This window comes from Sphingomonas sp. TF3 (genome assembly GCF_003985085.1).
Lineage (GTDB): Bacteria > Pseudomonadota > Alphaproteobacteria > Sphingomonadales > Sphingomonadaceae > Sphingomonas.
This window is the reverse complement of the sequence record NZ_RWKS01000022.1, coordinates 1-57,671: the sequence shown is the minus strand read 5'-3', so window position 1 is coordinate 57,671 and position 57,671 is coordinate 1. Positions and strand designations below refer to the sequence as shown.

The 57,671-nt window shown below is 63.1% G+C and carries 52 protein-coding genes and 2 pseudogenes (1 of these 54 running past the window's edge); 21 read left to right on the top strand and 33 right to left on the bottom strand.

From position 1 onward, the window contains the following. The 4 genes in view from zwf to EJC47_RS17035 are tightly spaced (each overlapping or abutting the next) and all read left to right on the top strand, a layout consistent with a single transcriptional unit that may run on beyond the window. Positions 1-842: the 3' portion of a glucose-6-phosphate dehydrogenase gene (zwf, locus tag EJC47_RS17050; protein WP_029622668.1), read on the top strand. The gene continues 589 nt to the left of window position 1, outside the view; 842 of the gene's 1,431 nt are visible here — the last part of the coding sequence; its start codon lies off the left edge, out of view; its stop codon occupies positions 840-842. After that, positions 839-1,654 (top strand): Cof-type HAD-IIB family hydrolase, encoded by an 816-nt coding sequence (locus EJC47_RS17045; RefSeq protein ID WP_033963066.1) that lies wholly within the window; start codon positions 839-841, stop codon positions 1,652-1,654. The genes zwf and EJC47_RS17045 overlap by 4 nt, the downstream gene beginning before the upstream one ends. Beyond that, entirely contained in the window at positions 1,651-1,857 is a 207-nt protein-coding gene (locus EJC47_RS17040) for a hypothetical protein (RefSeq protein WP_010405619.1), read from the top strand. Before EJC47_RS17045 ends, EJC47_RS17040 begins: the two co-directional genes overlap by 4 nt. Beyond that, a complete protein-coding gene (locus tag EJC47_RS17035) occupies positions 1,854-2,600 on the top strand; it encodes an HAD-IIB family hydrolase (protein WP_010405618.1) in 747 nt (248 codons plus the stop codon). The genes EJC47_RS17040 and EJC47_RS17035 overlap by 4 nt, the downstream gene beginning before the upstream one ends. A gap of 139 nt (positions 2,601-2,739) precedes the next feature. On the opposite strand, the gene EJC47_RS17030 is transcribed toward EJC47_RS17035, so the two are convergent. The 5 genes from EJC47_RS17030 to EJC47_RS17010 all read right to left on the bottom strand — a co-directional run bounded on the left by EJC47_RS17030 (position 2,740) and on the right by EJC47_RS17010 (position 9,918). Further along, positions 2,740-4,029 (bottom strand): glycoside hydrolase family 130 protein, encoded by a 1,290-nt coding sequence (locus EJC47_RS17030; protein WP_010405616.1) that lies wholly within the window; start codon positions 4,027-4,029, stop codon positions 2,740-2,742. Between the two features lie 234 nt (positions 4,030-4,263). Further along, a complete protein-coding gene (locus EJC47_RS17025) occupies positions 4,264-5,835 on the bottom strand; it encodes an oleate hydratase (RefSeq protein WP_126849030.1) in 1,572 nt (523 codons plus the stop codon). A 189-nt stretch (positions 5,836-6,024) separates the two neighbouring features. Then, complete coding sequence (adhP, locus tag EJC47_RS17020; RefSeq protein WP_126849029.1) at positions 6,025-7,062, bottom strand: alcohol dehydrogenase AdhP; 1,038 nt, start codon at positions 7,060-7,062, stop codon at positions 6,025-6,027. 57 nt (positions 7,063-7,119) lie between these two features. Then, positions 7,120-8,640, bottom strand: a complete 1,521-nt coding sequence (locus EJC47_RS17015) for an aldehyde dehydrogenase family protein (protein WP_126849028.1) — start codon at positions 8,638-8,640, stop codon at positions 7,120-7,122. A 225-nt stretch (positions 8,641-8,865) separates the two neighbouring features. Further along, positions 8,866-9,918: a pepsin/retropepsin-like aspartic protease family protein gene (locus EJC47_RS17010; RefSeq protein WP_126849027.1), complete on the bottom strand. Its 1,053-nt coding sequence runs from the start codon at positions 9,916-9,918 to the stop codon at positions 8,866-8,868. Positions 9,919-10,304: 386 nt separating this feature from the next. On the opposite strand from EJC47_RS17010, the gene EJC47_RS17005 reads away from it, so the two are divergent. The 7 genes and pseudogenes from EJC47_RS17005 to EJC47_RS16975 all read left to right on the top strand — a co-directional run bounded on the left by EJC47_RS17005 (position 10,305) and on the right by EJC47_RS16975 (position 15,742). Continuing rightward, positions 10,305-10,667: a hypothetical protein gene (locus EJC47_RS17005; RefSeq protein WP_126849026.1), complete on the top strand. Its 363-nt coding sequence runs from the start codon at positions 10,305-10,307 to the stop codon at positions 10,665-10,667. A 222-nt stretch (positions 10,668-10,889) separates the two neighbouring features. Continuing rightward, positions 10,890-12,617 (top strand): copper resistance system multicopper oxidase, encoded by a 1,728-nt coding sequence (locus EJC47_RS17000; RefSeq protein WP_126849025.1) that lies wholly within the window; start codon positions 10,890-10,892, stop codon positions 12,615-12,617. Then, entirely contained in the window at positions 12,614-13,552 is a 939-nt protein-coding gene (locus tag EJC47_RS16995; protein ID WP_126849024.1) for a copper resistance protein B, read from the top strand. The genes EJC47_RS17000 and EJC47_RS16995 overlap by 4 nt, the downstream gene beginning before the upstream one ends. Positions 13,553-13,600: 48 nt before the next feature. Further along, on the top strand, positions 13,601-14,041 hold the full coding sequence (locus tag EJC47_RS16990) for a four-helix bundle copper-binding protein (RefSeq protein WP_010405599.1): 441 nt from the start codon (positions 13,601-13,603) through the stop codon (positions 14,039-14,041). 312 nt (positions 14,042-14,353) lie between these two features. Beyond that, the gene (locus tag EJC47_RS16985) at positions 14,354-14,848 is read left to right on the top strand and encodes a hypothetical protein (protein WP_126849023.1); all 495 of its coding nucleotides are present in this window, start codon (positions 14,354-14,356) and stop codon (positions 14,846-14,848) included. A gap of 35 nt (positions 14,849-14,883) precedes the next feature. Continuing rightward, a complete protein-coding gene (locus EJC47_RS16980) occupies positions 14,884-15,321 on the top strand; it encodes a YeeE/YedE family protein (RefSeq protein WP_126849022.1) in 438 nt (145 codons plus the stop codon). Further along, positions 15,315-15,742: pseudogene (locus tag EJC47_RS16975) on the top strand (DUF6691 family protein). The gene EJC47_RS16980 and the pseudogene EJC47_RS16975 overlap by 7 nt, the downstream one beginning before the upstream one ends. A gap of 52 nt (positions 15,743-15,794) precedes the next feature. Here EJC47_RS16975 and EJC47_RS16970 read toward each other — a convergent pair. The 22 genes and pseudogenes from EJC47_RS16970 to EJC47_RS16860 all read right to left on the bottom strand — a co-directional run bounded on the left by EJC47_RS16970 (position 15,795) and on the right by EJC47_RS16860 (position 38,740). Continuing rightward, entirely contained in the window at positions 15,795-16,970 is a 1,176-nt protein-coding gene (locus tag EJC47_RS16970; RefSeq protein WP_126849021.1) for an MFS transporter, read from the bottom strand. Positions 16,971-17,171: 201 nt separating this feature from the next. Further along, positions 17,172-17,591 (bottom strand): response regulator transcription factor, encoded by a 420-nt coding sequence (locus tag EJC47_RS16965; protein WP_010405593.1) that lies wholly within the window; start codon positions 17,589-17,591, stop codon positions 17,172-17,174. Between the two features lie 94 nt (positions 17,592-17,685). Beyond that, entirely contained in the window at positions 17,686-18,312 is a 627-nt protein-coding gene (locus EJC47_RS16960) for a response regulator transcription factor (protein WP_066112638.1), read from the bottom strand. Further along, on the bottom strand, positions 18,302-19,834 hold the full coding sequence (locus EJC47_RS16955; protein ID WP_126849035.1) for a PAS domain-containing sensor histidine kinase: 1,533 nt from the start codon (positions 19,832-19,834) through the stop codon (positions 18,302-18,304). Before EJC47_RS16955 ends, EJC47_RS16960 begins: the two co-directional genes overlap by 11 nt. 444 nt (positions 19,835-20,278) lie before the next feature. Next, a complete protein-coding gene (locus EJC47_RS16950) occupies positions 20,279-21,763 on the bottom strand; it encodes a multicopper oxidase family protein (RefSeq protein ID WP_010405588.1) in 1,485 nt (494 codons plus the stop codon). Positions 21,764-22,489: 726 nt separating this feature from the next. After that, a pseudogene (locus EJC47_RS16940) lies at positions 22,490-22,777 on the bottom strand (HAD family hydrolase); the annotation flags it as partial. Further along, positions 22,774-25,299, bottom strand: coding sequence for a heavy metal translocating P-type ATPase (locus tag EJC47_RS16935; protein WP_010405585.1), 2,526 nt, complete (start codon positions 25,297-25,299; stop codon positions 22,774-22,776). The pseudogene EJC47_RS16940 and the gene EJC47_RS16935, both read right to left, overlap by 4 nt. Beyond that, positions 25,299-25,904: a cation diffusion facilitator family transporter gene (locus EJC47_RS16930; protein ID WP_010405584.1), complete on the bottom strand. Its 606-nt coding sequence runs from the start codon at positions 25,902-25,904 to the stop codon at positions 25,299-25,301. The genes EJC47_RS16935 and EJC47_RS16930 overlap by 1 nt, the downstream gene beginning before the upstream one ends. Beyond that, positions 25,901-26,584, bottom strand: coding sequence for a ZIP family metal transporter (locus EJC47_RS16925; protein ID WP_010405583.1), 684 nt, complete (start codon positions 26,582-26,584; stop codon positions 25,901-25,903). Before EJC47_RS16925 ends, EJC47_RS16930 begins: the two co-directional genes overlap by 4 nt. 31 nt (positions 26,585-26,615) lie before the next feature. Beyond that, positions 26,616-26,789 carry a hypothetical protein gene (locus EJC47_RS21440; protein ID WP_245535560.1) on the bottom strand — a complete coding sequence of 58 codons (174 nt, stop codon included), beginning with the start codon at positions 26,787-26,789 and terminating at the stop codon, positions 26,616-26,618. A 227-nt stretch (positions 26,790-27,016) separates the two neighbouring features. Beyond that, complete coding sequence (locus tag EJC47_RS16915; RefSeq protein ID WP_010405581.1) at positions 27,017-27,472, bottom strand: hypothetical protein; 456 nt, start codon at positions 27,470-27,472, stop codon at positions 27,017-27,019. Between the two features lie 26 nt (positions 27,473-27,498). Beyond that, positions 27,499-27,954 carry an MgtC/SapB family protein gene (locus EJC47_RS16910; RefSeq protein ID WP_010405579.1) on the bottom strand — a complete coding sequence of 152 codons (456 nt, stop codon included), beginning with the start codon at positions 27,952-27,954 and terminating at the stop codon, positions 27,499-27,501. Next, entirely contained in the window at positions 27,954-28,394 is a 441-nt protein-coding gene (locus tag EJC47_RS16905; protein ID WP_010405576.1) for a hypothetical protein, read from the bottom strand. The genes EJC47_RS16910 and EJC47_RS16905 overlap by 1 nt, the downstream gene beginning before the upstream one ends. Positions 28,395-28,511: 117 nt before the next feature. After that, positions 28,512-28,754: a zf-TFIIB domain-containing protein gene (locus EJC47_RS16900; protein WP_010405574.1), complete on the bottom strand. Its 243-nt coding sequence runs from the start codon at positions 28,752-28,754 to the stop codon at positions 28,512-28,514. Between the two features lie 131 nt (positions 28,755-28,885). Then, positions 28,886-29,386 carry an SRPBCC family protein gene (locus tag EJC47_RS16895; protein WP_010405572.1) on the bottom strand — a complete coding sequence of 167 codons (501 nt, stop codon included), beginning with the start codon at positions 29,384-29,386 and terminating at the stop codon, positions 28,886-28,888. Between the two features lie 146 nt (positions 29,387-29,532). Next, the gene (locus EJC47_RS16890; RefSeq protein ID WP_033963078.1) at positions 29,533-29,880 is read right to left on the bottom strand and encodes a DUF190 domain-containing protein; all 348 of its coding nucleotides are present in this window, start codon (positions 29,878-29,880) and stop codon (positions 29,533-29,535) included. Further along, on the bottom strand, positions 29,880-33,134 hold the full coding sequence (locus EJC47_RS16885) for an efflux RND transporter permease subunit (RefSeq protein ID WP_126849020.1): 3,255 nt from the start codon (positions 33,132-33,134) through the stop codon (positions 29,880-29,882). Before EJC47_RS16885 ends, EJC47_RS16890 begins: the two co-directional genes overlap by 1 nt. Positions 33,135-33,137: 3 nt before the next feature. Beyond that, the gene (locus EJC47_RS16880; RefSeq protein ID WP_010405569.1) at positions 33,138-34,304 is read right to left on the bottom strand and encodes an efflux RND transporter periplasmic adaptor subunit; all 1,167 of its coding nucleotides are present in this window, start codon (positions 34,302-34,304) and stop codon (positions 33,138-33,140) included. After that, positions 34,304-35,656 carry a TolC family protein gene (locus tag EJC47_RS16875; protein WP_010405568.1) on the bottom strand — a complete coding sequence of 451 codons (1,353 nt, stop codon included), beginning with the start codon at positions 35,654-35,656 and terminating at the stop codon, positions 34,304-34,306. Before EJC47_RS16875 ends, EJC47_RS16880 begins: the two co-directional genes overlap by 1 nt. A 65-nt stretch (positions 35,657-35,721) precedes the next feature. Then, complete coding sequence (locus EJC47_RS16870) at positions 35,722-36,072, bottom strand: hypothetical protein (RefSeq protein WP_081988561.1); 351 nt, start codon at positions 36,070-36,072, stop codon at positions 35,722-35,724. Between the two features lie 170 nt (positions 36,073-36,242). Then, positions 36,243-38,180, bottom strand: a complete 1,938-nt coding sequence (locus EJC47_RS16865; protein WP_029622657.1) for a cytochrome c/FTR1 family iron permease — start codon at positions 38,178-38,180, stop codon at positions 36,243-36,245. A 140-nt stretch (positions 38,181-38,320) separates the two neighbouring features. Next, a complete protein-coding gene (locus EJC47_RS16860) occupies positions 38,321-38,740 on the bottom strand; it encodes a MerR family transcriptional regulator (protein WP_010405566.1) in 420 nt (139 codons plus the stop codon). A 67-nt stretch (positions 38,741-38,807) separates the two neighbouring features. Here EJC47_RS16860 and EJC47_RS16855 point away from each other — a divergent pair, with 67 nt between their 5' ends. After that, positions 38,808-41,330, top strand: a complete 2,523-nt coding sequence (locus EJC47_RS16855) for a heavy metal translocating P-type ATPase (protein WP_249340854.1) — start codon at positions 38,808-38,810, stop codon at positions 41,328-41,330. 140 nt (positions 41,331-41,470) lie between these two features. Then, on the top strand, positions 41,471-42,268 hold the full coding sequence (locus EJC47_RS16850; RefSeq protein ID WP_260591637.1) for an undecaprenyl-diphosphate phosphatase: 798 nt from the start codon (positions 41,471-41,473) through the stop codon (positions 42,266-42,268). A gap of 229 nt (positions 42,269-42,497) precedes the next feature. Here EJC47_RS16850 and EJC47_RS16845 read toward each other — a convergent pair whose 3' ends face one another. The 4 genes from EJC47_RS16845 to EJC47_RS16830 all read right to left on the bottom strand — a co-directional run bounded on the left by EJC47_RS16845 (position 42,498) and on the right by EJC47_RS16830 (position 45,651). Next, positions 42,498-42,734 carry a copper-binding protein gene (locus EJC47_RS16845; protein ID WP_010405563.1) on the bottom strand — a complete coding sequence of 79 codons (237 nt, stop codon included), beginning with the start codon at positions 42,732-42,734 and terminating at the stop codon, positions 42,498-42,500. Positions 42,735-43,047: 313 nt separating this feature from the next. Beyond that, the gene (locus tag EJC47_RS16840) at positions 43,048-44,280 is read right to left on the bottom strand and encodes an aspartyl protease family protein (RefSeq protein ID WP_231564856.1); all 1,233 of its coding nucleotides are present in this window, start codon (positions 44,278-44,280) and stop codon (positions 43,048-43,050) included. Positions 44,281-44,399: 119 nt separating this feature from the next. After that, positions 44,400-45,140 (bottom strand): transporter, encoded by a 741-nt coding sequence (locus EJC47_RS16835; protein ID WP_126849019.1) that lies wholly within the window; start codon positions 45,138-45,140, stop codon positions 44,400-44,402. A 112-nt stretch (positions 45,141-45,252) separates the two neighbouring features. Beyond that, positions 45,253-45,651 carry a MerR family transcriptional regulator gene (locus tag EJC47_RS16830; RefSeq protein ID WP_033963081.1) on the bottom strand — a complete coding sequence of 133 codons (399 nt, stop codon included), beginning with the start codon at positions 45,649-45,651 and terminating at the stop codon, positions 45,253-45,255. Between the two features lie 279 nt (positions 45,652-45,930). On the opposite strand from EJC47_RS16830, the gene EJC47_RS16820 reads away from it, so the two are divergent. The 8 genes from EJC47_RS16820 to EJC47_RS16785 all read left to right on the top strand — a co-directional run bounded on the left by EJC47_RS16820 (position 45,931) and on the right by EJC47_RS16785 (position 56,893). After that, positions 45,931-47,211: a TolC family protein gene (locus EJC47_RS16820; protein WP_126849033.1), complete on the top strand. Its 1,281-nt coding sequence runs from the start codon at positions 45,931-45,933 to the stop codon at positions 47,209-47,211. A gap of 88 nt (positions 47,212-47,299) precedes the next feature. Beyond that, positions 47,300-48,469, top strand: coding sequence for an efflux RND transporter periplasmic adaptor subunit (locus EJC47_RS16815; RefSeq protein ID WP_010405553.1), 1,170 nt, complete (start codon positions 47,300-47,302; stop codon positions 48,467-48,469). A gap of 3 nt (positions 48,470-48,472) precedes the next feature. Then, complete coding sequence (locus EJC47_RS16810) at positions 48,473-51,739, top strand: efflux RND transporter permease subunit (RefSeq protein ID WP_010405552.1); 3,267 nt, start codon at positions 48,473-48,475, stop codon at positions 51,737-51,739. Positions 51,740-51,753: 14 nt separating this feature from the next. Further along, positions 51,754-52,095 carry a DUF190 domain-containing protein gene (locus EJC47_RS16805; RefSeq protein ID WP_010405551.1) on the top strand — a complete coding sequence of 114 codons (342 nt, stop codon included), beginning with the start codon at positions 51,754-51,756 and terminating at the stop codon, positions 52,093-52,095. Positions 52,096-52,122: 27 nt separating this feature from the next. Next, on the top strand, positions 52,123-53,388 hold the full coding sequence (locus tag EJC47_RS16800; RefSeq protein ID WP_245535557.1) for a sodium:proton exchanger: 1,266 nt from the start codon (positions 52,123-52,125) through the stop codon (positions 53,386-53,388). Between the two features lie 64 nt (positions 53,389-53,452). Then, a complete protein-coding gene (gene lspA, locus EJC47_RS16795) occupies positions 53,453-54,019 on the top strand; it encodes a signal peptidase II (RefSeq protein WP_126849018.1) in 567 nt (188 codons plus the stop codon). Positions 54,020-54,054: 35 nt separating this feature from the next. Then, complete coding sequence (locus EJC47_RS16790) at positions 54,055-56,175, top strand: NAD(+) synthase (RefSeq protein ID WP_081988567.1); 2,121 nt, start codon at positions 54,055-54,057, stop codon at positions 56,173-56,175. A 274-nt stretch (positions 56,176-56,449) separates the two neighbouring features. After that, on the top strand, positions 56,450-56,893 hold the full coding sequence (locus EJC47_RS16785; RefSeq protein WP_010405543.1) for an MAPEG family protein: 444 nt from the start codon (positions 56,450-56,452) through the stop codon (positions 56,891-56,893). Here EJC47_RS16785 and EJC47_RS16780 read toward each other — a convergent pair. Both EJC47_RS16780 and EJC47_RS16775 read right to left on the bottom strand, forming a co-directional pair. After that, positions 56,825-57,409 carry a YgjV family protein gene (locus EJC47_RS16780; RefSeq protein ID WP_260591634.1) on the bottom strand — a complete coding sequence of 195 codons (585 nt, stop codon included), beginning with the start codon at positions 57,407-57,409 and terminating at the stop codon, positions 56,825-56,827. The genes EJC47_RS16785 and EJC47_RS16780 overlap by 69 nt on opposite strands. 125 nt (positions 57,410-57,534) lie before the next feature. Continuing rightward, positions 57,535-57,660, bottom strand: coding sequence for a copper-binding protein (locus EJC47_RS16775; protein WP_260591636.1), 126 nt, complete (start codon positions 57,658-57,660; stop codon positions 57,535-57,537). Positions 57,661-57,671: the final 11 nt, after the last annotated feature.

The window sequence follows — 57,671 nt, the reverse complement described above, 5'->3', positions numbered from 1 at the left end:
GCTACGTCGATCATGTCCAAATAACGGCGGCCGAGGCGGTGACCGTCGGCACCCGCGGCAGCTTCTACGATGCCACCGGCGCATTGCGCGACATGGTTCCCAATCATCTCTTCCAGCTGCTGGCGCTGATAGCGATGGAGCCGCCGATCAGCTTCGATGCCGATGCGATCCGGACGGAGAAAGAGAAGGTCATTGCCGCCATCCGCCCGATCGACCCGACCGAGGCAATTCGCGGGCGCTATTGCTCCGGCGCCATCGCTGGCAAGGCCGTTTCCGCCTATCTCGATGAGCCCGACGTTGACCCTGCCAGCCGCACGGAGACCTTCGCCGCGCTCAAGTTGCACGTGGAGACGTGGCGGTGGTCGGGCGTGCCCTTCTATCTGCGCACCGGGAAGGCGCTGGCGACCCGTGATACCGAGATCGTCGTCCAATTCCGCGACGTGCCGCTGGCGCTTTTCCAGGAGACGGTGGTGGACCGGCTGCCCCCCAACCGTCTTGTGGTGCAAATTCAGCCCGACGAGGGCATCAGCCTTGAGTTTGTGGTCAAGCGGCCTGGGCTCGTCGTGAACACTGCGCCGGTCGCCATGGATTTCCGCTACCGGGACCATTTCGACGTGGGCCACCAGACCGGCTACGAAACTTTGCTCTATGACGTGCAATCGGGCGACCAGACGCTGTTTCAGCGTGCCGCGCAGATCGAAGGTGGCTGGCGCGCCGTGCAGCCGCTCCTCGATCTGTGGGCGCAAGGCACCCCCGAGGGATACGCCGCAGGCAGCGCCGGCCCCGAAAGTGCAGATGCGCTGATGCACCGCGCGCATCGACGCTGGCATCACCTTGGATGAGCGGCCCTATTCGCCTGATCGTCTCCGATATAGATGGCACGCTCCTCCGCCAGGACAAAAGCCTCTCCGACGGCGTGATCTCTGCGGTTGGAAGGGCCAGGACGGCTGGTATTGCGGTGAGCCTGATCAGTGCCCGCCCGCCCAGCGGCATGCTCTGGATCGCGAAACGGCTGGAGCTCACAGGCGTCATCGGTGCCTTCAACGGCGGCACGATCGTCCGGCCCGACGGGACTGTCGTTTCGGCAGATCAACTTGAGCCCGAATGCGCCGCGCGAGCACTCGCCCTGCTTGAGCACCCGGCCGTCACGCCGTGGCTGTTCTCGGGTGGCCTCTGGTATGCCCAAGCAACCGACGATGTGTATGTTCCACGCGAGCGGCGCGCGGCAAGCATCGAGCCGATAATCAAGGACGACTTCGCGGCATTGCTCGCTCATCCCGACAAGATCGTCGGCGTCAGCGGTGACCATGCATTGCTCGCGCGACTTGACGGCGAGATCGCGGCAGCGCTCGGACAGTTTGCGACTGTCGGCCGTTCGCAGCCTTACTATCTCGACATTACCGCTCCCCAGGCCAACAAGGGCGATGGCGTCGCCGCGCTGGCAGCCGCGATCGGCGTACCGCTCGCCAACGTTGCCGTGCTCGGCGACGAGCGTAATGACCTGCCGATGTTCGCGCGCGCCGGCCTCTCGATTGCGATGGGGCAGGGTCCCGATGCGGTCCGCTCCGCCGCTGACCAGGTGACCCTGTCGAACGAGGAGGACGGCGCTGCCCAAGCGATAGACAATATCATCCTGATGGAGGCTTCGAGATGATCGAGCCTGGCCAAGAGCGGATCCGCCGCGACATCTTGGAAAAGTTCATCGCGTTCGGAGGGCCGTCAAAGCCGGCTATCGTGCAGGCGATCCTCGATACAACCGTCGCACCGGTTACCGTCCGCCTGAAGAATATCGAACCCGATCGCTCGAGCGCCGCCTATCCGCCGAGCGACAGCACCCTGATTGGAGTCCACCGATGAAGCGCCTTATCGCCTTCGACCTTGACGGCACCCTGGCCGAGAGCAAACAGCCTATAGGCCAAGAAACGGCCGAGTTGCTTGCCAAGCTGCTTGATCTCGTCGGCGTCGCGGTGATCTCCGGTGGCGACTGGCCTCAGTTCGAAGCACAAGTCGTGTCGCGATTGCCCATCAGAGCTGACGTCCGTCAGTTATTCATCATGCCAACCACGGGCACCAAGCTCTACCGCTTCACGGATGCCTGGAAGCCGGTCTATGCTGATGTATTCGACCCCGACGAGCGCAGGCGCATTCTTCAGGCGTTTGAACTGGCCCCATGGGAAGTGGGCCTTCCGGACGAGAGGACATGGGGTGAGCGGATCGAGGACCGCGGGAGCCAGATTACTTTCTCTGGACTTGGACAGGAGGCGCCGCTCGACGCAAAGAAAGCGTGGGATCCCGACTTCGCCAAGCGCAAGGCACTGCAGGCAGCGCTTCGATCACGACTGCCCGAGCTGTCCGTCAACGTGGGGGGATCAACCTCCATCGACATTACTCGCCAAGGCATCGACAAGGCTTATGGAATGCGCCGTCTTTCCGAGGAATCCGGCATTCCGCAGTCGGCTATGCTGTTCATGGGAGACGCGATCTATCCCGGTGGCAACGATGATCCCGTTCGCACAGCCGGAATCGACGTAATCCCCGTGCGAGACGTGGCGGAGACCCGGACCGCGATGATGGCAATTCTCGCTTGCCTCAAACCCTGATCCGATTGCTATGGCATGGTATCCCCTGTGCACAGCCAACATCGCTAAACGACGCGCGGCCGCCCCGAATTGACGTTCGTCTTCCTTGAACGGCATCTACCGCTCGAACAGTCTGCAATTCCCAATCAGTTCGAGTGACCTACTCCATCACACTTAGGAGGTTATCAATCGAGGCCGTAGCAAAGGCAGTGAAGCTATCGGCCACCCCATAGGGTAGTAACATCGTTCGATCGTGAACGATCACACCGCAGCTATAGACGACGTTGGGTACGTACCCGTCCCTCTCGTGCGGGCTCGGGGCCAGTACCGGGCGCGGCGTGCGCGCCAGCAGCTTTGATGGGTCATTCTTGTCGAGCAGGCATGCGCCAATGCAATAGTTGCGGACCGTACCAACGCCGTGGGTCATCACTAACCAGCCTTCGTCAATCTCGATCGGCGACCCGCAATTGCCCATCTGGACGAATTCCCAAGGGAATTTTGGTGTAATGAGCTTTTCGCCACCTGCCCAGTTAAGCAGTTCATCGGAGAAGTGAAGCCAGATGTTCTTGCTGTCCTGACGCCCAAGCATGGCGTATTTTCCCGCTATGCGGCGAGGGAAAAGGGCCATGCCCTTTCCACTCGAGGCCTGGCCGGTCAGGACGCGCATCTCGAACGATCTAAAATCGGCCGTGCTCAGCAATTCCGATCGCACTTGGCCACCGCCGAACGCTGTATATGTACCATGGTAGCTGATGCTGCCATCATCCTCGCAGAAGCGAACAAGGCGCGTATCCTCGATACCCTGCGTTTGGCTCGGCAGGACCGGGAAAAGCACTGTCTCCGAGATCGTGCGACTGCCGGCGCAACACAGGCGTGCTGCTATGCCCTCCCCTCTCCCGCATGTATCGATGAGGGGCGATACCGATGTCGGGCTGGGATCATCGACCAAAAGTGCGCCGCCAGGCGTCCAGGTGCCGGTGCGGAACGTCACGGAAGATACATGCCCCTCGCCGATGCCTCGCAGCGACATCACGAAACGAAGCGTGCCCTCGGGCAGACCCGACTGGTCGGGATGGAGCACGGCGCTTGGGTTGAACAAGGCGGCGGCCTCATATGCAAATTCTTCGCTGCAGTAGGCGCCTATTAATCGCCGCTGCTTGGCGTTGATACGATCGGCACCCGCGATCCCGCTGGCGACTTCGTTGAACCGGCGAAGCAACATCGCATCGACGTCGCGGTGGTTCTCGTCCAGGGATAGTGTGACGCCTTTCAGCTGACGCGCCAACTCAGCCTCATCGAGCGCCACGATCAGATCGACAGTCTCCTGGGTGCGGGACGTGCCGCCGTCGAAATCTCTGGGATAATTCGGCTCAAAAGGACGGACGACGGTGCGCGATGGATCGGGTCGAAGAACGCGATCATAGAAGTTTAGCTTTGCGCGTGCGGTCATGCTGGTCGGTCTCCATTCGAATAATCCGCGCAGATCAATAAAGGCGCGAGCGCCAATATCGCGAGCCCGTCCTGGGCCCGACATTCGCCCTCGGTGGATGGCACTGTCGCGTCGGTAGGGCATGGTGCCTTCGCGCCGAATTGGGATTGTTACGTAGCCATTTCAGTGCCGCGCGCAGCGCACCAGGGAAACGTGATGCCTGCGTTTGGCCTGCTCGATCGAATGCGCGATGTTCTAGCGGAATGCCTTGATCGCCGCGCTCAGATTGACCCTGGCAGATCGATCGTAGTGACTGACTGGCGGGATCTGCGCATCGATTCCGAGAAGCTGATAGACCGCCATTTGCGCGGCCCGCACCGAATATTCGACGGTGAAGACGACATCTTCGGGTATTTCGACGAACTGACTGACAAAGGCGAGATTCCGCGTCGTTTCGGGAACCGGGAACGGCCGTTCGCCTTTCGAGCGCGGCATGAACATGCTCGTAATATAGGGCATCCGGCAGGGGATGCAGTTTGCCGTTTCAAAGACTGTCATGTCGATATTGAGATGGCCACATAGCTCGATCAGAAGGTCCTCCCCACAGCAGGCTGACATCGCCTTTGGCACGAAATCGCCGATGCGATCGGGGTGCAGAGCATACCCCCAGAACACCCGGCTCGTCGCCGGCTGGTCGGGGAAATGCGGTTGATGCGCCAATACCACCGACATCAACCAGCTCGAATCCTTGAAGGTCACAAGTCCGCCCGTGCCCGCCACGTTTCCGGTGAAGGATTCCATATGGTCGAAGAAGCGCGTGTTTCCCTGCGTGACCGTGAACGATATCCAGCAAGATTCGGCGATCGAGCTATTGAAGGCGGCTGGGTTCCCAAAGCCGGGATGCTCCGCGGCGAGCTTCTCCCATAGGGCCCACCCGCCGCTGTCATGTTTCGTCCGATGCGGCGGCGCACTGGTCATGGATCCCAGGCTCGAGGCGTCGGTCATCGAACCGTTCTGAAAAAAGACGAGGTCTTCGGGCCTAACGTCGATGGCGTCGGCCGCTTCGCCGTGGCGCAGCAGGATGCGGCTGACCGCTGACTTGCCGCCGATCGGGGCGAGGACGAGGTCTGTGACCAATGTGTCCCTGGCGAAATGGACGCCCCGTTCTTCGAGCCAGGCGGCCAGAGGACGGACCAGGGAATCATATTGGTTGTAGACCGTGCGCTTTACGCCCGCGAGCGTTTCGATCCTCGAGAATTCCTTGATGAAACGATGGAGGTAGCGCCTGAATTCGACCGCGCTGTGCCATGGCTGAAAGGCGAAGGTCGTTGCCCACATATACCAGAATTTGGTCTCGAAAAATGAAGGCGAGAGCCAATCGGTAATCCGTGTGGCGCCCAATCGCTCTTCACTGGCGACGGAAAGGCTGAGCAATTCCAGCCGGTCGTTCATCGAGAAGCCCATCGAGGTCACGTCGAGGATGGCACAATCGCGGTCGATCAGGCGTGCCTTCGAATGCGATCGTACACGCTCGTTGAACGCGATCGTCTCCTCGAAGACGGTCAAGCCGGGATGTTCGAGCGAGGGGATCGTCTTGAACAGACCCCAGGTGCATTCGTAATTATCCGTTGTCAGCATCCGGCCGCCGCGCATCGAATAGCCATCCGATGCGCGGCCGGCGCCGTCGAGGCTGCCGCCAAGGATCGGAAGCATTTCATAGACGGTAATGTCGCTGCCCTTCAGGCCACCGTCGCGGATCAGGAAGGCCGCTGCGGCCAGGGAGCCGATGCCGCCGCCGACAAGATACGCTTTTCTACCGCTTGCCATGTTGTTCTCCACTGGCGCCAAGTGGCGCCATGATCGAAATGAACCGGGGTCCCGGTCCGAGCGATGCCACTATGCCGGGGGTCGACGGCGCGGCGGTTCTCACCAAAAGATCGGACCTGCCGGGACGATGTGGGCGCACGCACGGGTGGTTGGGCACAGGCGGGGCACACCGTCAGAGCATTCGCTTGGTCAGTGGGCGCCGCCCTCGAAATCGATCACGATCCGCCCCTCGATTTCACCATGATGCATGCGCGCGAATATATCGTTGATGTTCTCCAGCGTGTCCGTCGTGACGGTCGCGCGAACCTTGCCCTCCGAGGCAAAATCAAGCGCTTCCTGCAGATCGAGCCGCGTGCCGACGATGGAGCCACGAACAGTGATCCCGTTCAGGACCGTGTCGAAAATCGACAGCGGAAAGTCGCCTGGCGGAAGCCCGTTCAACGCCACCGTGCCTCCCCGCCTGACCATGCCGAGTGCTTGCTGGAATGCGATCGGCGACACTGCTGTGACAAGTGCGCCATGGGCGCCACCGATCTCCTTCTTGATGAATGCGGCAGGGTCGAAGTTGCGCGCGTTGACGGTGAGATCCGCGCCCAGTCGCTCCGCGAGCGCGAGTTTGGCGTCGTCGATGTCGACGGCCACGACATTGAGCCCCATTGCCTTGGCATATTGCACGGCCATATGTCCGAGACCGCCGATGCCCGAGATCGCCACCCAATTACCGGGCCTCGTCTCGGTGACCTTCAGCCCCTTGTAGACCGTCACGCCGGCGCACAGGATCGGGGCGATGTCGATGAACCCGATATTGGCCGGCAGGTGACCGACATAATTGGGATCGGCAAGAACATATTCCGCAAAACTGCCATTCACCGAATAGCCGGTATTTTGCTGGGCCTCGCACAGCGTTTCCCATCCGCCGAGGCAATGAACGCAGTGCCCGCAGGCCGTGTAGAGCCAGGGGACGCCGACACGGTCGCCCTCTTTCACATAGGTCACGCCGCTACCTACCGCGACCACATGACCGACACCCTCATGGCCTGGGATGAAGGGCGGATTGGGCTTCACCGGCCAGTCTCCCTCGGCCGCATGAAGGTCGGTATGACAGACGCCGGTCGCCGCGATCTTCACCAGGATCTGGCCCGGGCCCGGCATCGTGACAGGCACTTCTTCGATCACCAGCGGTTGGCCGAATTCGCGCACGACCGCGGCCTTCATTGTCTTGTTCATAGTGGAGTTCCTTGCGGTGACGGCCGCGCGGGTTAGCCGCAGCCGGAGTGAGCCGGGTCAAAAAAGGCCGAGGGACGTCTCGTCGTAGCTGACCAACAGATTCTTGGTCTGCTGATAGTGGTCGAGCATCATCTTGTGGTTTTCGCGCCCGAATCCGGAGGCCTTGTAACCTCCGAATGCCGCGTGCGCCGGGTAGGCATGGTAGCAGTTGGTCCACACCCGGCCCGCCTCGATCGCGCGGCCCAGCCGATAGGCATCATTGCCGCTGCGGGTCCACACGCCGGCGCCCAATCCATAGATGGTGTCGTTGGCGATCGAGATCGCGTCCTCGATCGTCTTGAACGGCGACACCGACAGGACCGGCCCAAAAATCTCCTCCTGGAAAATCCGCATCTTGTTGTTGCCGACAAACACGGTGGGCTCGATAAAGAAGCCGTCGTCGAACTCGCCTCCCGGACGGGCGCGCTGTCCCCCCGTCAGGCACTCGGCGCCTTCCTGCTTGCCGATGTCGATATAGCCCAGGATCTTGTGAAGCTGATCCTCTGACGCCTGCGCTCCCATCTGCGTGAGGGGATCGAGCGGGTCGCCGACCCGGATCGCCGCGACGCGCGCGACCGCCCTTTCGACAAACCGATCGAAGATCGATTCATGGACGAGCGCCCGCGAGGGGCAGGTACAGACCTCACCCTTGTTGAACGCAAACAGGGCGAAGCCTTCCAGCGCCTTGTCGAGGAACGCGTCGTCCTCGTTCATGACGTCTGCCAGGAAAATGTTCGGAGACTTTCCGCCCAGTTCCATCGTCTGCGGGATCAGATGCTCGGCGGCATATCCCATGATCTGCCGGCCGGTCGTCGTTTCGCCGGTGAAGGACACTTTCGCAATCCGCGGATTGGCTGCGATCGCGCGTCCGACCGACGCACCGGGTCCAGTCACGATATTGACCACCCCGGGCGGCAGGATATCGGCGGTCAGCTCGGCAAACAGCAGCAACGAAAGCGGCGTTTGCGAGGCCGGCTTGATGACGGTGCAGTTACCGGCCGCCAGTGCCGGGGCGATCTTCCATGCCGCCATCAGCAGCGGGAAATTCCACGGGATGATCTGCCCGACGACGCCCAGCGGTTCCCTGAAATGATAGGCGATCGTCTTGTCGTCGATCGTCGAGATCGCCCCTTCTTCTGCGCGGACACAGCCGGCAAAATAGCGGAAGTGGTCGATGGCCAGCGGCACATCGGCGCCGCGCGTTTCGCGGATCGGCTTGCCGTTGTCCATGGTCTCGGCAAGCGCGAGCAGCTCGAGATTCTCCTCGAGCCGGTCGGCCACGCGATTGAGGATCTTTGCGCGCTCGGCAGGGGCCATGCGCGCCCAGCCCTCCTTAGCCCGGTGAGCAGCGTCCAGCGCTGCCTCCACATCCTCTGGCGAAGACTTGGCGATCTCGGCCAGCTGCCGGCCGTTGATCGGACTATGGTCCGTAAAATATTCCCCGCGAATGGGTTCCACCCATCGGCCGCCAATGAAGTTGCCGTAGCGTGACGGTGCGTGACCCTTCGCCCGGACGGTGTCGATCGCTTGCTGGAACATGAAACGTCTCCGCTACACATGGCCGGGCCCCCAGGTGTGCGGCACCGCGAACCCGATATTCTCCCTCGCAGGAGGGCTGAGTTGGGGTGTGCGAGCTGACGACTTTGCGAAATATTGGGATTGTTACGTAGCTGCTGGGCGACCAATCCGAGGGCGGGATGATGCGCCGCGGATCGGACGCTAGAAGCAGTGTATCGGGGCCGAACGCCGACACCGGCGTCAACGTCAGTAATAATCGGCGAGCGTCAGCCGCCGCACGATACCGGATCCGTCGACGAGCCTGACGTGCGTGCCGGCAGGGAGGAAGCGCCAGCGCCAAAGCTCCCCGCGCGTGTAGCTGGGATCGATTGGCTGCCCGTTGATACGGACGATCTGATCGCCGATCGACCAGCCGCTCATCTCGGCCGGACTATGGGCCGCGACATGGGCGACGGTCAGGGCCGAAGGCGAAACCGCCAAGCCGAAGCCTGAACGGTCTTTCAGCATCGGGAGCCTGCGCTTTGGCGGGGTCGGGCGCAGCCAGAGACTTCCTGCGGTCAAATCCATGATCACGTCAAATTGCGCGATGAGCGGCAATCCGATGCTGCCCACCGCGCTATCGGATTGCCAATGATCCAGTGCCGCCACCGGCACCGCGGCACTGTGGGCTCCGCCGATATCGATATCGTCCAGGACAAAAGTGGTCACGATCTGAACCCCATCCAGGCTTCCCAGCGCCGCGGTCGACCGGGCTTTGCCGGCGAGGAGATCCTGCGCAGCCACAAAGGCGGTGGACAGCATAAGCGCATTTGCGCTCCCGAGATCGAAGATGAGCTGCACTGGGCTTCCGCCCCCGATAGAAGCGGCGACCAGGAGCTCGCGACGTGTCCCATGCGTCAGAATGAGGCGACGCCACCCGCTCCCACCGGCAAAACTCCCCGTCGGCGCGAAGCCAATCCGATCCAGCGTGAAGTCGAGGGCGATACAGCGCCCGGTGAGGATGTCCTCACCCAGGACCAGATCGATCGGGCGGCCGAATGCCGACGATATTGCCGCAAGGTCGCTCACGATGGCGAACGGCAAGCGCCTTCGATCGTCGGCGACGGTGAGGGTAACGTCGCTGATCTCGGTGACCTCGACGCGGCCGCCGGTGCCGCGAATGATACGTCTCCCGGATGGGGCGATACCCAGCCTCTTCACCAGGCGCGTATTAATGATCGAAGCGGCGCTTCCGCTGTCCAGAATGGCGCGGACAGGACTACCGGCCACGTCTGCGGAGATCATCAGCGTATCGCCCATCGCTATCTCCGCTGCCGTCCACGCAAAGGAACCCCACCCTTGGCCTGCGCGGGTGAGAGCCGCCAGAGGGCCGGCAACGGACGAGGCACCCACAAGCGACGCAGCCGACAGGCCGCGGGCGAGAAGCGTTCGACGATCCATCGCGTCGTAATCGTCTCCGTCGTTTTCCAATCAGCCCTGCCTGCTTCTGGGAGACAGCCCGTACGACGATCAAAGCCGCACCGGGGGTCTCATCGCCCGGTATGATAGTTCGCATGCCGCGCCCGACGGCGGGCATCCGTAACAAAACGTATATTCCCCGAGCGGCACGAACGGCACTTCTGCCGACATCTTCAAACGGATCGAAATCTTGCGGTCCCCTTTCCAATTCTTCGAGGAGCTTAGTCATGCATAATTTTTTTCGTAGCAAAACTGGCCTGATCGTCCCCGCCATCGCTGCGCTTATCGCGCTCTCGGCGACGCAGGCCTGGGCGGACGAGGCCCCGCCCGTACCGGCGAAACTCGTCAAGCACCAAAACCACCAGGCGCATCAGGCCCATCAGGGAGGGATGAAGCATGGCGCGAGGCAGATGCATGACGAGATGATGCATGACCATCAGATGGGCATGAACGCGTCGGGCGGCATGCAGATGGGATGTGGCGGTACGGCCGGGTGTAAGGACAAAATGCCGATGGCGCCCAAGGCAAAGCCAGACCAGGCACCGCCCGCCGCCAACATGCCCTCCGCGCCCATGGGCGACGACATGTAGGAAACGCGGAAGCGAAGGGCCGACAGCGTTGGCGAGACAGATGCGAGGGTCCGCCGGATACGGATGCCCCATTGGATCCTGACCCTGCGTGCCTTTCGCTTCTTCGGCCAGGTTTCATACGCCTGGCCCCGCCTACCGGGTCCGCCGTTGCTGCGAACATACACCCGCGTGGCAATCGGCACCGCGGCGTCACTTTAGGGCTGCTTCCGAAAGATCGAATTGATGCGGACTCCACTTCCCCCATTCGCCGAGACGACCACCGGTCGCAGAGGCTTCGTGCAAGGTCTCTTGCTCGCGACAGCTCTTGCCACGCTGGGTTGGCCCGCCCATGCGTTCGCAGTGCCGGCGGTGACGACGCCGACCGTACTGAGCGGCACTGAGGTCGATCTCGAAATCGGCCGGGTCACGGTCAATTATTCCGGAAAAGCCAGTGTCGCCACCGCCGTCAACGGGAGCGTGCCGGGGCCGCTGATCAGGCTGCGCGAAGGCGACGCTGTAACGATCAGGGTCAAGAACAACCTGGACGAAATGACCAGCATCCATTGGCACGGCCTGATCCTGCCGACGGACATGGATGGGGTGCCAGGGATCAGCTTTGGCGGAATAGCGCCGGGCGAAACCTTTACCTACCGCTTCGTCGTGAAGCAGAGCGGCACCTTCTGGTATCATGCCCATACATTGGCGGAGCAGACGGGCCTCTACGGCCCGATGATCATCGAACCGAAGAGCGAACCGCCTCTCGCGACCGACCGCGACTATACGATCATGCTCAGCGACTGGACGGACGAGGCTCCGCTTCAGGTCTATCTGAACCTGAAGAAGATGAGCGGCTATTATAATTTCGCGCAGCCGACCGTCGGCGATTTTGCGAGCGATGCCGGCAAGCTCGGGCTGAGCGGCGCTCTGTCGAAGCGGGCGATGTGGAACAAGGCGCGCATGAATCCGACCGATCTGAGCGACGTATCGGCCGCTACCTACACCTATCTCCTGAACGGCGCCCCCTCCGCCAGGCGCTGGACGGGAATTGCGAGGAAGGGCGAAAGGGTTCGCCTGCGCTTCATCGGTGCCGGAACCGCGACCTATTTCGACGTTCGGGTTCCCGGCCTGATGCTGACGGTCGTCGCCGCCGACGGGCAACCGGTCGAGCCGGTCGACGTAGACGAATTCCGGATCGGACCCGGTGAAACCTACGACGTCATCGCGACCATCGCGGACGACAGGGCCTATGCGATCTTCGCCCAGTCCATGGACCGCACCGGCTTTGTCCACGGCGTGCTCGCGCCGCGTGACGACATGAGCGCGGACATTCCCCCGGTCGACCCCGGCTCCTGGCTCGATCCGATCGACATGATGGGTGGAATGGCTGGGATGGCCGGGATGGCCGGGATGGGACCAGCTGGGCAGGACCATGGCATGGTCGAGACGGCACCAAAAGCCCGCCATGCGCGTACCGAATATGGGGCCAATACAGATATGCGCGTCGATTTTCCGCGCACCAATCTCGATGATCCCGGCGTCGGGTTGCGGCGCAATGGGCGCCGGACCCTGACCTATGCGGATCTGAAGACAGCAGGGCCGGCAGCAGACCCCCGCGAACCGCAGCGCGAGATCGAACTCCATCTGACCGGCAACATGGAACGCTTCGTGTGGGCGTTCGACGGCGTGAAGCTCAATGACTCGAAACCCCTTCATTTCACGCCGAACGAACGGCTCAGGATCATTCTCGTCAACGACACGATGATGACCCACCCGATGCACCTGCACGGGATGTGGAGCGATCTTGAATCGCCCGACGGACGGTTCCAGGTCCGCAAGCACACCATTTCGGTGCAACCAGCCCAACGCGTGGCCTTTCGCGTGACGGCCGATGCGATGGGCCGGTGGGCCTTTCACTGTCACCTCCTCTACCACATGGCGGCGGGCATGTTCCGCGAGGTGGTCGTGGCATGACATCCTCGCGTTCAACATGGTTGCTGGCCCTCACCGGGCTCGCGATGACCGCCATCGCCGAACCGGCGCTCAGCCAGCAGGTGAAGCCCGGGGTTAACGCCGAGGCGGCCGGCTCGAATGATCAGGCCATGCCGCCGGATATGCAGATGGGCGACCAGCAAAAGGATGGCAGCAGCGCGCCCCCGATGAACATGCCTGGCATGGACATGAGTGGCGGAAAGCCCGGCGCCGATGCGCGCGACCCGGACGCCTATTCCAACGGCTATAAGAATTCGACGCTGCCCGGCTACGAGATGGCCGACAGAATTTCAGTGTCCAAGGTGCTGGTGGATGAGCTCGAGTTCCTCACGAACAAGCAAGGCCAGGGCATCAGCTGGTCGGGTCAGATCACCAACGGCCCGGACAACGACAAGCTCTTGCTGCGGAGCCAGGGCCTGAAGCAATCCGGTGAGCGGCTTGATCCGGAATCCTCGGTCGAGGCGTTCTGGTGGCACGGACAGCGCCCGTTTTGGGGAACGATCCTTGGCGTGCGTCAGGACATCGGCCCGGGAGCCCATCGCTGGATCGCCGGGGGGATCGAGGGTCTGGCCCCCTATTGGTTCGATGTCCAGCTGACCGGCTACGTTGGAGACGATGGCCGTCTCGCGGCACGTCTGAAGGCATCCTATGACGTGCTGCTCACCAACCGCCTCATCCTCGTACCGCAGCTGGAATCGAACGCCTACAGCAAGGCGGCTCCCGAGCGCGGGCTCGGCGGAGGCCTGAGCAACCTCGAGCTCGGCTTGCGGATGCGCTACGAGATTCACCGAAAAGTCGCTCCCTATGTCGGCTTTGTATGGGAGCGCTCCTTTGGTGAGACGGCGGATTTTCGTCGCCTTGCTGGTGAAAATCCCACCGAACACCGGTTTGTGGCTGGCTTACGGATCTGGTGGTGAGACGCGCGCTGAACCGCAGCGGCTAAACTTTTTGGAAAGGACCTAGTTATGCTTGATCGTCGCGCCGTCATCGGCTCCGGACTCTCCCTGGCGGTCGGCGGAATCGTCGCTTCAAACGCGGCGATGGCGGCTCCCAAACGCAGCGGGGCGATGATGACGCTCGACGAGTGCGTCGATAGCTGTGTCGCATCGCACCGCATGTGCCTGGAAACTGCGCGATACTGCACCGAGCAGGGCAGTTCGGCTCATATCGAGGCGTCGCACATCGCTTTGCTTCTCGACTGTGCGGAGCTCTGCCAGACGACGGCCAATTCCATGCTTCGGCGGTCGCCGCAGCATGCCCTGCTGTGCGACGCCTGTGCCCGGATGTGCGAAGCCTGCGCGCGCGATTGCGCGAAGATCGCCGGCGACGCTCGCATGCAGACTTGTGCCCAGACCTGCCGGGACTGCGCGGCCAGCTGCAAGGAAATGGCCAGTATGGGAATGTGATCTGGCCGGTCACCGCTTGCCTCCGGATCCGCACCCGACGTTCATTCCGCAAGCCACGCGACGGGCCAATCAGCCGCGGGCACGATCGTGCCAGATTTCCGCTGCGGACCGCATGTTTGCCGCCCCCAGGCCACCCGTCTGAGCCAGCAACAACTTCCCGGCGCTTTGCGTCCTGGCGCAACAGCATCTGGCATATCCGTCCCGCACTCATAGGGCGCCGCATCCGAGCCGGGACAAGCACGAGAAGCATTCGTATATTTCCGTAGAGACCCGGCGCGACCCAATTGCGACTTTCAATGCATGGAGGCGGTCATGAACGAGTGCGATATTCCTTACTTGCTACGGCGCGTGCGCGCCCACCGGTCACAGGCAGCGGCGGCGAATTGCCCCGAGGCGCGCTTGATCCACCGACGCTTCGTCGAGAATTATCAGCATTTGCTGGTGGGAATACGGCAGGACCAACTTCGTGAGCGAGGCGACCGGGGAAGCCCGCCTTGTGCTGAACGCGCCTGCCTTTGCGAAGGGCAAGACCGGGAAATGGCCCAGAGCCGTCGCGCAACATCCGCAACCGCCGCAGCAGGCGAACGTGGAGAAAACGGGGCGGTCCCAGCCATTCGGTACAAGCCGGCCAGCGTACTGGTCGATCACGACCTGACCGCCCTTGGCCGACAGAGCGTTCCTGAAGCCCCTCAGCTTTTCAACGCGAACGTAACTGGCGCGACGGCCAGTGCTGCGACGGCGGCACGCCAACGCATCAACCCTGCCGACCGCCAGGCTCAAGCGATGGCGATGGACGCCACAGCCTGAATGGCGCCATTGAGGTTGCCGCTGGATATGCTCTGATGGACTGGACCAACGCCACGCCGCTCGCTGCCTTGACGGGCGGAATATTGATCGGATTGGCGTGCGCGATCATGTTGCTCGGCCTCGGCCGGATAGCGGGCGTGAGCGGCCTCGCCGCGCGTGCCTTCGCCCTCTCACAGACTGGCCCGCCGTGGAGAATTGCTGCGGCTTTCATTGTCGGCCTGCCGGTCGGAGCGGGGATCGCGAACCTGATCTCAGGTCCGGTAATTGCCCGTTTTCCATCCTCGCCGGCGGTGGTCCTGATCGGCGGGCTGCTGGTCGGCTTCGGTACCCGGATGGGCAGCGGCTGTACCAGCGGCCACGGCGTGTGTGGCCTCTCCCGCCTGTCACCGCGATCGATCGTAGCAACTTTGAGCTTCATGAGCTTTGGCTTCGCGACCGTCGCGGTGATGCGCGTGCTAGGCGTTTCATGGTGAGGGTCCGCATCCCTATCGCACTCATTGCCGGGCTCCTGTTTGGCGCAGGACTCGCCTGTTCCGGCATGTCAGATCCGACCCGCGTGCGTGCCTTCCTCATCCGTCCGGAGGCCGCTGGGACCCTACGCTTGCTTTCGTGATGGGAGGCGCCATCGCCCCGATGACCTTGGCCTGGGTGATCCGGCGGCGGATGGAGACGCCCCTTGCCGACAGCCGCTTCTCGCTGCGGGATACCCGCGAGATCACCGCGCGCCTGATCGGCGGTAGCGCAATCTTCGGGATCGGCTGGGGAATTGCCGGCCTCTGCCCCGGTCCTGCGATTGCGGACCTTGCCATCCGCCCGACGCTTGCCGCGCCCTTCGTGATCGCGATGCTGGCAGGGTTCGCGGTGCACCGCTTCATCGATCGCCCGAAAATCTGAATCGGAGCCGGCCCTTTGATGTACTTTGACGACGGAGCGAACGAGAAGCGCCTCAATCTTTCAACCGTAACGTCATCGCCGTGACCGCCAACGCGGCGGCAGCAGCAAGCCACAGCATCAAATGCTCCGACGCGCTTGCCCATCCAGTGGCGATCGACGCCGCAGCCTGGCTGGCGCTCACCGCCGCGTACTGGAGCGCAAGGCCCGAACCCTGCGTACCAGGGGACACTTTCGACGTAAGATAATTGGTGAGCAGCTTCAGCGTCGCTGTGCTCCAGCCGGCGAGCAGAAATACAGGCACGAGCACCCACAGGGTCCGGGCGAAGACGGCAATGATCAATGCGGCGGCCAGCCCGGCGAGCATTGGCCGCAACAGCCAGACCGCGCCGACCGTGACTCTGCGCCCTGTGAACGGAACGAGCTGCGCCACCAGCATCGCTGCACCGCACAGAGCGAACAGCATCGAGACATTCTCGCGGGGGAGGTTCCGCGCGCCCGATCCAAGCGACAACGTCAGATGCAGAACGGTGAGGCACCCGGACGCAGTGGCCGAGATCAGGAGCAGCGGGACAAGCGCCTCACGCGCTTTTCGGCGTGGAACGCTGCCGACCGGACCAGCGGCACTTTCCCGTGAAACCAGAAGAAGACCGGGCATGGCGATCGCGCTCAATGCCGCTGGCGCCAGGAATGGCGACGTTGCTCCGAGCGCCACCGAAATTTCTCCAAGGAGCGGGCCGGTCAGGTCGCCTGCGAAGACCAGGGCATTCAGCCAGGTGAACTGGCGCGCTCGCCGAACCAGATCTGGTGAACGATCGGCGACCATCGCAAACGCCGTCGGCACGACGGCCGCCGCAAACACGCCATTGAGCAACCGCAAAACATAGAGTCGCTCGAATCCGGCCGCAGAATACAACACCATTGTCAGGCTGAAGCCCAACAGCCCCACGACCAGGATCGGCCACCGTTTCCACCGGTCGGAGACCCAGCCCCATAACGGCGCCGACAGACACCCTGCGATCTGGGAAACCGTGACCAGGGCGACGACAAGATGCCCTCTCGCGAGGCCACTCGCGCCCGGAGACATTTGACCCACCATTTCTGGCAGGAATGGCAGGACAACGCTATTGCCCAGAGCAACCGCCGTGGCCGCGAAGAGAAGAACGACGAAGCCAAGTTCGCCCCGATCGCGCGCCGCTTCGATGACCGTGGCGGGCGAGCTCGCCTCCATATGCTACGACCCGGCCATCAGTACCCGGATCGCACTGGCCCCGCCCTTGCAGTCACCAGAGCCGGGCGCGGCCGCGAATAAGATAGCGCGCATATCCACCATCAGAAGGCGGCGGAGAAAATTCCATGTGGGACCAGCGCCGGCCCCGGGAAGGCGTGAGGATGTCACAGAGGATCCGGTCACGGCACGATATTCCATTGCCTAGCAGTGATCGCTGCCAGCTCTCCGCCCGGCGGAGATTACTTCGCCGATGGTCTGTACCAGCACACCATCGCGCAGCGGTTTCTCGAGCACAGCGGCAAAGCCCGCTTCGCGCGCGCTTTCGGCGAGCGTGTCGGCGTAATGCGCCGTGATCAGAATCGCCGGCCCGCACCAGCCCGCGGACCGAAGCTGCCTCAGGATCGAAATCCCATCGATGTCCGGCATAAGATAGTCGACCACGAGGCAATCGCCGGATTGCATCTGAGGATCGAGCAGCAAGGCGGTGCCACTGGCATAGGCCAGGACGCCAAAGCCGCGCGATCGCAACAAGAGATGAAGGGACCTGCGTACCGAGGCATCGTCGTCCGACAACAGGATCAGGGCCGCTTTCTCGCTCGCTTGGTGATCGATAACGCCCATGACCGACGATGCTGCCTCTTAGCCGATCCACCCTCGGATCCTCGGCATGCATCGCAAATGAACAGGAGGCCGTCGCTACGTAGTGATCCCAAGCTCAGGGTTCCGGCAAATCGCCCAATCCGGCGGCAAATGCTATCCTGAGCGCATCCGACAGGCTGTGCACTTCGAGCTTGGTCATGAGGTTTGCGCGGTGCACTTCCACCGTTCGAGTCGATATGTCGAGGTCATAGGCGATCGTCTTGTTGGGAAACCCGTTGGCCAGGCCGATGAGAACCTCTCGTTCGCGAGGCGTGAGCACCGCGACCCGCACCCTCGCCTCGGCTTCGCGAAGCGACCGCGCGTCGGACTTATCGAGCCTCGAGAAAGCCACGCCGATCGAGGCCAGGAGCGCGCTCTTCTCGAACGGCTTCTCCAGGAAATCGACCGCCCCTGCCTTCATGACGCGCACCGCGATCCCGACATCGCCGTGCCCGGTCAAGACGATCACCGGCATGGTGATGCCACGTTCGGCAAGCACCTCCTGGACCTCGAGCCCGTCCATGCCGGGCATCCGAACGTCAAGCAGAATGCATCCCGGCTCAGCGGTCTTGACGGCTTTCAGAAACGCAATGCCGGAGGCGTAGGTCTGCACGGCAAATCCCGACGTCTTCAGCATGAAACCGGCCGACTTGCGGATGGAATCTTCGTCATCGACCAAATGGACGGTTCGTTTAGGCGTCATGCTCATCCTCCGGGCGGGCCTGCATCAGGGTGAAATGAAAAGCAGCACCTCTGTTTGGGGCACCCTCGGTCCAGATCCGGCCGCCATGGGCTTCGATGATCGTTCGACAGATCGAAAGGCCAAGGCCCATGCCGTCGGTCTTGCTGCTTACAAAGGCTTCGAAAAGTTGGGGCGCGACCTGCTCGGATATGCCGGGGCCCGTGTCCGCCACCGACACCTGAACCATCCCCTTCGGCCGCCGCCGTGTCGTGATCGTCAGGTCGCGAATGGCGACCTGCGCCATCGCCTCGACCGCATTGCGGATCAGATTCACGAGAACTTGCTGGACCTGTATGCGATCGGCGAGCACCGGCGAGGCCGCCGGATCAAAATCGAAAAAGCTGCGAACGCCTCGTTCACGGGCACCGACAAGGCCGAGAGCAGAGGCTTCCTCAATCAGCCGCGGCAAATCCTCGATCCGCTTCTCGGTCTCCCCTCGCGCCACGAAATCACGAAGTCTTCGGACGATATGCCCCGCGCGGTGGGATTCCTTAGCTGCCTCGTCGAGCGCGTCGCGCACGATCGCGACGGTCTCGGCATCGGGATCGACAAGCAGGTCGCGCGTCGTTTCCAGATAATTGGCGATCGCGGTAAGCGGCTGGTTCAACTCATGGGCCAGCGTCGACGCCATCGTGCCCATCGCGCTGAGGCGCGAGACGTGGATCAATTCGGCCTGCAGTTCCTTGAGCTGCAGTTCGTTGCGGTCGCTTTCTGTCAGGTCGCGAATGAAGCCCGTGAAGACACGATACCCACGGTGACCGGCCTCTCCGATCGAGAGTTCCATCGGAAAGGTGGTACCGTCGCTCCGCTGGCCAACGACGATCCTGCCAATACCGATGATCCGCCGTTCGCCGGTGGACAGATATCGGCCGATATAGGAATCGTGCCGTTCCCGGTCGGGTGACGGCATCAGGCTGCTCACATTGGCGCCGAGTACGTCCGCTTCCGAATATCCGAACAAGCGCTCGGCCGCGGCACTGAACGAGGTTATCAGCCCGCGCTCATCGATAATGACCATGGCATCGGGCACGGTGTCCAGGATCGACTGGAGATGCTGCTCGCGCGCAACGATCGCTTCCTTGGTCGCGGCTTCATCGGTGGTGTCGCGCAGGATCTTGCCATAGCCGCTCAGCTGGCCGGTTTCATCCCGGAGCGCCGTCGTCGTCAGATGTGCGAGAAACTCTGACCCGTTTTTCCGGACGCGCCACGACTCCTGCTCGACCCTGCCAAGCTGCTCGACCTGCGCGAGGTGCCTGTCCGCAACGCCCGCCGCGACATCTTCCGCGCAATACAGGAACGAATGGTGTTTCCCGATCGCGTCGGAGCTGGCCCATCCCGTAATGTCTTCACAGCCCTTGTTCCAGACTGTTACGAGGCCCCCAAGGTCAAGCGCATAAACGGCGTAATTTGGTGCGCTCTCCACAACCTGGAGGATCGTGCCCGAAGCAGCATCATGCCGATTTGCCTTGTCGCCCTCAATCATGCCCCCGTCCATCTCCTCGTCATCCACAGTCAAACAAGGTTGGAATGGATTTGCGGACAGGCGCCGACAGGCGTCGGAGGCAGGGTTTCTGCCATCGTTCCCGCCATGCACCCGGCGAGCGAAAATCGGCGTTGGCTTTCGAAACGAGACATCAAGCGTGGCTCCCCATAACCCTATACGCAGGAGCAGCGGTTACCCCTCACGCTCCGTTTCCAGTCCTTCGATGGACCGGACATCGTCCGGATGGCCGTTGTGGACCTTGGACCATAGTCCAGGGTCAAGCGGTATCGACGAGCCGGGCGCGTTCATGATGACACGCGGATAGCGTTGAATGCGGGTGGGAGGGCCGGTCGCTGTCGATCGAGGGGCAAGAAAACGTGGCGTTGGCTGCCGCGATGAGCTGCACCCGCTGTTCGCTGGTCTTCTGCGAGTTTCCGGACGGGATCAGGCGACCGTGAATTGCCCCATCATGCCTTCATCCTCATGTTCCAGGATATGGCAATGATACATAAAAGGTGCTTTCGTCGCCGGCTGGTCGAACCGGACCAACAGTTCCACCGCCTCCTTCACGACGATCGTATCGCGAGGCCCCTGATCGAGAACGTCCGGGTCGTCGCCATCGCGGCGTAGCACATCGAAATGCACGCCATGGATATGGAAGGGATGTGGCATCTTCCGCCCGGAGACTTTCCATATCTCGACGTCCCCGAGGCGGACTTCCTCATCGATGCGGCCAATGTCGAACGACCTGTCGTTGATCGTGAGGGCGTCGCCATCGCTGCCCATCATCCCCTCCCCTTCCGTCGACATATTGAGCACGAAGCGCCGGCGCGTTACGGCCGCATCGGGATCTGGCACGGTGCGTGCTGCCAGGAGCGTTGGGACAGGGGCTGCGGCCCGCCCGCCCAAGCCTGGGCGCGGCGAGAAGGCCAGCACCGTCTCCGTCGTTGAAGCGTCGTCTTCATCGTCGTGATGGCCGCCCATCATGCCCATGCCTCCCATCATTCCCATCATCGACGCGTTCGCATCTTGGCCGGTGACCAGGGAGACCGGCTGGCCGTCGGCGAAGCTGACCAGTATCTCTGCACGCTGACCCGGCGCCAGGGTGATGGCCTGCAGTTCAACGGACCTCGCCAGGAGACCGCCCTCGGTGCCGATCCAATGAAACGTCCGATCATCGCTGAACGAAAGCTCATAGATGCGGGCGTTCGAACCGTTCACGAGCCGCAGCCGCACCAGACCGTTCGGAACGTCGGCGCGAGGCGTGGGTGCGCCGTTGACCAGGATGGTGTTGCCGCGGCGGCCCTGCGACGCAATCATCATGCCGGTCGGCATGACCAGACGGCCGTCCTCGAATTGCCGATCCTGGATCAGTACCGGGAGATCATCCACGCCATAGTCCGATGGCAGGCCAAGCCCCTGCTCTTCCTCGTCCGTCACGACCAGCATGCCCGCCAGCCCGGAATAGACTTGCTCGCCCGTCAAACCATGCGCGTGCGAATGATAGAAGAGGGTCGCCGCCGGCTGGCGGATCGGTAGCGTAGGACGCCAGGTCGCACCGGATGCGATCAGCTGGTGCGGGCTGCCATCCAGTTCTCCCGGCACCAGCAGCCCGTGCCAGTGAACCGTCGTATCGGCCGACAGGCTATTGCGGACGGCCATCGTCACATCGTCGCCGCGATGAACCCGCAGCGTCGGGCCGAGATAGCTGCCATTATATCCGAGCGTGGTGCTTCGCCGGCCCGGGAAGAACGCGGTCTCGCCCTTTTGTGCCTGCAGGCTGATCAGCTGGCCCTGTTGGCGCGCATCGATCAGGCGCGGGATCGGAAGCGTCCCGGCACGCTCGGGCGACGCGAATTTTCGGGTACACGCCGCCGCCAGGAGCAGGCCCCCGCCCGCCAGCAATGTCCGCCGGTCCAATAACGTCATGGCCGCCTCTTGGTTAGCGCGTAGCGCCGGTTTGCAAAATGAGCATTCAGCGCGCCACCAGCTTATCGATCATCGGACAGGCTCGCCGGCCGTTGCCCCGGCATTGTCCGGCGACATCGAGCAGCGCCACGCGCATCGCCTCGATGCTGCCGGCGCAACCATGAATGGGGAAGACCGCTCGCAACATGCGTATTGATACGGATGGCAGTGCCGCAAACGTATGCAAGGCAGTCACGTCGCCACCGGCGTCATCTCAGCCACCCTTACTCCGATACCGTCCGGGTTCGGCCGCGTGCGCGTGCTCCGGCCGCCAGCTCAACCACCTCGGCGGTGATTTCCTCCTGACGCGTCAGTCGTTCCTCACGTTCAAGTGCCTGGAGTCCACCCCGATCATTGTATCCTTTGACACGGTTGCCGTCCTTTCCGCTCAGTGGTCCTAACTCCACTATCCTGGCACATCTCGATGCCGTCTGGGGAGGGCGGCAACCACCCCATCTCGTTTGACCGCTGACCACCCATCACTCGCCGCCTTTCGTGAGGGTCCGCGAGCTGTCCTAATCTGCCGCCCTCAACAAGACCGGGTTCCGGCGGCGCTTACGACCGGATCGCGTAGGATGCGAAGTCGGATAACCGCAGAGGGCGTATCAGAGCCCCGCCATTGGTATGCGGATTGGGACTCATCTGTCTGTCGCCAGCCATCGCAACGGCTGCAATTTCAGGCCGAAGCCGACTGCGATCGTCGAACAGCTCGGCATAAATCGCACGCCATGCACCGTTGACACAGCGGTAGAGCTTCGTACCAGTGGTCGGCATCAGCCACAGCCGCTCGCGCACGGCGCCGATCGGCAAGCGCGAGGCGACTTGCCGATCGAATTGGGGTCAGTCGCCGCCCGAGATCACCGCAACATCGACCACGGCCAGCAGACGCGCGAACGTCGCCCCCATTTCAGCCGATAAAGGGCGCTTGCTCTCCGCAAGCGTCCCGTCGAGGTCGAACACGATCAGCCATTTCATGCTGCGTTGAGCGCCGGATCGCGGTAGGCGAGCAGCCGCAGAGCGTTGAACACGACCAGCAGCGTCGAGCCTTCATGCATCGCGACCGCCGGGCCGATGCCCAGGCCGAGGATTGTCGCCGGCACGAGGAACGCGACGACGCCGAGGCTGACGAACACATTCTGCCGGATGATGCCGCGGGTGTGGCGGCTCAGCCCCACCGCGAAGGGCAGATGCGCGAGATCGTCAGCCATCAGCGCGACGTCGGCTGTTTCCAGCGCCACGTCCGAGCCCGCAGCGCCCATTGCGATGCCGACGGTCGCCGACGCCATCGCCGGCGCGTCGTTGACGCCATCGCCAACCATCGCAACTTTGTCCTCGCCAGCGAGCTTCTTGATCGAGGCAACCTTGTCCTCCGGCATCAGGTCGCCCCATGCCTCGTCGAGCCCGACATCCTTGGCGATGGCGTCCGCCACCTTCTGATGATCGCCCGAGATCATGATCATCCGGGTGATGCCCATCTCGCGCAGCCGCTTGAGCGCGACCTTGGCCGCTTCGCGCGGCGTATCCATCAGCCCGATCGCGCCGATGTCCTTGTCGCCTTTGCGCACCACCATCGTCGTGCGCCCGCCCTCGCGCAGGGTGGCGATGGCGTCGGTCGCGGCCGCGTTCAGCGTGGGGATACCCTCCTTGCCGAACATCTCGGCCTTGCCGATCCATACCGTCTCGCCGTCGACGGTCGCGGTGACGCCGCGTCCGGTCAGGCTCTTGAGGTCGGTCGCGGTCGGCAGCTCGCGCCCGCCCAACCGCTCGCGTCCATCCTTCACAATCGCCTGTGCCAGCGGGTGATCGCTCAACCCCTCAACCGCGATGGCGAGCGCCAACAGATCCTCTTCGCTCGCGCCGTCGACGGGGACGACATCGGTGATGCGCGGCCGGCCTTCCGTCAGTGTCCCCGTCTTGTCGAAGGCGATCGCCTTTAGCGAGCCGAGGTTTTCGAGCGGTGCGCCGCCCTTTACCAGCACGCCGCCACGGGCGGCCCGCGCGACGCCGGACAGCACCGCGCTGGGTGTAGCGATCGCTAGCGCGCAGGGGCTGGCCGCGACCAGCACCGCCATCGCGCGATAGAAGCTGTCGCGGAACGGCTCGTCGACCACGACCCACGCGAACAGCAGGATGAACGAGAGCGCCAGGACCGCCGGCACGAAGACGCGCTCGAACCGATCGGTGAAGCGCTGCGTTGGGGACTTCTGCGTCTCCGCTTCGCTCACCATCTTCACGACCTTGGCGAGCGCGCTTTCGTTGGAACGCCGCGTCACTTCGATCTCGATCGCCGCACCGCCATTGATCGTGCCGGCGAACACCCGCGACGTCGCCTCGACCGCATCGGGCTTCGCGCGCGCCGCCTCGACATCGGCGACCGGCTCCTTGTCGACCGGAATGCTCTCGCCGGTGACGGGGGCCTGGTTGATCGCGCTCGACCCCTTGATGACGAAGCCGTCGGCGGGCAGGCGTTCGTTGGGGCGCACGACCACGATGTCGCCGACCACCAGCTCCTCGACCGGGATCTCCGTCGTCTGCCCGTCACGGCGCACCGTCGCCTTGTCGGGCGCGAGTTCGGCCAGCGCCTCGATCGCGCGCTTGGCGCGACCCATCGCATAATGCTCGAGCGCATGGCCGAGGCTGAACAGGAACAGCAGCAGCGCGCCTTCCGCCCAGGCGCCGAGCGCCGCGGCGCCGGCGGCCGCGACGAGCATCAGCGTATCGATCTCGAATTTCTTGAGCTTCAGATTGTCGATCGCCTCGCGCAGCGTGAAGAAGCCGCCGAACACATAGGCGCCGACATAGAAAGCGGTCGGCAGCCAGTCGGGCGCGCCCGCGACCAGCTTCTCGATCGCGAAGCCGATCGCCAGCAGCGCGCCGCATGCCAGCGCGAAGATCAGCTCGGTATTAGGGCCGAGGAAATTGGCGTGGGCATGGTCGTGGCGATCCCCCGGCCCATGCTTATCCGCGCCTTCGCCGTGATCGTGCCCGGCATGGTCGCCGGAGTTGTGATCGTGTCCGGCATGATCACCGGCCTGATCGGAGCCAGTCCGCTTGCCGGGTTTGACCTTGAGCCTGCCCAGTGCCGCGAGGATCGCCGCTTCGTCGACGCGTTCTTTGTCATATTCGACACGGACGCTGCCCGAGGCGCTGGCATCGGCCTGCAATACGCCGGGCACCTGGGACAGGGTTTCCCCGACGGTACGGGCGCGGCGTTCGTGGCCGATCCCTTCGACCTGCCATGTCACATGACCGTATCGCCCGCTGATCTCGGCGCCTGCCGCCCGCACCATGTCGCGCACGCGTGACAGCGGCAGCGCTTCGCCGTCGAAATGGATGCAGAGCTTTGCCGCCGTATCGCCGTCGGCGGGCAGGACATGCGCGCGCTCGACGCCGCGCTTGGCGCTCAACGTCGAGACGAGGCGCCCGACACAGGCATCGGCCGCGTCGGGAACCTCGGGCAGAAGGACGGGAATATCGAGTTCGAGCTTTTCGGTCATCACGCCGTCTCCGCGTTGGTCTTGGTTTCTGCGCGCGCATCACGCAGGATTTCGATGCCGCCCTTGATCGCGATAAGGGCGGTAGCCAGGCCGACCAGTAGATCGGGCCAATTCGTTCCCAGCCAGAGCACCAACGCCCCAGCAATCAGGATGCCGCCGTTAGAGATGAAGTCGTTGAAGCTGAACGTGGTCGCGGCGCGTAGATTAACATCGGGCTGCTTGAGCCGTTGCAGCAGTCGCAGACAGATATAGTTCACGACGCCGGCAATCGCCGACATCACCATCATTGTCGGCCCGATCGGGTCGCTGCCCTGGATATAGCGGCGGCCGACGTCAATCAGGATGCCGCCGGCGAAGATCAGCAGCATGACGCCGGACACTGTTGCAGCCCGCGTCTTCCAAGCGCGTCCCTGACTCAGGGCAATCAGGCTGAGGGCATAGACCGCGGTGTCGGAGAGGTTGTCGACGCCATTGGCGATAAGCGCGCTGGAATCGCCGATCAGGCCGGTCACGAAGAAGCCCGCGGCGATCACTACGTTGAGCAGCAGCACGATCCAGAGCGTGCGGCGCTCGACTGAAACCTGCCCATCCGGGGAAGCCGTCATACCATGATTTCCTCGATCAGCAGGAGGACGAGGAAGCCGACGAAGAACATCGCGCTAATAAGCGGCGAGTCCGGCTTCTCGTGCGCTTCGACCAGCAGCTCTTCGGTGACGAGATAGAGTAGCGCCATAAGACCGAAGCTCAGGAAGCCGGTGATCCATATCGGCGTCAGCAACGCCACCGGCTGTGCGATCAGCGCGCCGATCGGCACCAGCACCGCCAGCGCGCAGGTCAGGCCGATCGCTTTCATCTTGCGATACCGGCCTGCCAGATCGTTGGTGAGGGTCAGGGCCAGGAACAGCACTTCGAGGGTCAGCGCGACGGCCAGCAAAGAACCCGCCTTCTCGCCGGCGATAAAGGCGAGGCCGAGAACAAGGCCGTCTATCGCCAGATCAAGACCGATCGCGGCGAGCAGCGCGACCGGCCCCCTGAACCGGCTTTCCGCCGCCTTCAGGCCGAGCATCACAGCGACGCCCAGCGCTCCGCCGATCAACGTTGCGGTCGGAGAACTGCCGTGCATCACCAGCGGCAGGATCTCCGTCGCAGCGGCGGCGAACACCACGCCGGCCGCGAGGTGCTGCATGGCCGCGACCAGCTTCTCGCCGGGCGTGCGCCATCCGGCGACTAGCGCGCCGATCATGATCGCGATCATGGGGATCAAGGAGAATTTGAGCGCTGCCATCGTCAGCGCCCCTCTGGGCCGGGTGAATTGGTCACAAGCTCGTTGCCTTCCTGCACAGGACCGGATGCTTGTCCGCTTCCTCGATTTTGATTTCGCTGCCCGAGAAGGTCGCGCTCATCGTGTCGCCGACATATTGGAGGCCGGGTGCCGGCGCGGTCAGGACGATCGGCGCCGCGTTCGCATCGCGGCGCAGCTCGAGCGCCAAGCCCTCATCCTTGAAGTCGACGAGGAGCGGGCGATTGTCCTCGCACCGATAGGGGTGACGACCGCGGGTTCCGCTCGCATCCCCGCTGTCGCCGGCGTGGATTTCCTGTTCGGTCGGCGGCCCTTTGCGAGGCTGTTCGGAACAACCCGATAACGTCAGCACAACGCATATGCCGGCGATTCCAATCCGAAATCGCGTCATGTGTGTCGCCGGGCACATCCTGATACTCATAAAAGCCATTGAGCAGCTCCGATGACGCCGGCGATCGTGACGATGACGCCAACCAGGATCAGCTTTTCACGGCGCGGATCGGCGACGTTTCGTATTCGCGCCGCGACCTGCCAGGCAGGGCGCACCGGGACGCGCCAAGACCCGGACGCGATCCGGTCCAGCTCGGTATCCGAAAGGCGGAAAAACGATTTCACGTCAGTCCGAGAGCGTCCCGTGAGACCCGTCACGCGAAAAACCGGGTCGGCCCAAGCCAGTTCGATGGCGCTTGGATTCGCGGCCATCGGTGAGATGTCGTCGCCCGCTGCCCATGACGGACGCAGCAGCGCGATAAGCCGGTGCGGATCGCGTTCGAGCAGAGAAGCCCAGCGCACCAAGCGTGAACGACGGTCGCCGCTCGGGAGCGCGGACACCGGCTCGGATTGCCCACCACTCTTCGGCACTCGCCATTTCATGCGCGTGTCTGCGGGACGATTGTGCCTCATTGCCGGTCAACCGGCTCGACGTGATCTTGGGAGGCACGCTTCAGCGGATGAGAAAAGCGCAACGTCAGGAAGGTCGTCAAGCTGAGAACCGCCGCGATGTCGTAGAGACCATAGCCGACTGCGGCCCCCAGCGCTCCGGTCGCCCATAGGCTTGCAGCGGTAGCGGTCCCGGAAGCCTTTCCGCCATGCTTCAAAATGGCGCCACCGCCGATGAACCCGACGCCTGTGATCAATCCTTCGAGCAGACGTGCTTGGGCAGGAGACGTGCGACCGAGAATGGCGATAGCGACAAGCACGAACCCGCAACTGGCGATGGCGACCAACGGAAAGGTTCGGATGCCAGCGCTGCGTTCGTCCTTCTCCCGGTCCCAGCCAACCGGAAGCGCTAGCGCATACGCCAGCGCGAGGCTGACGATATGGGAAAGGGCTTCCCACAATGACGGCAGCAGCATCATGCGGCCGAGCCCGCGGCTTTTCCGCTTGCTGCCTTGTCCGCTGAATCTCGATAGGCGGGCGCCCTCTTGCAGGTCATGGCGCGCGCGCCGGGGCGCTCGAGCGTGATCAGGTCGCCGCCTGAGATCGACACGTTAAGATTTGGGCCGACGTAGGTCAGCCCGCTTGCCGGCGAAGTCACTCGCATCGGGGCTGCGTTCGGATTTGTCTTTATAGCGAGGGTCAGGCCATCGCCGAGAAAATCGACATCGAGGCGTGAACCATCAGGACATGCGTAGAAATGCTCGCCAATGAAGTCGGGCATCTGACGATCACGGGATGCTTTGGCCTCGCTGTCGCTCGCAGATGGCGAGCAGCCGAGCAGGCCCGGCGCCAGGGCAAGCCCGGTTGCGATGATGATCCATCGAACCGGACCGCTGCTAGGTCGCCGAGCCGTCATCTCCCTGTCTTCCCACGATCTATCGCCATGGGCGCTACAGGGGGCACGCCCATGGCGCGGGCCGTTCTCACACGGACACCCGAAGGACTCGTTGTGCGGCGGCCGATCCACAGCAGTTCAGTCGAACAATTCGCTCAGGAAGCCCTTGCGGCGACCCTTATGGCCCCGCTCGTCGCCGTGCTTCCCGCCATGATCGCCATGGCCACGATCGTCGAACATCCCGGCGCGACCGCCGCTCGCCGGCGGCGCGATGTCGCCGCCGGCGCTGCGCTCGATGATCTTGTCGAGTTCGCCGCGATCGAGCCAGACCCCGCGACATTGCGGGCAATAGTCAATCTCGATGCCTTGGCGCTCGCTCATGACGAGATCAACCTTGCAAGTCGGGCACAACAGACCTTGTGAGGTTCTGTTCTCTACCATGACGACACCCTTTCTTTTGGATTTAAGAAGCAAATGACGATCAGCCAATGTCCGCCGCGTTCGACAGCGTGTCAGTCATTGGCGGCATTGCGAGCAGCGGGCGGTTTAATCGGCCGTGGGCGGTTTCGCGTGGATCGCCCCGGCAATCGGGACTGACGGCGCAGAAGGGCCAAAAAAGCCGCATCCTGCTGACGCATGGTCCGGCGCAGGCCCTTGCGCATCATGCGGCCGACCAAGGCGCCGACGATACCCCGACATTCGACTGAATGGTGAACACAGACGCCGTTCGCGATAGGCTCGATCTCGTAGCGTTCGTCCAGGGTGAGAAAACCTCGCACACCCATCTGCCATCCGATGAGCTGGGGTTTCGTCAGCCGGTTGATGATCATTTGCGTCGTCATTTTCCGATCGCCGCCGAACAGGAGCCATGTCACATCGATTTCGGCACCACGTTCGGCCTCGCCCGCGATGCGATATACGGGGTGCCATCGTGCAAAGCTCCTTAGATCGGAGATCAGCGACCAAACGCGGAGCGCTGACATGTTGAAATCGAAACTCGTCTCTTCCTTCATGACTGCCTGTCCTGTCGGGGCCCGACACGGCCGAACCGGAGGCCGCGCAAAAGCGGCCTCCTCCCCGATTAAGCGGGAAATTGATGGGAGCTGCGTGGACGCCAGGGGCTGGTACGGACCAGGCCCCGGTGCGTGCGGGCCGATCCTCATTGGCTAGGGCTTTCCAGCGTTTTACTGGCCTTGCCCCCGATGACCTCTACGGCTTCGAGAGTGATGAGGCCGATGTCAGGCACATCATCCAGACTGGCAACGAACGCGCGCAACGCATCCTCAAAATCGACGATCTCGATCACCACGGCTCGATCACTTTCGAGCACATGGCGGCGGTGGACGTGCGACGACGCCCCAAACCCGATCAGCGCCTCAAGCACCGTGAGACCCGCCATCTTCCGATCGCGCGCCAGCGAGGCGACATGTTCGAAAACCTTGCGATCGCCGATATAGGCCGCTTCGTCTGTGTAGATCCGCAGCAATTTTCGAGCGGGTTGTCCCATCACGCTTCTCCTATCAAAGGGGCAGGATCCTCGTCGTGCGGGGTGCTACCCTCTTGTTCTTTTTGGTCCTGGGTTCGCCCGAGGATCACTTTCGCGAGCGCCGGCAGCACGAGCAAGGTAAGGATAGTTGCCGCAATCAGGCCGCCGATCACGACCGTCGCAAGCGGCTTCTGGACCTCAGCGCCGGTACCGTGCGCGAGCGCCATCGGCACGAAGCCGATCGCCGGCACGAACCCCGTCATGATGACCGCGCGCATCTTCTCGGCCATGCCTTCGCGAATCGCCTGCGCGATAGGCAGTCCACCTTCACTCCGGTCTCGGATCGCCGTCATGACGACAAGCCCGTTTAGCACCGCCACGCCGGCGAGGCAGATGAACCCAACCGCCGCCGACACCGAAAAGTTGATGCCCGTCAGCGCCAGTGTGAACACGCCGCCGGCGAGGCCCAGTGGAACCGCCAGGAACACCGATGCCGCCCTGCCGAACCCGCCGAGCGCCATATAGAGGAGCCCGAAGATGGCCAGGAAGCAAAGTGGAACGACGATCGACAGTCGTTTGGACGCTGCAGCCAGGTTCTCGAACTGGCCACCCCACTCAAGATAGTAGCCGGCCGGTAGCTTGATCTGCGCGATCTTTGCCTGCGCCTCCTGTACGAACGACCCGGCATCTCGACCGCCCAGGTTAACCTGAACAACGACGCGACGCTTGCCGTTCTCGCGGCTGATCTGGTTCAGACCCTCGGTCAGCCGGATTTGCGCGACTTGCGCCAGTGGCACCTGCCCACGCGGACGACCCGCTACCTCGGGTAGCAGCACCGGCAACGAGCGGATGTCGTCGAGATTGGCACGGGTCGCATCTGGCACACGCACGGTGATATCAAAACGCCGATCGCCCTCGTACACACGCCCGGACTCACGACCGCCGAGTCCAGCCGCAACGGTATCCGCGACATCGCGGATGGTCAGGCCGTACCGCGCGATCGCCGCGCGATTGAGCTTTACGTCGAGCGCTGGCGCGCCCCCGACCTGTTCGGCCTTGACGCTCGCCGCGCCGGGTACCGTCTGGAGCACCCGCACCATTTCGCCAGCGGTCTGCGCCATCTTGTCAAGATCGTCGCCGTAGATCTTGATCGCGACGTCGCCGCGGACGCCCGCGATCAGCTCGTTGAAACGGAGCTGGATCGGCTGACTGACCTCATAAAGATTGCCGAGCAGTCCGCCGGTCGCCTTTTGGATCTTGGCAACGATGTCGGCCTTGGTCGTGCCCTTGGCCCATTCCTCCTTCTCCTTCAGGATCACAAACCCGTCCGAGACGTTCGGCGGCGCCGGGTCAGTTGCGGCTTCCGCGATGCCCGTCTTGGAGAACATCAACGCGACTTCCGGCACCTTTATCACCGCCTCCTCGACCTTGCGTTCCATCAACAGCGATTGTTCGAGGCTGACCGAGGGCACGCGCGTAGACGCGAAGGCGAGATTTTTCTCGTCGAGCTGGGGGATGAACTCGGAACCGAGCAGTCCAAAGGCGGGGATCGCCGCCAGGAAGAAGGCAAGCCCGCCGATGATGAACGGCCACGGCTTGGCGATCGCCCTGTCGAGCAGTGGAAGGTAGCGCTCTTTGGACTTGCGGATCAGCCACACATCCTTCTCCGCGACCTTGCCGCGGATCAGGATTGCGACCAGCGCCGGAACCAGCGTGATCGCCAGCACGAACGCCGCCACCAACGCGAGCATGATCGTGATCGCCATCGGCGAAAACGTCTTGCCTTCGGTGCCGGTGAAGGTCAGCAGCGGTGCAAATGCCAGGAGGATGATGGCCTGACCAAAAACGGTCGGCTTGATCATCTCCTGCGCGGCCCGCATGGTCTCCTCCAGCCGCTCCCTGACCGAAAGCAGCCTTCCCTCATGTTCTTGCCTATGCGCCAATCGGGCGAGGCAGTTTTCGATGATGATGACCGCGCCATCGACGATCAGCCCAAAGTCAAGCGCGCCCAGGCTCATCAAATTGCCGGGGACGTTGAACGCGTTCATTCCCATGGCCATCATCAGGAACGAGAACGGGATTACCAGCGTCGCGATCACCGCGGCGCGCCAGTTGCCGAGCAGCAGGAACAGCGACGCCGCGACGAGGATCGCGCCTTCGGTCAGGTTGCGCTGGACCGTGGCCACCGTTGCCCCGACCAGCGCCGCGCGGTTCAGCACCACCTTAACCTGGATGCCGGGCGGCAACGTCTTTGCTATCTGATCGAGCTTGGTAGTCGCCTGTTCGGCCACGACCCGGCTGTTCTGTCCAATCAGCATCAGCACCGTGCCGATGACCGCTTCGCGGCCGTTCATGCTGCCAGCGCCGGTACGCAGGTCACCGCCAACACGAACGTTGGCGATCTGGCCGATCGTGATCGGCGTCCCGCCCCGCGTAGCGGCGACCGCGTTGCGGATTTCGTCAACGGTACGCACGCGGGAGTCGACGCGCACAAGGTACGCTTCACCACCGCGGTTGTAGTAGTTCGCGCCCACCGCGAGATTTGCGTTCTCGAGAGCTTGGCCAAGTTCACTATAGGAGATGCCATAGCTGGCTAGTTTCGTCGGATCAGGCTCAACCACGAATGTCTTAGCGAAGCCGCCGATCGAGTCGACGCCGGCAACGCCCTTAACCGAGCGAAGCTGCGGACCGATGATCCAGTCTTGGACAGTTCGCAGATAGCTCGCCTTGGCCACCGCGTCCGTTAGTCGTTCGCCTTCGGGCGTCAGATAGCTGCCGTCAGGCTGCCAGCCGGGTTGGCCGGCGACCTTTTTCGCGCCCCTGCCGTCCGGATTGGCGTAGCCGACCGTATACATGACGATCTCGCCGAGGCCGGTCGAGACCGGCCCGACCTGCGGCTGCACACCGTCCGGCAATTTTTCGGCCGCTTGGCGCAGGCGCTCACCGACCTGCTGGCGCGCGAAATAGAGGTCGGTGCTGTCGGTGAAGATCGCACTGACCTGGCTGAAGCCGTTGCGCGAGATCGAACGTGTGGTTTCTAGCCCGGGAATGCCTGCGAGCGCAATTTCGACTGGATAGGTGACGAGCTTTTCGATTTCGACCGGCGACAGCCGCGGATCGATCGTGTTGATCTGAACCTGTTTGGTAGTGATGTCGGGCACCGCGTCGATCGGCAGCTTGGAAAGCTGCCACACGCCGAGGCCGGCGATGACGAGGAACAATGCGAGGACCGTCCAGCGTGCGCGGACGGAGAGCGCCATGAGATTTGCGATCATGATCTATTCTTCCTCGCCCGCGCCCTTGCCGAGTTCGGCCTTGAGCAGAAATGCGTTTTTGGTTGCGACTTGGCTGCCTGCCGCGAGACCCTTCAGGATCTCGACCCGGCCGTTGCTGCGTTGTCCGATCGTGATGGTCTGAGCCTTGAAGCCCCGCGCGGTCCGCACGAACACGATGTCACGCCCCTCGAGCGTCTGCACCGCATCCTCCGGCACCACGATCGCATTGCTAGTCGTGCCGCCTCCGCTCGGTAGGAGCCGCACGCGCACCGCGAGCCCTGGCTGAAGGCTGCCCGTCACATCGAGGACAGCAGTCGCCGAGCGCGTGTCATTGGCGAGGCCAGGCGTGACGGCGCGCACCCGTGCTTCCACGGTTCGGCCGTCGGGCAATTCGATAATCGCCCGATCGCCGGGCGATAGCCGCTGTGCATCGGTCGGTCCGACCGCGGCCTCGACCTGTATCTTCGACGCATCGGCGACGCGCATCAGCTCGGTCTCGGGCTGGACAAAGGCGCCCAAGCTTACGTTCTCCGAGGTAACGCGGCCGGAAATCGGGCTGGACACCAACACGCCGCGGCCATCGGACGTCACCCGTGCGGCCCCTGCCGCCACGCTGGCGCGGCGCGCCTCAGCCACAGCAGACGCGGCCTCGGCTTCTGCCTGTTCAAGCTCGACCCGCGCCGAGACCTTCTGGCGGAATAGATATTGCTCGCGGGCGAGTGCCTTTTGCGCCAGCGTCGATTTCGCAGCGGCAGCTGTGCGATCGGCAGCAAACTGCGCCGCGTCCCGGCTTTCGACGACGGCGAGCGTTTCGCCGGCACGCACCGGATCACCGAGCCGCTTCATCAATCGCGTGACCGCGCCGCCTGCGCGGGCGGTCACGATCGCTTCGCCTTGCGGTGATGCGCTGACTGTCGCCTGCGCTACGATTTCCGCGCCGAGCCCGCTGGGATTGATCGTCTCGACGGCAATACCGGCCTGCTGGACCGCTTGCGCGGTCATCGCCACCGTGTCGGGGTTTTTTTTCTCCTCTTTAGGGGCGGCGGTGTTGCCGCTTGCCGCTTCGGTCGCGGCAGGTTCACTCGCGGTCCAGCGTGCGATCCCGAAGCCGCCAAGTGCGGCGACGATCGCGACAGCCGCCGCACCGCCAAGAAAGCGCTTATCGTTCATCATCGATCATCTCCGGAAATCGTCGGGGCCGGCGTCGTGAGCCGGTCGAGCCGGGCCTGCGCGTCGTGGTACGCCGCAAGCGCATCGACGTAGGTCTGGCGGGTCTGTGAAAGCGTGCGCTCGGCATCGAGGAGCGCGATCTGGTCGAACTTGCCCTGCGTCCAACCGATCCGCGCTATGCGGGCGGCCTCCTGTGCCGCCGCCAGTCCCGGCCCGCCCGCCGCTCGCGCGGTCGCAGCGGCGTTCGCCACTTCGGTTTGTGCGCTAGCGATCTGTTGCCGGGTATCGATCACGGCGAGGTTGCGCAGCGCGATCGCCTGCGTCTGTTCAGAGCGTGACTGCGCCACGAAGGCGCTGCCGTTGTTGAAGAACGGGATCGGGATCGAAATGCCGACGACCGCGGCGGTGTCGTTGGTCGCCGCCAGTCGGCGGGCGGAGGCGCTGACCGTTACGTCAGGAACCCGCAACGACCGAGCCACGCGAACCTGCGCATCCGCGGTGCGAACATCCGCTTCCGCAGCAACCAAGGCGAGCGTCCCATCAACATCGACGGGCCGGGGCGGTCCGTAATCAGCGATCCGCTCGAACCAGGCGCGATCGAGTGGGCCCATCACCGGCACCGACAACAATGTCTCAAGGTTTGCACGCGCCGCCTGTGCCTGCCGGGCCGCGATATCGGCTGCGACCTGCGCATTGATGCGCAGCACATCGGCGCGCTGTTGCTCGATCGGACCTACATCGCCGGCCTTGACGCGCTCGCTTGAGACCCGGAACGCGTTGTTGGCGATCCCTGCCTGCTCGCTCAGCACTTCGGCACGGCGCTCGGCGGCGGCGGCTTCGATATAGAGCTGCGTAATCCGCAAGCGGAGATCCGCCTTCGCGATTTCAGCCTGGACTTGCGCGCGACTGAGGCGTGCGGTTGCAAGCGCGACACGCGCTGGCCGCTTGCCGCCCAACTCTAGCGGGAGCGCCACGCCAACCGTCGTCTCGGAGCTTCGCAAACCCTTGTAGACGCCGGTCCCCGCAAGATTCTCAACCTGCGCCTGCACTTCTGGGTTGGGGCGCAAGCCTGCGACACGCCGCGCCGCGGTCGCGGCATCGACGCCGGCCGTGGCCGCCGCGATCGACGGAAGTGGAGCCGATCCGCTCCCCCCCGATGCCGCGCCGTTGTCGAGGACGGCCGACGGGATGGATGGCATGCCGCCCGCAGCGAGAGCGTTCTCGAGCGAGAACGCATCGGCCGATTGTGACGAAGTGGTCGCCGCCGGAATGCCGGGCGGCGTTGTTGTTTGCGCCCCGGCCGCACCGGCAAGGGACGCCGCGACCATGACGGCCGCGATTGTACGATACATGGATGATAACTCCTGACGAACCGGGTTCGCCCCGCGCGGCAATTGCCGGCGAGGTCAGCGGATCCTCAGGCTTGGGGAGGCCTCAGCGCCGGATCGGCGGTAGAGAGCGGCCGCATGGAATGACTCGCGAAGACGGGGGCGACCCGAAGATCGCGCGTCAGTGCTGCGTTGGTAGCCTTGACCGGCGCTGCGACGTGATCGCCATGGCAACCACCGTGATGATGAGGATAGCCCTTGTCGCTATCAGAAGGCACTTGGTCGGCGTCGCCAGGTACATGGCCTAACGCAACTTCGTCCACGCGCGCCTCATGGGATGAAGCGCTAACATCCGGTCGCTCCAGCACATGCGCAGTCGCCGTCGTTCCCAAGGAGAGGGCGATCGTCAAATACGCAAGGATGTTCAGCAGGCGTCGCACGGATCACGCTCTAACAGGAACGCAGGTAACGGGCTAGTCCGCTCGTCGCATGAAGAAATAAAGCCGTCATCGGAAAGTCTGCAATAAAATAGGACGTGCCTTGCGCCATATCGGGATCGCCTCGGCACGCACCCACTCGCCTAGGAATATACACGCGCGTTCGGGCTGCATCAGCCGGTGGCCGCAGCGGCTCGGCGCCGGTTGAGGATGAACCCGCCGATTACCGCGATGAACATCAGGAGCTGAGCCGCCATCGATTGCAAGGTCGGGAAGATACCGAGCATAGAAACGCGGATCCCGCCGCCAAGCGGCGCAATGTCGATGATGCCGGCTTCCTGTAGCGCCGACACGCCCTTGCCGGCGAGGACTACGGTGAGGATGGCCATCAGCCAAGCACTGTAGGCAAAGAATTTCGCGATCGGCAGGGCGCGGCTGTAGCGCAACATGGCCCAGGCAATGAGCCCGAGCAGAACGACCGCCGAGCCGGCGCCCGCCAACATCATGCCGCCATTGCCCTGGGTCCAGAGCGCGGCATAGAACAGCATCGTCTCGAACACCTCGCGATAAACGACGATGAAGGCCAGGCCGAACAGGAACCAGGCCGACTGCTTCGACAATGCGTGCGATATCTTCTCGCGGATGTAGCGCTGCCATTGGTCCGCCTGCGCCTTGCCGTGCATCCAGATCCCCACTGAGAGCAGGACGACAGCCGCGAACAGCGACCCGAACCCTTCGGTAAGCTCCCGGCTCGCGCCGCTGATCCCGATCGCATAGGTCGCGATTCCCCATGTGACCGCGCCGACTATGAGCGCCCCGATCCAGCCGCCATGGACATAGGGCAGCACTTCAGGCCGCTCGGCCTTGCGGAGGAAAGCGATCATCGCGACGACGATCAGCAGGGCTTCGAGCCCCTCGCGCAGCAGAATGGTGAAGGCGCCCAGGAAGGTCGATGCGCTGCTCGCTGCGTCCGGGGACAATGCCGCGTCGGCATCGTCGAACAGGCCGTCGAGCACCTGGACGCGCGTGGCAACCTCGTCGGCGGGGCGACCTTGCTGGAGTGATGCCCGAAATTCGCCCATGGCGCTTTCGATGTGCCCCATGAGCGTTGCGTCGCGCGCGGTCAGCATCGGCTCGAGTGGCTCGAAGCCATCGAGATAAGCCGAAAGCGCGAGTTCCTGGGCAGCGTGACGGTCGCCACCGCGGTACGCGGCAAGGCTCCGTGCCAGTTTTTCGCGCGCGATGGTCAGCGAGCCGGGTGCCTGCCGGATCACCGCGTCCGGGTGACGGCGCAGATAGGCGATCACCGCGTCGGCCTTGGCAGGTCCGATCGTCTTGGCAAGCACCTCCGGGGTCAGTCCCGCCAGTGTTGTCAGGTCGGGGATCATGTGCCGCAGGCCGGGATCGGATTTCCACAGCCGCTCGCCCTGGCTTGCAAGGGCGTCGGGAAAGGCAAAGCGACCGGCATAGAAGGCCAACGCCCAGCGATCATCGCTCGGCAAGGTCGCAAAGCTTTGCATCGCCGTGCCGTCGATGCCCTGGTCGATGACCTGGTACAGCGCGAAGGGACTGCGTTGCCGCGCGCGCGTTATTTCGCTGAAGGCGATCGGCGGCGTGGTGAGCTTCGCCGCGTCGGGGCCATGCCCATCCCCGGTCATGCCGTGACAACTCGCGCAATTCTGCGCGAACAACGTGGCGCCGCGGGCGAGGTCGGGCGCCTTGCCCGGCGCGAGCGGCACGGGATAGGCCTTGAGCAGATCGGCGGCGAGGCCATGGGCGATGCGGGCGACCTCTTCGGGCGTTCCCTTCGCGGCGATGACGCCCTGAAGTCGAGCTGCGCCCGCGATCAGCTTCCCGCGCGCCGGCGTGGGCGACAGCGTCGAAAGGCGAGTCGATACCGAGGCCGCGAATTCGGTCATCTCGGCATATTCGGAAGGACTCTTCACCCGTCCGCCGCTGACAGCACCGCCATAGTCGACCGCCATATAATCAAGTAGCCGCCATGCCGTCTGGACGTCGGTCGTTTGGGCATGGGCCGCGACGCTTGTGCCAAGGGCAAACAAGAGGGCGCCGAGCACCGCCAGCGCGCGGCGCAACGAGACCGTCCGCAAGAGAATCGACAAAGGGCTGTTTGAAGGCGTAAACATGCGCAACGTCTACACCCTCTAGCCGCTAGAGGGTCAAGTGGTTTTGCGACTTGTTTGCATTAGCTGCTGGCAATTGCGAACGGTGGTATCATCAACCGCCCTGCTCAGCTGAACGTGGCGGAATCCGGCGCCAATGTCTCGATGATGCGGCACTCGGAAATAGTGCCCTGTCCGCACTGGACAATCACGTTGCTCAACTCGGACCTCAAAGTATTCAGATCGCGGAGCTTTCGGTCGATTTCGGCGAGATGCTCCCGCGCGATCGCGTCCACCGCCTTGCAAGAAATATCCTTCTGGTCGGCGAGCTTGAGCAACTCCTGAACCTGGTCGATCGAGAAACCCAGCGCGCGAGCCCTGCGAATGAAACTGAGCCGTGCGAGATGTTGGGCGGTGTAGGCGCGATAGTTGTTCTTTGTTCGGGCGGGCGCCGCCAACAAGCCGATGCTCTCATAATAGCGGATCGTCTCCACCTTGCTGTCGGTGGCTTTGGCGAGACTCCCGATGCTGAGCGGCTCGGTGGACATATCGTTTGACCCTCTAGTGACTTCAGACTGTATAGTGGGTGTCATGTCGAAAAGTCGAGGTGACGCAATGTTCGAGCAGACCGGGACGAGCCCCATAGCGATAGGGCGCCGGTGGCGCTTCAAGGTCCAGGGGCTAGACTGCCAGAATGAGGTTCGATTGCTCAGAGAAGCGCTTATCCCACTCGTTGGAGATGAGCGGTTTTTGTCGTTCCAGCCGAAGCTTGGCCTGCTCGACGTCGATGTCGCGTCCGGCCTCACAGTCGAAGCCGTGATCGCGGCCGTATCGACCACCGGGATGACCGCCGAGCTAGATGGTCAGAGCGGTATCTCAAAAGATGCCGCAGGAGCCGACGGTTGCAGAAGCTGCTCGGGTGAACCGGCGCCCGTTGCCCAGGCTCTCCCGGACCATCCGGACGGCGTCATTTTCGAAATCCATGGCATGGACTGCGGTGACGAAGTCGCGGTGCTCAAGCGCGAACTCGGTCCGATCGTAGGGCCGGAAAATCTGTCGTTCGATCTCATCAACGGTCGCATGTCGATCGCGAGCGGTGCCGATCTCTCTCTTCACGCCGACATCCTAAGGGCAGTCGAACGCACGGGGATGCGCGCCGAACTGTGGAAAGAAGGCGAGCGCAGTGCCGGTGCGCCAGAGGAGCAGCGGCGACGCCGGGTTCAGGCCGGGCTGACCATCGCAAGCGGCGCTTTGGTCCTGGTCGGTTTTGCGATTCACGCGCGCGCAAACGGCTTCGCTGCGGTACTGCACGAGAGTCTGGCGCGCGAGGCGCACCCCCCGGTTCTGGCGATGCTCGCTTATTCCTTGTCGGTCCTGTCGGCAGTTCGATACGTCGCACCCAAGGCGATCCTCGCGGCGCGGCGACTCCGGCCGGACATGAACCTGCTCATGCTGGTCGCGGTGGCGGGTGCCCTCGGCATCGGCCAATGGTTCGAAGCGGCGACTGTCGCATTTTTCTTCGCCCTTGCGCTGGCGCTTGAGGCATGGAGCCTGGGACGTGCCCGCCGTGCCGTCGCCGCACTTATGGAAATCGCGCCGGATTCTGCCCGGATACGAGATGCGGCAGGCGTCGAGAAGGACGTACCCGTTGCCGAAGTTGCGGTCGGAACCCATGTGATCGTTCCCCCGGGCGGAAAGATACCGCTCGACGGCTATGTGGTTGCGGGGACGAGCGCGGTCAATCAGGCGCCAATCACGGGCGAAAGCGTACCCGTTACGGTGACGCAAGACGCGGTGGTCTATGCCGGGACCATCAACGGCATGGGCGCGCTCGAGATCGTAACCACCCGGCCAGCCTCCGACACCACGCTCGCGCGTATCGTGCGCATGGTCGGCGAGGCGCAGAGCAAACGGGCTCCGAGCGAACAGTGGGTGGAACGCTTCGCGCGGATATACACGCCGGTCGTGATGGCGCTTTCCCTGGCGGCATTCCTCGTGCCGCCGCTTCTGCTCGGGGGAAGTTGGGCCGCATGGTTCTATCAAGCGCTGGTGTTGCTCGTCATCGCCTGTCCCTGCGCCCTGGTCATCTCGACCCCTGTCAGCATAGTCGCAGGATTGACCGGCGCGGCCCGGCGGGGCGTGCTGATCAAGGGAGGTGTCCATCTGGAAACGCCTGCCCGCCTCACGGCGATTGCGATGGACAAGACCGGCACACTCACGCTTGGCCGCCCCAAGGTGATCGAAATCATACCGATCGGCACCCGGAGCGAATCTGAGTTACTGTCATTTGCTGCTGCCGTTGAAGCCCGCAGCGAACACCCCATTGCGCGCGCAATCCTCGCCATTGCAGCGGAGCGCGGCATAGACGTGGTCCCCGCGAAAGACGTGACGGCTGTCCCGGGCCTAGGGGTTGTTGGCAAGATCAATGATCGCCACGTCTGGGTCGGTTCTGCCATCTATCTTGAACAGAGGCTCGGCGGCGGCGACAGCGAAAAACTGACAACCGCCTTGAAACGTATCGCTGGAGCCGGACTGACTGGAATCGCGGTCTGGGAATCCATGACAGTGATCGGGTTGATCGCGGTGGGTGATGCGGTGCGACCTGAAGCAAGACTAATCGTTGCACAATTACACGCCCTTGGCATCGCTCAAGTGGTCATGCTCACGGGAGATGCTCGCGCGCCGGCCGAAGCGATCGCGCATGAAACCGGCGTGGATGAGGTTTACGCCGAGCTGCTTCCCGAACAGAAGGTCGAGGCGATAGAAAGACTGGTGGCGCAGCACGGCCTTGTTGCCATGGTCGGTGACGGCGTCAACGACGCGCCGGCGATGGCGCGGGCGAGCCTCGGCATCGCGATGGGCGCGATTGGGAGTGATGCGGCGATCGAGACGGCCGACATCGCACTGATGCAGGACGATCTCTCCCAGCTACCGTGGCTCATTCGGCACTCACGAGCGACACTCACCATCATCCGGCAGAACATCGGCTTCTCGCTTGCGGTAAAGCTCGTCTTCGGGGGGCTGACGCTGCTTGGAATGGCGTCGCTCTGGGGCGCGATAGCAGCAGATGTCGGAGCATCGCTCCTGGTCGTGCTCAACGGGCTGCGTCTTATCGATCGCGACCAGCAGGCGCGATAGCCCGGTTACCGAGCGTCCCGAAGCCACGATCTTCGCTCTTCCATCCCGCAAAGGACTACATTGATATGGCCGGCCAATGTACCGCGAGCATCGACACGGGCTTTGTGACATTGGGCTATGCCAAGGTCGCCCTATTGGGCGTGGTGCAGGGCATTACCGAACTTCTGCCGATTTCGTCGACAGCCCATATGCGCGTCGTACCTGCCGTGCTGGGGTGGCGAGATCCGGGTTCGGCCTTTTCGGCCGCGATGCAGCTTGCGGCGCTCGCCGCCGTTATCAGCTATTTTTGGCGAGACGTTCGCCGTCTTGCGGTCGGGTCAGTGTCGGCGATCAGCCGCCGCGAATTCGCCGATCCCGATCTTCGTCTGGCGACCTGGATCGTGCTGGCAACGATTCCTATCGCGCTGGCGGGCGCGTTACTTTCGAGCAGCCTCAATACATGCAACTCACCCCTTCGCGCATTGCCGGTGATTGGCTGGGCGTGCATCTTGATGGCGGTGCTGATGGCGCTCACCGAAATCCTGGCACGCCACCGCCGCAGCGTCGAGAATGCATCACTGGTGGACGCGCTGCTCGTCGGCCTGGCCCAGGTCGGAGCCCTCATCCCAGGCGTCTCACGCTCCGGATCGACTCTCACCGCTGCGCTCGCACTCGGATTTAAGCGTGAAGAAGCTGCGCGCTTTTCATTCCTGTTGGGCATCCCGGCTATCGCTCTCGCCGGATTGAAGGAATTGTGGGAGCTGCACAAAGTCCACCTCGACATGCACGGCTGGTCCATTCTGGCGGTCGGCCTTGGCGTCGCAACCGTTTCAGCATTCGCGGCGATCTGGGCGCTAATGCGCGTCCTCGAGCGCTTCTCCGCCTGGCCCTTCGTCATCTATCGCGGAGTGCTTGGCGTTCTTCTGGTCATCGCGACCACCAACGCCTGGCTAGTCTAAGCGTCAGCCTCCCAACACATCGGGAAATTGGCATGGCAATGCCTCGTCGACGCATCGCGATGCCTATGCCTATGCCTATGCCTAGGAGGTTCACCCAATCTGGTATCAGGCGAATGGTCGTGCAGCTCAGTCAGATGTAGCCACAGTCCGATAAATACTAGATTTCGGCGACGATGAGAGGCGCCGTGACAGGTTCGCCGCTCTTGCAGCAACATCGATCAAATCGTGCTCAATTGGTAGCAGACAATGTTGTGATCAACGGGCATCCGACCTGATCGCCGACGTCGCAGGCACGAACGGTGTCGGCGGAATGGCCTTTGAACGCCATGGTCATTGCTGGCCAGCCCACCGCCAGTATCGGCCGATGCTGGATCGTGAGCTTGTTCGCCTTGGTATCGATCGCGGTGATGACATCGACACCCTGCCCCGTCGTGACGGCAGGCGCCTTCTTGTCCATGCCCGCCATACCGGCATGCCTTTCATATCTCCGCTCATGGATTGAGCGAGGGCCGGACCGGCGGAAGATGGCGGCGGTACGCAATGCGATGCGTAGCGCTCTTATGATGACTTCCTTTTGCTGAGAGGTTGGGGTCGTTTTGGAAGATGGACGTAGCGGCTTGCGCAGCAACAGCGGCTAAGCGGCCGCCAAAACGAACATTGACACCGGCGAGGCTGCCAGCATGCCACCGACTGAGTATGGCGATCCGGCTCATCACCTCCAAACCAGCGCCAGTCCCGAGCAGGACCTGTAGCTTCCCATTGCTTTCGTGTCGAGCTGCTCAGTAGTAGTCGGCAAGCTTTAGAACCCGCGTCGTTCCGTTCGCGAGCTTAAGCGTTACCCGGCTTCCTGCGGGGCCGTAGCGCCATTGCCAAAGCAATCCCCGCGTATAGGAGCTGTCGATAGGACGACCGTCCACGGCTACAACCTGCTCACCGACGGCCCACCCCGCCCGATCCGCAGGGCTGCCGGATGCCACATGCACGACAGTCAGGTCAGTAGTGGAGGCGGCGAGGCCGAGGCCGCTTCGATCCTTCAGCATCGGCAGGCGCGCCCGAGGAGGGGCGGAACGCAACCACAACTGTCCTTGAGACACGTCCAGTACGATGTCGAATTGTCCGAGCAACGGCATCCCCACATTCCCTACCGTGCTCACCGAGGTCCACCGATCAAGGGCGAGCGCCGGAACTAAGGCGCTCGAGAGCGCGCCCAGGCTCACCTTGTCGGCAACGAAGGCCTTGACGATTTGCACTCCCTCGACCCCGCCAAGGGCGGCGGTGGAGACGGTCTTGCCGACGAGAACGGAGTGCGCCTCGATATAGGCGGAGGATAGCATCAACGCCGACGAACTGCCGAAATCGAGCATCAGCGGCACCGGGTCCAGTCCGGCGATGGACGCGAGCACAAACAATTCCCGTTTGGCCCCGTGCCCGAGCGGAAGTACAGTCCATTCCGGACCCCCCACAAAGCTGGCGGTCTTCTCAAATGCAAACCGCCGTGTCGTGAAATCGAGCGCCAGGCAGCCACCCGCTAGTACGTCTGACCCGAGGATCATGTCGATCGGCCGACCAAAGGCGGCCGAAACCGCCCCCAAGTCTGCAACGACTGCGGAGGGGAGGACGGTAGCATGAGTGTCCAGCATCACCGCGACATTACGGACCAGACCAACCGGAGCCTTGCCGCCCAGGCCGTTGATCCGTCGCGGCTCCAGGTTCGTCAAGCCAAGCTTGGCCGCGAGCGGTTTGCTGATAATTGACGCGCCGCTTCCGCTGTCGAGCACCGCGTCGATTGCTACGCCGGACACCTTGGCCGGCACGATCAGCGTGTCGCCGGTTGCGACTTCTATCGGGCGCCAGACCGGAGGCGTAGCGAAGCCGCCCCAAGACCGACCCCGCTCGGTCCTCGCTGCCAATAGAGGAAGCGGAATGCTCGTCATGAGCCCGGCCCCGAGCCACATGATCGCCGCCCGCCGGTCAGCATGCCAAATCGTCTTGATTTCTTCCCTGGGTTCCACCGAATTTCCATTCGCTTCTCACGAGTCGCGGAGAGGTTCGAGCGTTGCTACATGCTCCAGCCCCTCAAGGATCAAGCCCCCCGACCGAAAATGATACGGCCATGCTGCGGGTTTAGCGATCAGAAGCGTTTCGAGAAGCCCGCCGCGAGAAAAGGATGAGGTGGTTTTGTGCCGGCGGCACCCGTCCCGACGCTAAGGTCAATCTGTATATCGTGCCCGATGATGTACGCGGCCCCAACGTCGAAGATCAACGAAGCACGTCCATTCTTCTCCTCGGCATATTGAAGCCCGGTGTCGACGAAAAAATTCAGGATCTTGCTCGGATTGTAGTTCAACGTAGCTGCGAACAGTCCGGCGGCATAGGAGCGCTTCGTGTCGTCCTCGTACACCGCCACGCCGACGTTGGGGTTCAATGACCATTTGTCGACAAAATTCCAGTCGGCCGCCAAGCGGAAATCCCCGGTTGCGCGCGAGTTACGAAAAGCACTGGAACCAGAAGGTGGAAAGACCCGAACGATTGCGCCGATTGATGGCTGGGTCGATCCCACTGCCTTGACGATATTGTACTTCAGACCAATCGAGGACGGCGCAAACCCGCTGCTGTCCGTATCGACTAGGGCCGGGTCGTGCTGGCGCTGCCGAGTGAACGTGTTGCCTTCGACACGGAACTCCCAGTTCTTGCTGAACCCATATCGCAGCAGCCTCGGAATAAAGGTCGTATGCTCTCGTTCATCGCCGTTGCTGCGATACTCGCGCTGGATAGCCGTCTCGAACTGAAAATGACCCCTGGCCAACCGTCGTGCTTCCATCCGCGATCCCGGGCCGATCGGGATTGATGAAGTCGTCGGAAGGGTCCGCATGAGCTGGAGCTGCCACTGCGAACGCCGCAACGATAATGAGCGTTGTTGATGTGCGAAGATGGCAATGGGGCATCGAAAACTTACTCCGCTCCTGGACGCAATCAGTCGGCACCTAAGCGGCTGGCCGCGCTATCGCTTGAATGACCCGGCACTCGGCCATCGTTCGGGCGCAGCACCCGCTCGCGCTCATGGCGCTCAGCTCGTCGCGCAAGGCAGAAAGCTGGCGAAGCCGATCCTCCACACCGACCAGGTGCCGCGCTGCGATTTCCGCTGCTTCCGCACAGTCGCGCTCCGGTTGATCGGCAAGCGCGAGGAGCGAACGAATTTCCTCGATCGAGAAACCGAGCCTTCGCCCGTTCCGCACGAAGTTCAGGCGATCCACGTCGCCGTCACCATAGGTGCGTCTGCCCGAGGATGTGCGCTCAGGTGTTTCGAGCACACCAATTTGCTCGTAAAAGCGGATCGTCGTCACCTTGGTCGCAGTCGCGCGCGCCAACTCACCAATCTTCATCTCGCATTTGCTCCAAATCATTTGCTGCCATCGAACTTTGCGCTTGCTCCTACAGCAGCTAGAGATTGTAAAGAAGCCAGATGATTGACACCCGAATCGTTAACGCGCCCGCCCGCCATGGACGGGGCGAGCGTTGCCCGACCTCACGGTTGACGGCGTGATCGCGCTTCTGTTCCTTCCTTCCGCGTATGAGATCGTCCGCAATGCGCGGACTGAACTCCGGCCGGCAACCTAGAGGTGCGCAGGATGATCGTTCCGCCGCGCGCGGTTTTGTGCGTGCTGAATGCAACGCTGGTCGCGTGCCTCGCTGGCGCGTCGGTCGCGCAGGCGCAAACGGGGTCTCAACCGGGGGTGCCGACGACTTCGACCGAGGGAGAGGTGCTTAGCCTTGAAGCGGCCTTGTCTCAGGGCGGCGCCGCTTCGCCCTCGATCGCAGCATCGACTGCCGGTGTGCAGGCGGTCACGGCCGCCCGTACGATAGCGGGATTGCGCCCAAACCCCGAGGTTCAGCTGCAAGTCGAAAATTTAGCGGGTTCGGGGCAATATCGAGGCTTCCGCAGCGCTGAATCAAGCGTCGGAATTGCGCTGCCTCTGGAACTAGGAGGCAAGCGCAGCGCGCGGCTTGCGCTGGCGAACGCACGACTGACCCGGGCTGAGATCCAGACCGCAATCGCCGTTGCCGACCTTCGGCTCAGGATCACGCAGCTCTATGTCGAGGCGGCCGCAGCCGAGCGTCGTACAGAAGTGCTGTCGGCGCAGTCTGCTATTGCAGCAAATGCCTTGCGGATCGCAAGCGAACGCGTTCGTGCCGGCGCGGCATCGCCAATCGAGCAGCAACGCGCTGATGTCCTCCGGATCAACGCACAGGTCGCTGCCGACAGTGCGGGGCGGCAGGCACAGGCTGCAAGACTAAATCTCGCCGCGCTCATCGGTCGCCCGATCACGGGGCTGCTTGACCGCGCCTGGTTCGATCAGGTCGCAAGTTTCTATGGGCCCGCTCAGCCCGTCGATGTCGAAGAGACTCTCGCTTTTGCCGCTGCCACCGCCGACGTTCGCGCGGCGGATGCTCAGGTCCGACTAGCTCGCGCGTCACGCATTCCTAACATCACGATCAGCGCAGGAGCCCGTCGTTTGGCGGAGACCAATGACACAGCCGCCGTGGTCGGCGTGAGTGTCCCCATCCCGATCTTTAACAATGGTCGGGCCTTCGTCAGTCAGTCGCAAGCCGAGCAGACGCAGGCTCAGGCGCTGCGCTCCCTCGTGGCACTCGATACCCGCCAGGATATCGCCCGCGCGCAAACCGAAGTCGCCAATGCTGCCGCGACTGCACGCGCTACGGGAGGCCCAGGTCTCGCTGCCGCAGCGGAGGCGGCCAGGATCGCGCGTATCGGTTACTCTCAAGGCAAGTTTGACCAGATCGCGCTGCTAGACGCCGAGCGAACGCTGTCTCAAACCCGGCAAGCCTATGTCGATGCGCTTGCCGCCTACCACGATGCAGTGGCGAGATTGCAGCGTCTGACGACGCCAGCCACCCTCGCCAACGGTGAGGCGCGGCAGTGATGAACTTGGAACATAAGCCGGGTTCCGGCCGCACGTGCCTTGGGCATAAGTCGTATGCTCGCGCCTCGTTTTATCTCGGAGAACACCTATGATCCTTCAGGATAAGCGCCTGCTTGGCAGTGCGGCCGGTGTCGCGTTGATCGCCGCGCTCGGTGGTTTCGCGGTTGCCCGCTATACCACGGGCGGCTCGAAGCCCGTCGAGGCCCCGGCCAGCGTTCCTGCGGCTGCATCGGGCAAGGAGAAGAAGCCGGATACCTTGGCAATGACCGCACAAGCAATGCAGCAAGCTAGCATTGCGACTGAAACGGTCAAGGCAGGCGGTCTGGGTGCCGAAATCGTTAGCCAAGCGACAGTGGCAGCCTCCCCTACTGGCGAGGCGATCGTCACAGCGAGAGCCGGAGGTGCGGTGACGCGCTTGCTCAAGCGCCTGGGCGATCCCGTACGAGCAGGCGAAGCGCTCGCGATCGTCGAGAGCCGTGAGGCGGCTCAATTCGCGGCGGATCGCACGGTCGCAGCTGCCAAATCAGCGCTGGCGCAAAAGGCATTGGCGCGAGAGCAATATTTGTACCGGCAGAAAGTATCCGCGCGGGTCGATCTCGAGCAGGCTCAGGCCGGGGCGACGTCCGCGGCGGCCGAGGCGCGACGCGCGCAGGTCGCCGCGGGAGCGGCAAACGTCACAAGCGATGGTCGCGGTGTCGTCGTCGCAAGTCCGATCACAGGGCGCGTGACCGCCGAAAACGTAAGTCTCGGGGCGTTCGTTCAACCCGAGACCGAACTGTTCCGGGTTGCCGATCCTGCGAAGATTCAGATCGAAGCCGCGGTCGGTCCGGCTGATGCTCAGCGCTTATCCCCCGGTGACCGCGCAATCGTCGAATTGCCCGGCGGGCGGACGATCGAGGCGCGCGTGCGCGCCGTGACCCCTGGCCTTAGCGGGGAGACTCGTTCCGCGACTGCGGTGTTAGATGTTCCCGGTTCTCTGCAGCCGGGTCTCGCAGTCCGGGTGCGGCTCCTGCCAAGCCGCGGCGAGGTTTCGAACGCGATTGTCGTGCCAGAAGACGCCGTTCAGAGCCTTGAAGGTCGCGACGTCGTGTTCACACGCACTGCTAAGGGTTTCCGCGCCCAGAATGTCACTACCGGCCAGCGCAGCGCCGGCCGCATCGAGATCGTGTCGGGCCTCTCAGCCGGGCAGACCATCGCCACCAAGAACGCCTTCCTGCTCAAAGCCGAACTCGGCAAGGGCGCGGGCGAGGAAGAATAACAGATGATCGCCAACCTTATCGCGCTGGCCGTCCGTGCGCGCTGGGCGGTCCTGTTCATCTTCCTGGCGATTGCCGGTCTTGGCCTGTGGCAGCTCACCAAGCTGCCGATCGACGCCGTGCCCGACATCACCAACAAACAGGTACAGATCAACACCGTCGATCGGCGCCTCTCGCCGGTCGAGATGGAAAAGCTTGTCACTTATCCGATCGAAACCGCGCTGGCTGGCATCCCTGGACTGGAGACGACCCGTTCGATTTCCCGCAATGGCTTTAGCCAGGTATCCGCAATATTCTCGGAAGGCACCGATCTCTATTTCGCGCGCCAGCAGGTAGGCGAACGCCTGACCCAGGCGCGCGATACGTTGCCCGACGGCGTACAGCCGCAGATCGGCCCGGTTACGACCGGTCTTGGCGAAGTCGTGATGTACACGGTCGAATATGCCAATCCTGACGGCAAAGGCGCGAAAATTGTGAACGGCCAGCCCGGCTGGCAATCGGATCGGAGTTACCTGACGCCCGAAGGCGATCGGCTGACGAATGCGGTCGAACAGGCCGGGTTCCTTCGCACCGTTCAGGACTGGATCGTCCGCCCACAGCTCCGCGCCGTTCCGGGCGTGGCCGGCGTCGACTCGATCGGCGGCTACGCCAAGACATTCGTGGTTGAACCAGATCCGGTGAAACTCTCGACCTACGGTATCTCGTATAGCGAGCTTGGCGAGGCGCTGGAGAACGCCAACCTCGCGGTGGGCGCGAACTACTATAACCGCGGCGGCGAAGGCTATTTGGTTCGGCTCGATGCGCGGGTTCGCTCGGTGGATGAAATCAAGAACGCCGTCGCCGCCACACGCGGCGGTGTTCCCATCACCGTTGGCCAGATCGCCAATGTCGAGAGCGGGGGCGACCTTCGCACCGGTGCGGGCAGCGTGAACGGCAAAGAAGCCGTCATCGGCACCGCGTTGATGCTTATCGGTCAGAACAGCCGCATCGTTGCGCAGGATGTCTCTGCAAAGCTCGAGCAGGTATCGAAGACCTTGCCGCCCGGCGTTACCGTCAAGGTGGTGCTCGACCGCTCGAAGCTGGTCAACGCGACGGTCGCGACCGTGCAGCGCAATCTGACCGAGGGCGCGATCCTGGTGGCGGTCGCGCTATTCCTGTTGCTCGGCAACTGGCGCGCGGCGCTGATCGCGGTGCTCGTTATTCCCTTCTCGTTCCTCATGATGGCAATGGGGATGAACGCCTTTCGCGTGCCCGGCAACCTGATGAGCCTGGGGGCTCTCGACTTCGGTCTTATCGTCGACGGCGCGGTGATCATCATCGAGAACTGTCTGGCGCGGCTAGCGCACCGGCAGGAACATGAGGGCCGGCTGCTCGCCCTTCGCGAGCGGCTTGAGGAGACCATGCGCGCCGCTCAGGAAATGATAAAGCCGACCGTTTTCGGGCAAGCAATCATCCTGCTTGCCTTTGCGCCGCTGCTCATGTTCACCGGCGTCGAGGGCAAGACGTTCTCGCCGATGGCAATCACGATCATGCTCGCGCTGGTCGCGGCCTTCATCCTGGCGCTGACCTTCGTGCCGGCCATGGTGGCGCTGCTCATTCGCGGCCGGGTCGCCGAGAAGGAAGTGTGGCTGATCCGCAAGAGCAAGGAGCGCTATCTGCCGCTGCTCGACAAGGCGATCGCACGGCCGTGGCCGTTCATCCTCGGCGGACTGGCCTTCTTTCTCGCCGCGGTGCCGGCGTTCGGATTGTTGGGCAGCGAGTTCATCCCGCAGCTCGACGAGAAGAATATTGCCCTCGCCTCGACCCGCGTTCCCTCGGTCAACCTCGAACAGTCGCTCGCTATGCAGCGACAGGTCGAGGCCGCCGTGAAAAAACTGCCCGAAGTCGAGCTGATGTTTTCCAAGACCGGCACCGCTGAGGTTGCGACCGATCCGATGCCGCAGAATATGTCGGACGGCTATATCATTCTCAAGCCCCAGGATCAGTGGCCCGCCAGCGTCCATACAAAAGCCGAGGTGATCGAGCGCATTGAGAAGGTGTCACGTGGTCAGCTCGGTCAAATCTATGAAATGAGCCAACCGATCCAACTTCGCTTCAACGAACTGATCGCGGGTGTTCGCGGTGACGTCGCCATCAAGCTCTACGGCGACGACCTCGACAAGATGGCGCAGACGGCCAGCGAGATGGTTCGCGTCCTGCAATCCATTCCGGGCGCGGGCAGCGTAAAGGCTGACCAGGTTGGTGGTGCGCCGACGCTCGACGTGAAGCTCGATCGCGCCGCCATTGCACGCTATGGTCTCACGATGCGCGAAGTGGCCGACACGGTTTCCGCGGCGCTCGGGGGCCGCGAGTCCGGTTTGCTCTATGAGGGCGACCGGCGGTTCGACATCACGGTGCGCGTGCCCGAAACCACGCGCACCAGCCTGGATGACATCCAGGCGCTGCCGGTGTTGCTTCCCGAGAAGGCCGGGCAAGCTCGCCAGCAAGTGCCGCTCTCGCAAGTCGCGCAGATTCGCGTCACCGAAGGCCTCAATGAGATCAGGCGCGAGAACGGCAAGCGCCGTCTCGCCATTCAGGTGAACTTGTTGGGACGTGATGCCGGGTCGTTCGTCGCCGAAGCGCAGGCCAAGATTGCACAGGTCAAACTTCCGGCCGGCTATTATCTCGAATGGGGCGGGCAGTTCCAGAGTCTGCAGGATGCATCTAAGCGGCTTTCGATCGTTGTGCCGCTCTGTTTCGCGTTGATCTTTGGCCTGCTCTACATGGCTCTCGGCAGCTTTGGACGCGCTACTGCGGTGTTCCTGGCGGTGCCCTTAGGATTGGCGGGCGGCGTGTTCACCTTGGCGCTCACCGGCATTGCATTCTCGGTATCAGCCGCTGTCGGCTTCATCTGTCTTGCGGGCGTCGCCGTACTCAATGGCCTCGTGGTGATGACAGCGATACGCGAACGGATCGAGGCAGGGTTTCCGCTCGCTCAGGCGATCCGCGACGGGATGGCCGAAAAGATGCGCGCCGTCGTCATGACCGGATTTGTGCCGGCGATCGGTTTCGTGCCGATGGCGCTCGCGCACGGCACCGGCGCCGAGGTCCAGAAGCCCCTGGCGACCACTGTTATCGGGGGCTTGGTTGCGGCTACCATTCTCACTTTGCTCGTTCTCCCCGCCATCGCCCGCGTGGTGCTTGGCTGGGGCGAACGCGTGGGCAAGCACCGCGATCCCGAGCCGGATGGCGGCGTGGCGGCGCATCCGACCCCCGAGCCGATCTCGACATGACACAGGAGGCGAGCATGAGCGAACATACCAAATTGCTCCGCATCTACACCGACGAGGCCGCCTATTACGGCGACCGCAAGGTGCTCGAGGTGGTCGCATCCAAGGCGCGTGACGCCAGACTCGCCGGCGTGACCGTGCTTGAGGCGCTTATTGGGTTCGGGCGATCGGCGCATCTTCATCGCAGGCATGTACTCGAAAGCGATCGAGCCGTGGTGATCGAGATCGTCGATTTCGACGCTCGTTTGCGGGCGTTCGTGTCGGACCTGTCCGACGTGCCAGGGATAGGATTGATGACGCTCGAAGCAGTGGAGGTTCTCGGGTCAGAGCTTTCGGTCAGCAGTATACAACCAGAGTGAGGTTTGGGATCAGGGTGAGGATCGTTCTTGGCGACTGATATTCCTTCCGCTTCGTCTCCACGGCCATCATTGCGCCGCTTTGCCCTGTTGCTCGTGCTGGTCGGGGCGGCAATGATTCCCGCCGTGATCCTGCGGATCGAAGGCTGGCGTCCCAACCCGCTGCTCGACACGTTCGTTTTCGGAGCGGCTATCCTCGCTGCGGGGTTCCTTTTGTCATGGGGCGCCGAGGCGGCCGAGAAGCGCATTTCGGCAGGGTTGATCGTGGCGATCGTCGCGCTGATCACCGTGCTCCCTGAATATGCCGTGGATTTTTACTACGCCTATTCGGCGGGCGCGAACCCCGGATCGAATTACGTCCATTATGCCGCGGCGAACATGACCGGCGCAAATCGGCTGCTCGTCGGCCTTGCCTGGCCGCTTCTGGTATTGCTTCACTGGCGGCGAACGCGGGATCGCGCCATTGAGTTACGGCCCGCGAACCGAACCGAAATCCTCTTTCTGCTTCTGCCAAGCATCTATGCCTTCGCGATCGTGGCGAAGGGCCGAATTTCACCCATCGACACCATCGTCCTTATCGCGCTGTTCGGGGTGTATATGTGGCGCGCCAGTCGGAAGGAAACTGGCGCAGACGCTGATGACGACGATGACGACGATGACGACGAGCCTGGCCCGGCCGCGGCGCTCATGCTGCTTTCACCCCTTCGCCAATGGTTAGCCATGGGAGCGCTGACGATCGTCGCAGCCGCGATTATTCTTGTATCCGCCGAACCTTTTGCAGAGTCGATGATCGACTCGGGCCGCCTTTTGGGGTTCGACGAGTTCTTGCTGATCCAGTGGCTCGCGCCGCTGGCCAGCGAAGCGCCTGCCGTCGTCGTGGCGGCGCTGTTCGTGCTGTCGGGCCGCGCCGCGTCCGGCCTCGCGACGATGATGTCCGACAAGATCAATCAATGGACTCTGCTAGTCGGCATGTTGCCGCTGGCGGTCAGCTTGGGCGCGGGGCATCTGACCAGCCTCCCGCTCGACACACGCCAACACGAGGAATTCTTCCTCACTGCCGCACAGTCGTTATTCGGTATCGGCTTGCTGCTGCGTCTTCGCCTCAGTCTGGTGGGTGCGGCGGCGCTCGCTACCCTTTTCGTCGCCCAGGTGGCTTTGGCGGTAATCTGGCAGGGTGACGAACTGCGTATCGTCAACAGTCTGACGTGGCTGGCTTGGGGCTATCTGGCGCTCGCGGCTGGCCTGTTCTTGACGAACCGCAAAGCGCTTGGCGCGCTTTTCAGGAAAACAGGCTAGTGAGACGGCCAGCGTCGTTGAACCGACACGGCCGGCCCGCCGGCAAACGTAGGAGGTGGAGTCGTTGTTTGACCAACTCGCCGCTCCGGTCCTCGACAGCCCAGCCTCTAGGCCGGGGAATACGCCGCAGCGCGAGGGTGAAGCCATGACGAGGGCTGCCACCTGGCTGGGCGCAGGGCTCGCCCTGACCGTGGACCAGGTGACCAAGCCGGCGGCCTTCGAGCTCGTTGCAAGCCACGGCGCGATACCCGTCCTCCCCTTCCTTACCATCACGTCCAGCATGAACGCCGGCGTTGCCTTCGGGATCGGCACAAGGGTGCATCCGATCCTGCTGATCGGGGTCGCGGCGACCGTCACGGCTCTTCTCCTCGCGATGATCCTGCGGTCGGCGAGTCCTCTCTACCGCGCCGTGCTGGGCATGATCCTCGGCGGCGGCATTGGGAATATCGCCGACAGGCTGCGATTCGGCGCCGTACGCGACTTTATCGACCTCCACTGGGGCGGATCTCACTGGCCGACGTTCAATATGGCAGATGCTTTCATCACCGTTGGCTTCGTCATCATGCTCATCGCCTGCGACGAGTCCAACGGGCATTTGAAGCCGCGATCCACCCGTTGCGGGAAGAACTGATGTCAGAAGCGGGGATGAATGAGGGAGCGCCACCCATGACAGGCCACTTCCTGTCGATCTACCGACAAGGCTTTGTGAGGGTCGCCGCTTGCTGCCCCCTCTGCAGGATCGCGGAACCGGCGTTCAACCTCGAGGAAACACTGAGGCTCGCCCGCAGAGGGAGTGATGAAGGGGTCGCGCTGATGGTCTTCCCGGAGCTCGGGCTGTCGGGCTATTCGATCGACGACCTCCTCCATCAGCGGGCCCTGCTCGACGAGGTCGAACGACGACTTCTGGAGCTGGTCGCCGAAAGTAGCGATCTCCACCCGGTCCTCCTCGTCGGGGCACCGCTGCGCCGTGAGGGGCGGCTCTACAACTGCGCCATCGCCATTCATCGGGGTCGAATTCTCGGCGTCGTGCCGAAGGGGCACCTGCCCAACTATCGGGAGTTCTACGAGAAGCGTTGGTTCGCCTCCGGGCGGGACGTGCGCGGCGAGATCTGCCTCGGAGGCGAGCCCGTTCCGTTCGGGATGGACCTCCTGTTCCAGGCGGAGGATGTCGACGGCCTGATCTTCCACACCGAGATATGCGAGGATGCCTGGGCGCCCGCCCCGCCCAGCGACTTCGGCGCGCTCGCCGGCGCGCTGATCCTGACGAACCTCTCTGCCAGCAACATCGTGGTGGGCAAGGCAGACACACGGCGACGCCTCTGCGAGGTCCAGTCCGGCCGCTGCTGGGCCGCCTACGTCTACTCGGCGGCTGGACACGGGGAGTCGACAACCGATCTAGCCTGGGATGGCCAGGCCTGCATTTACGAACTCGGGGCCCAACTCGCGGAGACGGAGCGCTTCAGCGCAGAGTCCCAGATGGCCGTCGCGGACATTGACATCGAGCGGCTGCAATTGGAGCGCATGCGGACCGGTACGTTCAACGAGGCGGCAATCGCCAACGGCATGCCGGACCGGCGCTTCCGTCGCGTGTCCTTCGTTCTCCAGCCGCCCGCTGGCGACTTGGGCCTGCGGCGACGCATCGATCGCTTCCCCTTCGTACCTAACGATCCAGCCCGGCTCGATCAGGACTGCTACGAGGCGTTCAACATCCAGGTGACCGGGCTCGCGAAGCGCCTTGAGACGACCGGAATAAGCAAGATCTGCATCGGCGTGTCCGGAGGGTTGGATTCGACCCACGCCCTGATTGTCGCGGCGAAGGCATTTGATCTGCTCGGGCGTGCGCGTACCGACATCCTCGGCTTCACGATGCCCGGCTTCGCCACCAGCAGCAGGACCAGGTCCAACGCGCATTCGCTGATGAGCGGGCTCGGGGTGACGGCCGAGGAAATCGATATCACGCCGCTGGCCAACCAGATGCTTCGCGATCTGCGGCACCCGTTCGCGAGCGGGGAGCCGGTCTACGACACGACCTTCGAGAACGTGCAGGCGGGGATCCGGACCGATCTCCTGTTCAGGGCCGCCAACCAGCGCCAGGGCCTGGTGCTCGGCACCGGCAACATGTCGGAGCTCGCACTCGGCTGGTGCACCTACGGCGTCGGCGACCAGATGAGCCACTACAACGTCAACGGCTCGCTTCCGAAGACCCTCATTCAGCACCTCATCCGGTGGACGGCGTCGAACCGGCTGTTCGACGCCCAAGTGACCGACATCCTGCTCGACGTGCTCGGGACGACTATATCGCCGGAGCTCATCCCGCAGGCATCCGAAGGCCAGTCGCAGAGTACAGAGGAAAAGATCGGCCCCTACGAACTCCACGACTTCTGGATCTACTATCTGACCCGATTTGGGCTGCGCCCCTCCAAGATCGCCTTCCTAGCAATGCACGCTTGGCAGGACGCCTCCGCGGGCAACTGGCCGCCGGGCTTTCCGGAGGACCAGAAGCGCTCCTATGATATACCTGCCATCCGCCACTGGCTCGACGTTTTCCTGCGCCGCTTCTTCGCCAACCAGTTCAAGCGATCCGCCCAGCCGAATGGGCCGAAGGTCACGACTGGCGGCTCGCTGTCGCCGCGCGGCGATTGGCGCGCGCCCTCGGACGCCAACGGCCAGCTCTGGATCGATGAGCTTTGCAACAACGTGCCCGAGGACCTCAACGCGGCGGACGTGTCTCCTCTGACGCAGGAACCACCTGCGGTAGCCGCGGAGGGCAGACCCATTGTCCGATGAAATCCGATACCATACGGCCCGGTGGCTGCGCACCGGCCGTCCGCACCTCGGGGCGCCCGGCGACATCGTCGTCCCGAGCACGGCGAAGAGGCAGCCCGACGTGGGTGCGACGGAGGCGCCGTTGCGGGGCGGCCCCCATCCAGGGCGCGGAGGGGCGGCGACGATCCATCGGCAGGCAAGCTGGAGCGAACGACAATGGCTGAGCATCCGAAGCCTTTGACCATGGCCGCAGAACGGTCGGGAATACGAAGGGAGGGCCGGGTGGGTCTTCCTGATGTGCGCAACGGTCCTGGGTGTCGCCACTTTGTGGCTTCCCGAACAGATTGAGCTGCCACGGGAAACTGCCCCGCGGCTCGCGTTTGCCGCCCGCGAAAGCCTCCTCGTAATGCTGTGGGTCGCCATCGGTGTCGGGATGGTGTCGACCATCCGGCGCTACTCGGCACATGACAATCCCGGCTCCGCCTTCGCTCCTCCAAGCGAGCGGCTGAGGGTGCCGCTCGCATTTCTTCAAAACACGCTTGAGCAGGCGACGATGACGAGCATCGCCTTTCTCGGGCTCTCCACCGTCGATGGCGACGCTCCGCTCGGCTTCATCACCGGCGCCGTAGTCCTGTTCGCGGCAGGACGGATCGAGGTGCGTGGCATGCCACTAAATGCCCAGTGTCGAAACCGGTCCAGCCTGAGCAAATATTCCGGGCGCATTGGCGGAAGCGCTTGACCTTTGGCTGAAAGATACAGTCCTCCGGCGACGCACCACAAACCTCATCAGGTTCGCCAGGTTTGACGCCAACGATACCGCGTCTGTCCCCAACGCGAACAGAGCTCCGACGATCAAATTATGGGCAAGCCAAAATGGAGCCCCCAGGAGGAAGAGCCCCTTCATACGCGTAGTCGATGTCTGCAAGCGCGCCAGACTACCCAGCGAGCTCCCCGTCAATGCCAGCGCAGACGGTATGCCGTGCCATGTCACTACCGAAAGGAAAGACAATATAATGAGGCTGGCTCCGTAGAGTCGCACGACGACATAGCGATCACGCACCGATGCCGAAACGACGAGCTGCGCGCAGGAAATGAGGCACGCGATCGCCGCCGTAGGAGATCCCAACATCAGAAAATACATCGCGAAGGCGGCAGCGCCTGCACTCTGAATTTGGACGACCTTGTTATAGTCGCTGAAAAACGGCCAGCTGATGACGCACAAAAGAGCCATGCAACCGAACGCGGTGGCAATCACGACGGCCCCCGCGCGGTTGTTCCTGTGTTGATCTGCGTGCCGCGCTCAGCTCTGTCTTTTCCCATAGCTGAAGCGTGAAGGAACGAGGTTAATTACGCTTTAATGGCCCTCATGAAATCGACCATTCAAGGCTTCTTTTGGATTGCTGTCACCTCACCCGCACTGCCAACAAGCGTGACATCAAAATCGACCTTGTCGCCGACCTTGGCGGCATCGGTGATCCCAGGCGCTGCCTTGAACGCCATCGTCATCGCCGGCCATT

Bases quoted from the DNA above. Each gene is read 5' to 3' on its own strand.
- EJC47_RS16915 (WP_010405581.1), bottom strand. From the start codon at position 27,472: ATGAAATGGCGAGTGCCGAAGAGTGGTGGGCAATCCGAGCCGGTGTCC.
- EJC47_RS16810 (WP_010405552.1), top strand. From the start codon at position 48,473: ATGATCGCCAACCTTATCGCGCTGGCCGTCCGTGCGCGCTGGGCGGTC.
- EJC47_RS16950 (WP_010405588.1), bottom strand. From the start codon at position 21,763: ATGACGTTATTGGACCGGCGGACATTGCTGGCGGGCGGGGGCCTGCTC.
- EJC47_RS17000 (WP_126849025.1), top strand. From the start codon at position 10,890: ATGCGGACTCCACTTCCCCCATTCGCCGAGACGACCACCGGTCGCAGA.
- EJC47_RS17015 (WP_126849028.1), bottom strand. From the start codon at position 8,640: ATGTTCCAGCAAGCGATCGACACCGTCCGGGCGAAGGGTCACGCACCG.
- EJC47_RS16895 (WP_010405572.1), bottom strand. From the start codon at position 29,386: ATGAAGGAAGAGACGAGTTTCGATTTCAACATGTCAGCGCTCCGCGTT.
- EJC47_RS16880 (WP_010405569.1), bottom strand. From the start codon at position 34,304: ATGAACGATAAGCGCTTTCTTGGCGGTGCGGCGGCTGTCGCGATCGTC.
- EJC47_RS16775 (WP_260591636.1), bottom strand. From the start codon at position 57,660: ATGACGATGGCGTTCAAGGCAGCGCCTGGGATCACCGATGCCGCCAAG.
- EJC47_RS16860 (WP_010405566.1), bottom strand. From the start codon at position 38,740: ATGTCCACCGAGCCGCTCAGCATCGGGAGTCTCGCCAAAGCCACCGAC.
- EJC47_RS16890 (WP_033963078.1), bottom strand. From the start codon at position 29,880: ATGGGACAACCCGCTCGAAAATTGCTGCGGATCTACACAGACGAAGCG.
- EJC47_RS16790 (WP_081988567.1), top strand. From the start codon at position 54,055: ATGACAGGCCACTTCCTGTCGATCTACCGACAAGGCTTTGTGAGGGTC.
- EJC47_RS16875 (WP_010405568.1), bottom strand. From the start codon at position 35,656: ATGTATCGTACAATCGCGGCCGTCATGGTCGCGGCGTCCCTTGCCGGT.
- EJC47_RS16930 (WP_010405584.1), bottom strand. From the start codon at position 25,904: ATGACGGCTTCCCCGGATGGGCAGGTTTCAGTCGAGCGCCGCACGCTC.
- EJC47_RS17035 (WP_010405618.1), top strand. From the start codon at position 1,854: ATGAAGCGCCTTATCGCCTTCGACCTTGACGGCACCCTGGCCGAGAGC.
- EJC47_RS17045 (WP_033963066.1), top strand. From the start codon at position 839: ATGAGCGGCCCTATTCGCCTGATCGTCTCCGATATAGATGGCACGCTC.
- EJC47_RS16900 (WP_010405574.1), bottom strand. From the start codon at position 28,754: ATGAGCGAGCGCCAAGGCATCGAGATTGACTATTGCCCGCAATGTCGC.
- EJC47_RS16990 (WP_010405599.1), top strand. From the start codon at position 13,601: ATGCTTGATCGTCGCGCCGTCATCGGCTCCGGACTCTCCCTGGCGGTC.
- adhP (WP_126849029.1), bottom strand. From the start codon at position 7,062: ATGAACAAGACAATGAAGGCCGCGGTCGTGCGCGAATTCGGCCAACCG.
- EJC47_RS16955 (WP_126849035.1), bottom strand. From the start codon at position 19,834: ATGATTGAGGGCGACAAGGCAAATCGGCATGATGCTGCTTCGGGCACG.
- EJC47_RS17010 (WP_126849027.1), bottom strand. From the start codon at position 9,918: ATGGGCGATACGCTGATGATCTCCGCAGACGTGGCCGGTAGTCCTGTC.
- EJC47_RS16910 (WP_010405579.1), bottom strand. From the start codon at position 27,954: ATGCTGCTGCCGTCATTGTGGGAAGCCCTTTCCCATATCGTCAGCCTC.
- EJC47_RS16995 (WP_126849024.1), top strand. From the start codon at position 12,614: ATGACATCCTCGCGTTCAACATGGTTGCTGGCCCTCACCGGGCTCGCG.
- EJC47_RS16845 (WP_010405563.1), bottom strand. From the start codon at position 42,734: ATGGCGGGCATGGACAAGAAGGCGCCTGCCGTCACGACGGGGCAGGGT.
- EJC47_RS17040 (WP_010405619.1), top strand. From the start codon at position 1,651: ATGATCGAGCCTGGCCAAGAGCGGATCCGCCGCGACATCTTGGAAAAG.
- EJC47_RS16815 (WP_010405553.1), top strand. From the start codon at position 47,300: ATGATCCTTCAGGATAAGCGCCTGCTTGGCAGTGCGGCCGGTGTCGCG.
- EJC47_RS16785 (WP_010405543.1), top strand. From the start codon at position 56,450: ATGTGCGCAACGGTCCTGGGTGTCGCCACTTTGTGGCTTCCCGAACAG.
- EJC47_RS16885 (WP_126849020.1), bottom strand. From the start codon at position 33,134: ATGATCGCAAATCTCATGGCGCTCTCCGTCCGCGCACGCTGGACGGTC.
- EJC47_RS16925 (WP_010405583.1), bottom strand. From the start codon at position 26,584: ATGGCAGCGCTCAAATTCTCCTTGATCCCCATGATCGCGATCATGATC.
- EJC47_RS17025 (WP_126849030.1), bottom strand. From the start codon at position 5,835: ATGGCAAGCGGTAGAAAAGCGTATCTTGTCGGCGGCGGCATCGGCTCC.
- EJC47_RS16935 (WP_010405585.1), bottom strand. From the start codon at position 25,299: ATGACCGAAAAGCTCGAACTCGATATTCCCGTCCTTCTGCCCGAGGTT.
- EJC47_RS16830 (WP_033963081.1), bottom strand. From the start codon at position 45,651: ATGAAGATTGGTGAGTTGGCGCGCGCGACTGCGACCAAGGTGACGACG.
- EJC47_RS16960 (WP_066112638.1), bottom strand. From the start codon at position 18,312: ATGACGCCTAAACGAACCGTCCATTTGGTCGATGACGAAGATTCCATC.
- EJC47_RS16805 (WP_010405551.1), top strand. From the start codon at position 51,754: ATGAGCGAACATACCAAATTGCTCCGCATCTACACCGACGAGGCCGCC.
- EJC47_RS16835 (WP_126849019.1), bottom strand. From the start codon at position 45,140: ATGCGGACCCTTCCGACGACTTCATCAATCCCGATCGGCCCGGGATCG.
- EJC47_RS16905 (WP_010405576.1), bottom strand. From the start codon at position 28,394: ATGACGGCTCGGCGACCTAGCAGCGGTCCGGTTCGATGGATCATCATC.
- EJC47_RS17005 (WP_126849026.1), top strand. From the start codon at position 10,305: ATGCATAATTTTTTTCGTAGCAAAACTGGCCTGATCGTCCCCGCCATC.
- EJC47_RS17030 (WP_010405616.1), bottom strand. From the start codon at position 4,029: ATGACCGCACGCGCAAAGCTAAACTTCTATGATCGCGTTCTTCGACCC.
- EJC47_RS16970 (WP_126849021.1), bottom strand. From the start codon at position 16,970: ATGGAGGCGAGCTCGCCCGCCACGGTCATCGAAGCGGCGCGCGATCGG.
- EJC47_RS16980 (WP_126849022.1), top strand. From the start codon at position 14,884: ATGGACTGGACCAACGCCACGCCGCTCGCTGCCTTGACGGGCGGAATA.
- EJC47_RS16965 (WP_010405593.1), bottom strand. From the start codon at position 17,591: ATGGGCGTTATCGATCACCAAGCGAGCGAGAAAGCGGCCCTGATCCTG.
- EJC47_RS16855 (WP_249340854.1), top strand. From the start codon at position 38,808: ATGTTCGAGCAGACCGGGACGAGCCCCATAGCGATAGGGCGCCGGTGG.
- EJC47_RS16985 (WP_126849023.1), top strand. From the start codon at position 14,354: ATGAACGAGTGCGATATTCCTTACTTGCTACGGCGCGTGCGCGCCCAC.